Source organism: Devosia sp. (genome assembly GCF_014860165.1).
Taxonomy (GTDB): domain Bacteria; phylum Pseudomonadota; class Alphaproteobacteria; order Rhizobiales; family Devosiaceae; genus Devosia.
Genome location: NZ_JACZKG010000068.1, coordinates 1 through 55243 on the forward strand (window position 1 = coordinate 1; position 55243 = coordinate 55243).

The 55243-nt window shown below is 64.1% G+C and carries 64 protein-coding genes (1 of these 64 cut by a window edge); 28 read left to right on the plus strand and 36 right to left on the minus strand.

The window, feature by feature from the left end; genetic code table 11:
• Nucleotides 1–152 precede the first annotated feature (152 nt).
• The 4 genes from IH615_RS16450 to IH615_RS16465 all read right to left on the minus strand — a co-directional run bounded on the left by IH615_RS16450 (nt 153) and on the right by IH615_RS16465 (nt 2067).
• Nucleotides 153–566, minus strand: a complete 414-nt coding sequence (locus IH615_RS16450; RefSeq protein WP_291363479.1) for a phage major tail protein, TP901-1 family — start codon at nt 564–566, stop codon at nt 153–155.
• A 193-nt stretch (nt 567–759) separates the two neighbouring features.
• A complete protein-coding gene (locus IH615_RS16455) occupies nt 760–1158 on the minus strand; it encodes a DUF3168 domain-containing protein (protein WP_291363481.1) in 399 nt (132 codons plus the stop codon).
• Nucleotides 1159–1162: 4 nt separating this feature from the next.
• Nucleotides 1163–1504 carry a phage head closure protein gene (locus tag IH615_RS16460; protein WP_291363483.1) on the minus strand — a complete coding sequence of 114 codons (342 nt, stop codon included), beginning with the start codon at nt 1502–1504 and terminating at the stop codon, nt 1163–1165.
• Nucleotides 1501–2067, minus strand: coding sequence for a head-tail connector protein (locus IH615_RS16465; protein ID WP_291363485.1), 567 nt, complete (start codon nt 2065–2067; stop codon nt 1501–1503). Before IH615_RS16465 ends, IH615_RS16460 begins: the two co-directional genes overlap by 4 nt.
• 124 nt (nt 2068–2191) lie before the next feature.
• Here IH615_RS16465 and IH615_RS16470 point away from each other — a divergent pair, with 124 nt between their 5' ends.
• Complete coding sequence (locus IH615_RS16470) at nt 2192–2632, plus strand: hypothetical protein (protein WP_291363487.1); 441 nt, start codon at nt 2192–2194, stop codon at nt 2630–2632.
• Between the two features lie 210 nt (nt 2633–2842).
• On the opposite strand, the gene IH615_RS16475 is transcribed toward IH615_RS16470, so the two are convergent.
• The 10 genes from IH615_RS16475 to IH615_RS16520 all read right to left on the minus strand — a co-directional run bounded on the left by IH615_RS16475 (nt 2843) and on the right by IH615_RS16520 (nt 11533).
• Nucleotides 2843–4063 (minus strand): phage major capsid protein, encoded by a 1221-nt coding sequence (locus IH615_RS16475; RefSeq protein WP_291363488.1) that lies wholly within the window; start codon nt 4061–4063, stop codon nt 2843–2845.
• Between the two features lie 10 nt (nt 4064–4073).
• On the minus strand, nt 4074–4550 hold the full coding sequence (locus IH615_RS16480) for an HK97 family phage prohead protease (protein ID WP_291363490.1): 477 nt from the start codon (nt 4548–4550) through the stop codon (nt 4074–4076).
• Between the two features lie 123 nt (nt 4551–4673).
• Nucleotides 4674–4862 carry a hypothetical protein gene (locus IH615_RS16485; protein ID WP_046170283.1) on the minus strand — a complete coding sequence of 63 codons (189 nt, stop codon included), beginning with the start codon at nt 4860–4862 and terminating at the stop codon, nt 4674–4676.
• Between the two features lie 68 nt (nt 4863–4930).
• On the minus strand, nt 4931–5305 hold the full coding sequence (locus IH615_RS16490; RefSeq protein WP_291363493.1) for a hypothetical protein: 375 nt from the start codon (nt 5303–5305) through the stop codon (nt 4931–4933).
• A gap of 389 nt (nt 5306–5694) precedes the next feature.
• A complete protein-coding gene (locus tag IH615_RS16495) occupies nt 5695–6807 on the minus strand; it encodes a phage portal protein (protein ID WP_291363597.1) in 1113 nt (370 codons plus the stop codon).
• A 59-nt stretch (nt 6808–6866) separates the two neighbouring features.
• A complete protein-coding gene (locus tag IH615_RS16500; protein WP_291363495.1) occupies nt 6867–8141 on the minus strand; it encodes a terminase family protein in 1275 nt (424 codons plus the stop codon).
• On the minus strand, nt 8119–8541 hold the full coding sequence (locus IH615_RS16505) for a hypothetical protein (protein ID WP_291363497.1): 423 nt from the start codon (nt 8539–8541) through the stop codon (nt 8119–8121). Before IH615_RS16505 ends, IH615_RS16500 begins: the two co-directional genes overlap by 23 nt.
• 344 nt (nt 8542–8885) lie before the next feature.
• On the minus strand, nt 8886–9272 hold the full coding sequence (locus IH615_RS16510) for a DUF2147 domain-containing protein (protein ID WP_291363499.1): 387 nt from the start codon (nt 9270–9272) through the stop codon (nt 8886–8888).
• A 262-nt stretch (nt 9273–9534) separates the two neighbouring features.
• Nucleotides 9535–10809, minus strand: coding sequence for an Hsp70 family protein (locus IH615_RS16515; RefSeq protein ID WP_291363501.1), 1275 nt, complete (start codon nt 10807–10809; stop codon nt 9535–9537).
• Between the two features lie 61 nt (nt 10810–10870).
• A complete protein-coding gene (locus IH615_RS16520; RefSeq protein ID WP_291363503.1) occupies nt 10871–11533 on the minus strand; it encodes a diguanylate cyclase in 663 nt (220 codons plus the stop codon).
• Nucleotides 11534–11774: 241 nt separating this feature from the next.
• On the opposite strand from IH615_RS16520, the gene IH615_RS16525 reads away from it, so the two are divergent.
• Together IH615_RS16525 and IH615_RS16530 are read left to right on the plus strand one after the other, a co-directional pair.
• A complete protein-coding gene (locus IH615_RS16525) occupies nt 11775–12236 on the plus strand; it encodes a mobile mystery protein A (RefSeq protein WP_291363505.1) in 462 nt (153 codons plus the stop codon).
• Nucleotides 12233–12817, plus strand: a complete 585-nt coding sequence (locus IH615_RS16530) for a mobile mystery protein B (RefSeq protein WP_291363506.1) — start codon at nt 12233–12235, stop codon at nt 12815–12817. The genes IH615_RS16525 and IH615_RS16530 overlap by 4 nt, the downstream gene beginning before the upstream one ends.
• Here IH615_RS16530 and IH615_RS16535 read toward each other — a convergent pair.
• Nucleotides 12814–13269 (minus strand): YcgN family cysteine cluster protein, encoded by a 456-nt coding sequence (locus tag IH615_RS16535; protein WP_291363507.1) that lies wholly within the window; start codon nt 13267–13269, stop codon nt 12814–12816. The genes IH615_RS16530 and IH615_RS16535 overlap by 4 nt on opposite strands.
• Nucleotides 13270–13397: 128 nt before the next feature.
• On the opposite strand from IH615_RS16535, the gene IH615_RS16540 reads away from it, so the two are divergent.
• From IH615_RS16540 to panC, 9 genes are all read left to right on the plus strand, one after another.
• Nucleotides 13398–15560, plus strand: coding sequence for a PBP1A family penicillin-binding protein (locus IH615_RS16540; protein ID WP_291363508.1), 2163 nt, complete (start codon nt 13398–13400; stop codon nt 15558–15560).
• Between the two features lie 40 nt (nt 15561–15600).
• Complete coding sequence (locus tag IH615_RS16545) at nt 15601–15849, plus strand: type II toxin-antitoxin system RelE/ParE family toxin (RefSeq protein WP_366485243.1); 249 nt, start codon at nt 15601–15603, stop codon at nt 15847–15849.
• Nucleotides 15850–15861: 12 nt separating this feature from the next.
• Complete coding sequence (locus IH615_RS16550; protein WP_291363511.1) at nt 15862–16191, plus strand: helix-turn-helix transcriptional regulator; 330 nt, start codon at nt 15862–15864, stop codon at nt 16189–16191.
• 92 nt (nt 16192–16283) lie between these two features.
• A complete protein-coding gene (locus tag IH615_RS16555) occupies nt 16284–16856 on the plus strand; it encodes a DUF1214 domain-containing protein (RefSeq protein WP_291363512.1) in 573 nt (190 codons plus the stop codon).
• Nucleotides 16853–17398 (plus strand): hypothetical protein, encoded by a 546-nt coding sequence (locus IH615_RS16560; protein WP_291363513.1) that lies wholly within the window; start codon nt 16853–16855, stop codon nt 17396–17398. The genes IH615_RS16555 and IH615_RS16560 overlap by 4 nt, the downstream gene beginning before the upstream one ends.
• A 299-nt stretch (nt 17399–17697) precedes the next feature.
• Nucleotides 17698–18504: a 3-methyl-2-oxobutanoate hydroxymethyltransferase gene (gene panB, locus IH615_RS16565; protein WP_291363515.1), complete on the plus strand. Its 807-nt coding sequence runs from the start codon at nt 17698–17700 to the stop codon at nt 18502–18504.
• Nucleotides 18497–19267 (plus strand): type III pantothenate kinase, encoded by a 771-nt coding sequence (locus IH615_RS16570; RefSeq protein WP_291363517.1) that lies wholly within the window; start codon nt 18497–18499, stop codon nt 19265–19267. Before panB ends, IH615_RS16570 begins: the two co-directional genes overlap by 8 nt.
• A complete protein-coding gene (gene coaBC, locus IH615_RS16575) occupies nt 19260–20471 on the plus strand; it encodes a bifunctional phosphopantothenoylcysteine decarboxylase/phosphopantothenate--cysteine ligase CoaBC (protein ID WP_291363519.1) in 1212 nt (403 codons plus the stop codon). The genes IH615_RS16570 and coaBC overlap by 8 nt, the downstream gene beginning before the upstream one ends.
• Entirely contained in the window at nt 20468–21313 is an 846-nt protein-coding gene (panC, locus tag IH615_RS16580) for a pantoate--beta-alanine ligase (protein ID WP_291363521.1), read from the plus strand. The genes coaBC and panC overlap by 4 nt, the downstream gene beginning before the upstream one ends.
• A 415-nt stretch (nt 21314–21728) precedes the next feature.
• On the opposite strand, the gene IH615_RS16585 is transcribed toward panC, so the two are convergent.
• The gene (locus tag IH615_RS16585; RefSeq protein WP_291363523.1) at nt 21729–22271 is read right to left on the minus strand and encodes an EF-hand domain-containing protein; all 543 of its coding nucleotides are present in this window, start codon (nt 22269–22271) and stop codon (nt 21729–21731) included.
• A 54-nt stretch (nt 22272–22325) separates the two neighbouring features.
• Here IH615_RS16585 and IH615_RS16590 point away from each other — a divergent pair, with 54 nt between their 5' ends.
• Complete coding sequence (locus tag IH615_RS16590; protein WP_291363525.1) at nt 22326–22451, plus strand: hypothetical protein; 126 nt, start codon at nt 22326–22328, stop codon at nt 22449–22451.
• Nucleotides 22452–22628: 177 nt separating this feature from the next.
• Here the strand turns inward: IH615_RS16590 and IH615_RS16595 are convergent, their stop codons facing one another.
• Nucleotides 22629–23441 carry a hypothetical protein gene (locus IH615_RS16595; RefSeq protein ID WP_291363527.1) on the minus strand — a complete coding sequence of 271 codons (813 nt, stop codon included), beginning with the start codon at nt 23439–23441 and terminating at the stop codon, nt 22629–22631.
• Between the two features lie 361 nt (nt 23442–23802).
• Here IH615_RS16595 and IH615_RS16600 point away from each other — a divergent pair, with 361 nt between their 5' ends.
• Nucleotides 23803–24951 carry a DUF2336 domain-containing protein gene (locus IH615_RS16600; RefSeq protein WP_291363529.1) on the plus strand — a complete coding sequence of 383 codons (1149 nt, stop codon included), beginning with the start codon at nt 23803–23805 and terminating at the stop codon, nt 24949–24951.
• A gap of 40 nt (nt 24952–24991) precedes the next feature.
• On the opposite strand, the gene IH615_RS16605 is transcribed toward IH615_RS16600, so the two are convergent.
• Genes IH615_RS16605 through IH615_RS16615 form a run of 3 tightly spaced genes read right to left on the minus strand, consistent with a single transcriptional unit; the run spans nt 24992 to nt 28206 of the window.
• Nucleotides 24992–25324, minus strand: coding sequence for a DUF1491 family protein (locus tag IH615_RS16605; RefSeq protein ID WP_291363531.1), 333 nt, complete (start codon nt 25322–25324; stop codon nt 24992–24994).
• A complete protein-coding gene (locus IH615_RS16610) occupies nt 25325–26434 on the minus strand; it encodes a peptidoglycan-binding domain-containing protein (protein WP_291363533.1) in 1110 nt (369 codons plus the stop codon).
• On the minus strand, nt 26431–28206 hold the full coding sequence (locus tag IH615_RS16615; protein ID WP_291363535.1) for a PAS domain-containing sensor histidine kinase: 1776 nt from the start codon (nt 28204–28206) through the stop codon (nt 26431–26433). The genes IH615_RS16610 and IH615_RS16615 overlap by 4 nt, the downstream gene beginning before the upstream one ends.
• A 376-nt stretch (nt 28207–28582) precedes the next feature.
• Here IH615_RS16615 and IH615_RS16620 point away from each other — a divergent pair, with 376 nt between their 5' ends.
• From IH615_RS16620 to IH615_RS16635, 4 genes are all read left to right on the plus strand, one after another.
• Nucleotides 28583–28876 (plus strand): hypothetical protein, encoded by a 294-nt coding sequence (locus IH615_RS16620; RefSeq protein ID WP_291363537.1) that lies wholly within the window; start codon nt 28583–28585, stop codon nt 28874–28876.
• Nucleotides 28877–29198: 322 nt separating this feature from the next.
• Nucleotides 29199–29408, plus strand: coding sequence for a cold-shock protein (locus IH615_RS16625; RefSeq protein ID WP_291363539.1), 210 nt, complete (start codon nt 29199–29201; stop codon nt 29406–29408).
• 104 nt (nt 29409–29512) lie between these two features.
• Nucleotides 29513–29854, plus strand: a complete 342-nt coding sequence (locus IH615_RS16630; RefSeq protein ID WP_291363541.1) for a hypothetical protein — start codon at nt 29513–29515, stop codon at nt 29852–29854.
• Nucleotides 29855–29924: 70 nt separating this feature from the next.
• Complete coding sequence (locus tag IH615_RS16635; RefSeq protein WP_291363543.1) at nt 29925–30350, plus strand: SufE family protein; 426 nt, start codon at nt 29925–29927, stop codon at nt 30348–30350.
• Between the two features lies 1 nt (nt 30351).
• Here IH615_RS16635 and IH615_RS16640 read toward each other — a convergent pair whose 3' ends face one another.
• The 11 genes from IH615_RS16640 to mbhE form a co-directional block, all read right to left on the minus strand.
• Entirely contained in the window at nt 30352–31425 is a 1074-nt protein-coding gene (locus tag IH615_RS16640) for an acyltransferase (protein WP_291363545.1), read from the minus strand.
• Nucleotides 31426–31467: 42 nt separating this feature from the next.
• Nucleotides 31468–31974 carry a DUF6456 domain-containing protein gene (locus IH615_RS16645; protein ID WP_291363547.1) on the minus strand — a complete coding sequence of 169 codons (507 nt, stop codon included), beginning with the start codon at nt 31972–31974 and terminating at the stop codon, nt 31468–31470.
• A complete protein-coding gene (locus IH615_RS16650; RefSeq protein ID WP_291363549.1) occupies nt 31967–32329 on the minus strand; it encodes a helix-turn-helix domain-containing protein in 363 nt (120 codons plus the stop codon). Before IH615_RS16650 ends, IH615_RS16645 begins: the two co-directional genes overlap by 8 nt.
• A gap of 168 nt (nt 32330–32497) precedes the next feature.
• Complete coding sequence (locus IH615_RS16655; RefSeq protein ID WP_291363551.1) at nt 32498–32920, minus strand: MucR family transcriptional regulator; 423 nt, start codon at nt 32918–32920, stop codon at nt 32498–32500.
• A 127-nt stretch (nt 32921–33047) separates the two neighbouring features.
• Nucleotides 33048–33401: a monovalent cation/H(+) antiporter subunit G gene (gene mnhG, locus IH615_RS16660; protein WP_291363553.1), complete on the minus strand. Its 354-nt coding sequence runs from the start codon at nt 33399–33401 to the stop codon at nt 33048–33050.
• Nucleotides 33398–33697 (minus strand): cation:proton antiporter, encoded by a 300-nt coding sequence (locus tag IH615_RS16665; RefSeq protein WP_291363555.1) that lies wholly within the window; start codon nt 33695–33697, stop codon nt 33398–33400. Before IH615_RS16665 ends, mnhG begins: the two co-directional genes overlap by 4 nt.
• Nucleotides 33694–34173, minus strand: a complete 480-nt coding sequence (locus IH615_RS16670; RefSeq protein WP_291363558.1) for a Na+/H+ antiporter subunit E — start codon at nt 34171–34173, stop codon at nt 33694–33696. The genes IH615_RS16665 and IH615_RS16670 overlap by 4 nt, the downstream gene beginning before the upstream one ends.
• Entirely contained in the window at nt 34170–35729 is a 1560-nt protein-coding gene (locus tag IH615_RS16675) for a proton-conducting transporter membrane subunit (RefSeq protein WP_291363560.1), read from the minus strand. The genes IH615_RS16670 and IH615_RS16675 overlap by 4 nt, the downstream gene beginning before the upstream one ends.
• 1 nt (nt 35730) lies before the next feature.
• The gene (locus tag IH615_RS16680; protein ID WP_291363563.1) at nt 35731–36108 is read right to left on the minus strand and encodes a Na+/H+ antiporter subunit C; all 378 of its coding nucleotides are present in this window, start codon (nt 36106–36108) and stop codon (nt 35731–35733) included.
• Entirely contained in the window at nt 36108–36533 is a 426-nt protein-coding gene (locus IH615_RS16685) for a Na+/H+ antiporter subunit B (protein ID WP_291363565.1), read from the minus strand. The genes IH615_RS16680 and IH615_RS16685 overlap by 1 nt, the downstream gene beginning before the upstream one ends.
• The gene (gene mbhE / locus IH615_RS16690) at nt 36530–38914 is read right to left on the minus strand and encodes a hydrogen gas-evolving membrane-bound hydrogenase subunit E (RefSeq protein WP_291363567.1); all 2385 of its coding nucleotides are present in this window, start codon (nt 38912–38914) and stop codon (nt 36530–36532) included. Before mbhE ends, IH615_RS16685 begins: the two co-directional genes overlap by 4 nt.
• Before the next feature lie 244 nt (nt 38915–39158).
• Here mbhE and IH615_RS16695 point away from each other — a divergent pair, with 244 nt between their 5' ends.
• From IH615_RS16695 to IH615_RS16705, 3 genes are all read left to right on the plus strand, one after another.
• A complete protein-coding gene (locus IH615_RS16695; protein ID WP_291363569.1) occupies nt 39159–41255 on the plus strand; it encodes a S9 family peptidase in 2097 nt (698 codons plus the stop codon).
• Between the two features lie 70 nt (nt 41256–41325).
• Nucleotides 41326–41934 carry a superoxide dismutase gene (locus tag IH615_RS16700; RefSeq protein WP_291363571.1) on the plus strand — a complete coding sequence of 203 codons (609 nt, stop codon included), beginning with the start codon at nt 41326–41328 and terminating at the stop codon, nt 41932–41934.
• Between the two features lie 263 nt (nt 41935–42197).
• A complete protein-coding gene (locus tag IH615_RS16705; protein WP_291363573.1) occupies nt 42198–42743 on the plus strand; it encodes a response regulator in 546 nt (181 codons plus the stop codon).
• A gap of 140 nt (nt 42744–42883) precedes the next feature.
• Here the strand turns inward: IH615_RS16705 and IH615_RS16710 are convergent, their stop codons facing one another.
• Together IH615_RS16710 and IH615_RS16715 are read right to left on the minus strand one after the other, a co-directional pair.
• Nucleotides 42884–43447, minus strand: a complete 564-nt coding sequence (locus IH615_RS16710; RefSeq protein ID WP_291363575.1) for an LOG family protein — start codon at nt 43445–43447, stop codon at nt 42884–42886.
• 2 nt (nt 43448–43449) lie between these two features.
• Nucleotides 43450–44937, minus strand: coding sequence for a helicase HerA-like domain-containing protein (locus IH615_RS16715; RefSeq protein WP_291363577.1), 1488 nt, complete (start codon nt 44935–44937; stop codon nt 43450–43452).
• Nucleotides 44938–45066: 129 nt separating this feature from the next.
• On the opposite strand from IH615_RS16715, the gene IH615_RS16720 reads away from it, so the two are divergent.
• On the plus strand, nt 45067–46371 hold the full coding sequence (locus IH615_RS16720) for a TIGR03808 family TAT-translocated repetitive protein (protein ID WP_291363578.1): 1305 nt from the start codon (nt 45067–45069) through the stop codon (nt 46369–46371).
• Here the strand turns inward: IH615_RS16720 and IH615_RS16725 are convergent.
• The 3 genes from IH615_RS16725 to IH615_RS16735 form a co-directional block, all read right to left on the minus strand.
• Nucleotides 46368–47369: an asparaginase gene (locus IH615_RS16725; RefSeq protein WP_291363579.1), complete on the minus strand. Its 1002-nt coding sequence runs from the start codon at nt 47367–47369 to the stop codon at nt 46368–46370. The two genes, IH615_RS16720 and IH615_RS16725, sit on opposite strands and share 4 nt — an antisense overlap.
• Before the next feature lie 191 nt (nt 47370–47560).
• A complete protein-coding gene (locus tag IH615_RS16730) occupies nt 47561–47899 on the minus strand; it encodes an SH3 domain-containing protein (protein WP_291363580.1) in 339 nt (112 codons plus the stop codon).
• A 118-nt stretch (nt 47900–48017) separates the two neighbouring features.
• On the minus strand, nt 48018–48440 hold the full coding sequence (locus IH615_RS16735; protein ID WP_291363582.1) for a hypothetical protein: 423 nt from the start codon (nt 48438–48440) through the stop codon (nt 48018–48020).
• Between the two features lie 219 nt (nt 48441–48659).
• On the opposite strand from IH615_RS16735, the gene IH615_RS16740 reads away from it, so the two are divergent.
• The 6 genes from IH615_RS16740 to IH615_RS16765 all read left to right on the plus strand — a co-directional run.
• A complete protein-coding gene (locus IH615_RS16740) occupies nt 48660–49529 on the plus strand; it encodes an NAD(P)-dependent oxidoreductase (RefSeq protein WP_291363584.1) in 870 nt (289 codons plus the stop codon).
• Between the two features lie 83 nt (nt 49530–49612).
• Complete coding sequence (locus IH615_RS16745; RefSeq protein WP_291363585.1) at nt 49613–50203, plus strand: ANTAR domain-containing response regulator; 591 nt, start codon at nt 49613–49615, stop codon at nt 50201–50203.
• 9 nt (nt 50204–50212) lie between these two features.
• Entirely contained in the window at nt 50213–51427 is a 1215-nt protein-coding gene (locus tag IH615_RS16750; protein WP_291363586.1) for a CmpA/NrtA family ABC transporter substrate-binding protein, read from the plus strand.
• Between the two features lie 436 nt (nt 51428–51863).
• The gene (locus IH615_RS16755; protein WP_291363599.1) at nt 51864–53168 is read left to right on the plus strand and encodes a CmpA/NrtA family ABC transporter substrate-binding protein; all 1305 of its coding nucleotides are present in this window, start codon (nt 51864–51866) and stop codon (nt 53166–53168) included.
• 70 nt (nt 53169–53238) lie between these two features.
• The gene (locus IH615_RS16760; RefSeq protein WP_291363588.1) at nt 53239–54318 is read left to right on the plus strand and encodes an ABC transporter permease; all 1080 of its coding nucleotides are present in this window, start codon (nt 53239–53241) and stop codon (nt 54316–54318) included.
• Between the two features lie 9 nt (nt 54319–54327).
• Nucleotides 54328–55243, plus strand: the 5' portion of a protein-coding gene (locus IH615_RS16765; protein ID WP_291363589.1) for a nitrate ABC transporter ATP-binding protein. The gene runs 836 nt beyond the window's last position; the window shows 916 of its 1752 coding nt (coding positions 1–916); it begins with the start codon at nt 54328–54330; its stop codon lies beyond the right edge, outside the window.

The window sequence follows — 55243 nt, forward strand, 5'->3', positions numbered from 1 at the left end:
GCCCACCCACCGGGTCATTCCGGCGAAGGCCGGAATCCATGTCCGGCAACCTCCGCAAACACCGTGTTAGGGCGACATGCGGACTTGGATCCCGGCCGAAGCCTGTCCTCGGGCGCGAAGCGACCCGGGGGCCGGGATGACATTGTGGAAAATCAAATCGCCGCAAACGTCACTTCGCCTGCGCTTTCCAGCGCCAGGTCGAACGTCACTTCGCCGGCGTGATCGGCGGCAAATTCCAGCGCAACGATCTGGAACGGCCCCTGCACCGTGCCGAAATCGGGGATGATCAGCTGCCAGTCCCGGATCGTGCCGGCAAAGAACAGCGCGCGCACCTGAGCGTCCGATGTCGTGTCCTTGAACACGCCCGCGCCCGTCACCGAAGCGCGCTTCACCCCGCCGCCGGCCAGCAGTTCCCGCCACCGTCCGGCGCTTTCCTGGTCGGTCGTATCGACGGTGGAGGCATTGAAGGCCAGCGCCCGCGTCCGCAAACCCGCCACCGTCAAAAAGCTCCCCGACCCCGTCTGGTCGAGCTTGAGCAGCATATTCTTCCCGCTCTGAGCGGCCATTTTTTCGCCTTTCTGGAATTACCCCGCACTCAATCCCTCGGCTCCTGCCCTCCCTCCCCCTGAGGGGAGGGTAGCGTAGCTCGGCCCGGAGGGCCCAAGCGGAGCTTTGGTGGGGGGCGCTTTATGGTCACCCCGACGACCCTCACCCTCGTTGCCTCCCCTCAAGGGGGATGCGCAGGAGCCGCAAATGCTGTCAGATTTCCTCACTCAAGAACCGCAGCCCCACCGCGGCCCGTGCCAGCCCGGTATCCTTGTCGATTACCGTCTCCGTCCGCATATGCTCGCGATGCGTCACCGTGATCGCTGACGCCACGAACGCCATCGCCACCTCAACCACCCGTTCGGCCATATCCAGCGCCCGCTTGCGGCTGGGCTGGTCGCCCCAGCAATGCAGCAGCAGCCGGTGCTCCTGCCCCGGCGTGCCATCGCCGTCGCGTTGGATCACATCGTGTCGCGCGATCACCACATAGGGTGCCGGCCGGCCCTTGGGCGCGGCGTCGAACACGCCATCAGCCCCGACAACAGCCACCAGCGCCGCATCACCCTTGAGCGCCGTCACCAGCGCCCCCTGCAACAGGCTGATCGGATGCATCGCCCTACCCCGTAAAGCTGGTTTCGCTGCAGGCGCAGCTGAGATAGGCCCGCCGCCCGTTGAGGTCGGCAGCGCTCACTACATCAAGGTTTCGCCCGCGATAGACGATCCGGTCGCCCGGCTTGATGTCATTGCGGAAGCGCAACACCACGGCATGGGAAATCTCCACCGCGCGCCCATCAGCGCTGGTGCCCTGGCGCCCGGTCAGCGAGCGCACCCGCGCCCACAGGCTCGTCACCGGCACGAACATTGCCACATGCCCGCCCTCAGTCTCCCCGGTCATCTCGCGACGCTTGAGCTGTATCCGGTCGGTCAACGTGCCCAGCGGTGGGACCGCCTCGCTCACAGCCGCACCCGCTTGTAGCCGGCCACCATGCGGTCAAAGCCCGAGGGCACCACCGCCCCCGACCCGGCCACGATCACCGCATCACGGTGCTCGAACCAGTAGCCAACCAGCAGCAGCAGTGCCTGGCGGATATCGGCTGGCACCTCCACCGGCTCGGTCCCGAACCCGGCCACATAGTCGATCTCGATCCCCTGCCGCTCCCGCAGCACCGGCATTCCCGCCACCGTGGATGGCAGCAGCAGCCGATCCGGCTCACTCATGAACTGCGCCAGGCCAATCGCATGGGCACCGCCCACCTCGTCGAACGCGGTGATCTCCGTCACCGCCATGAACGGCGCGACAGGCAATTTCACCTGCCCGTTCTCCGGCCAGCAATCGAGCACTACCCGCCAGCTCTGCGCCAGCAGCGCCCGCCCCGTCACGCCCTCGACATGCAGCCGCGCCGCCCCAATGAGCGTCGTGATCAGCCCGTCCTCGGCACTATCGTCGACCCTGAGAAACGCCTTGGCTTCGGCAAGCGAAACCGGCTCCTCCGCGGGCCCCGCGAGAAGGTATGAAGTCATTGTTCTGCCTTTTGATTTTAGTCGAGCCCGCTCTCAGTCGTCACCCAGCGCCCTTTGCGGGAGAAGGGAGTTCGGTCGTGGGAACTAGAGGCGAGATGACCCGCCCTTGCGTCGCCAAAGGAACTTGGCTCTATTTGTCGTTGTGCCAAAGGTTACGCTTGATATTCCTGCCTACATGGCGGCAACGGCAGTCGGCTCCGTTGTCATGGCGCTTCTTTGGTCGGTGATCAGTGGTCTGAACCTTCAAGGACCAGGCGCCATACTGATCGTTTTTTTTGGCCTTATCTTCAGCCTACCGACAATGCTCTTCATGATGCCGGTGACCTTCGCCGGCATTTACCTGGCAAATCGCTTTGGCTGGCGACAAAGACGACAATTCTTCATATTTGGAGCTGTTGCACCGCTCGTGACTGCGGCCGCAATGCTGCCTTTCCTTCGACCCTCATATGACTTGGCCGGATTGTGGCTTGCCGCTCCCGCGCTCGCCCTCAGTGGTGGACTGGCGGGCCTCACGTATCGGTCTACCCTAGGTCGTTACAGACCGGGCGGGACGACGTTGACCTGACCATCGAGCCCGGGAAGGCGTGTTGTCTCCATGTATTTACGCTTTCCCGTAGCCTCTCGCCTACCCGTTAGGAGGGCACCGCGCCGCGAAGGAAAGTCCGTCAGCCTGAGTCAGATAGAGTGGAGGCCCGAGCACCGGAGCGGAGCGTACACTAGGTACGTGAGCACCGGAGCGCAGGGCCTTCGCTCTAGCTGGCCAGGATCACGGACCTTACGAAGCGGCGAACTTCAGCAGCTTGATCGCGTCGTAGTCCGCAATCCCGCCACCCACGCGCTTGGTCGTATAGAACAGCACATAGGGCTTGCTGCTGAACGGGTCGCGCAGCACGCTCACGCCCTGGCGGTCGACGATCAGATAGCCCCGCTTGAAATCGCCGAACGCAATCGACAGCGAGTTGGCCGCGATATTGGGCATGTCCTCGGCCTCGACCAGCTCAAAGCCCATGAACCGCGCCTTGCCGTCCGCTGTCAGCGCCGGCTGCCACAGGTAGTTGCCGTCGGCATCCTTGAGCTTGCGCAGGGCGCCCTGCACCTTGCGGTTCATCACCCAGGATGCGTTCTGTCGGTAGCCGGCCTTGAGCGCATAGACCAGGTCGATCAGCACGTCGCTGGCATTGCTGGCCGGCAGCGCGCCGGCCGTGCCGGTGGCGATATAGCCGAGATTGCCCCAGCTCCAGCTGGCTTCCGCCACCGTGGTCGCCGCCAGGAACCCGGTAGGCTTGTTGACGCCGTTGCCGCTGACGAAGGCCGTGGTCTCCTGCGCCGCGAAGGCCGCGTTGACCTCGTCGGCGATCCACTGGCCGACATCCACCGCCGCGTCGTCGAGAAAGGCCGAGGTGGCCGCCGGCATGGCATAGAGTTCCATGGTCGGGTAGCTGAGCTCCGCCAGCGTCTGCGAGTTCGTGGTCGGCCGCGCCGCCGTCTCGCCCACCCAGCCCGTCGCCGGGCCAGTCACCGAGATGGGCCGCTTGTAGACCGAAGCCGATACCTGCCGCACGCCAGCAATGGCGCGGATCGGCGACACCGCCGTCATCAGCCGGGTGATTTCCGTCTCGGTTTCCGGCGGCACCACATAGCCGCCATCGGCATTGACGCCCACCGACAGCGCCTTTTCCTCGCCGCGCTTCACATAGGAGGCGAACGCCTCCTTGTATTCGCCGTCGGCCTGGCGCGCCTTGCCATCGAGCAGCGGACGGGCGCGGTCCACCAGCGCCCGGTCCATCGCCGCCTTCTGCCCGTCGAGCACGGCGTTGAGCCGATCGAGCTTGCCCTCGAGCAGCCCATCAGGCGAACCGCGCTTTTCGATCTCGCCCAGACGCTGGTCGTTGGTGCGCTTGAACTCCTCGAACGCGGTCGAGAATTCAGCGAAGAGCGCGGCAACGTCGCTCCCCGCGCCGGCCTTGGTTTCAAGGCCGTCACTGGTCATGTCCATGTCGGTGTCCCTATCGGTTGCGGATGGTGTTGGTGGCGGCCACGATGGCGGCGCCGGTCGAATAGCCAGAGGGCGCAATGCGCGCGTCCTCCATCATCGGAAACGTCACGATCGATATCTCGAACAGGTCGATCTGCCACAGCTTGCGGTGCCCGCCCTCGCGGGTGGCCTTGACGGTGCGGAAGCCGATGGAAAGCCCATCCAGCGCCCCGCCCTCGATCAGCCGCCGCAGCGCATCGGCCCGCTCCACGCCGGGCACCAATCGCCCGGCGACGAACAGGCCATGCCCGTCCTCGCCGATCGCATCCCAGGTGCCCACGGGCTCCTTGGGGTCATGCTGGAACAGCAGCCTGATCCGGTCTCGCCGCTTGGCCAGGCTCTTGCTGAACGCCCCCGGCATGACGATGTCGCCACCGCTGTCCAGCCGGTTGAAGATGCTGGCATAGCCGGCAAACCGTCCCTCGGCATCGATGGGAATACCCGCCATCAGCGCTTGCCCGGCTTGGCCTCAGCCGCCTTGCCGGGCTTGGCCAGCGTGCCGGCCAGGTTCCAGGCAAACTGCCGAAACGTCTGCTGCGCATTCTGCAAATTCTGTTTGCTGGCCATGGCTTTAGTCATCCTTCCTGAAAAGTCGATTCAGAGACGCGATCTCCTGCACGAAGTCGTTGAAGTGTTGATTCACCTTCGCCATCTCGCGCAGCGACCACACGAGGAGGGCACTCGCGCCGGAGGCCCAAAGGAACAGCGCCAGATGCGCGAGATCACCCCGCTCGATGACGGTTTTTGTCAGCTCGTCCATGGGAACTCCGGGCAAAGAAAAGCCCGCCGAATGGCGGGCCTCCATACGATGGTCTTGCCTGATGCTGGCTAATCAGGCAGCAAAGGATGGGCCCCGAAAAACGCCGCGTGCTTGAGCAACAGTTCGATCTCAGCCTTGCTCAGAACGGTGTCGGGGTATTCCGGCCGCGCCGCCCACTTGCGGTCCAACCCCAACGCGACCTCATACATTTCCTGCGGGAGTCGCGCCGTAGAGACGATGGTGACAAACCCTCCGTCAGCGTTGACCGATGTCTTGCCGTCCCGGCCGAAACGGAACGACATCTGGGTAGTGACATGGCGCGCCAAAAAGCCGCTTTGATCTACCTCGTACACCAGCAGAAGCTTTTCCTGGCCGCCAGCACCAAGCCCAAATATGACATCGCCAACCCTGACGGCACTAAGCGCCTGATCTCTGAATGACATCGGAGTCCTCATTATCGAATGCCCGGATCGAAGCCGCGCAGGATTTCAAGCTGCTCGTCGCGCGGCAGACTTTCGATCCCTAGGAGCTTCACGGCGCAGTCCAAGCATAGCCTCCGTCCGCCGATCTTGATCCATCCAGTGGTTCCATAAGTACCGCCGGATTGGCAACCTCCAGAAAATCCATCGCACCGCGGGCTGGAGATCGCCACGCGCACACGATCTTCGACCCATTGCCCGCCAACCGATGTACCTGCGGGCGCTCGGGGCTGGTCCGGCCGATACCTTCTTTCCAAAGCATCGACCAGTAGGCGCAATTTGATCTCAAACGTTGCGGACCGGACTCCTGCCAACAAAGCCAGGAAGCTCGAAGTGACTGGTCGCTCCATCACTCACACCCCCAGCATCGCCCGCTTCTCCGCGTCGCTCAGAAACTCCGCCCCGCCCACCCGCGTCCAAAGCGCCGCCCGGTCCTCGGCCAGCGCCTCGACTCCATCGAAATCCGGACTGATTACCGCCCCGCCGAACCCCGGCGACAGCCAGTTGCTCAGCTCCTCGGCCACCCGCACCACCAGCGGGATCAGGGTCTGCCGCCACAGCGCCCGGTTGGCCTCGGCCAGGTTGGCATAGGTATTGTCGCCGGGTATGCCGAGCAGCATGGGTGGCACGCCGAAGGCCAGCGCGATATCGCGCGCCGCGGCATGCTTGGCCTCGATGAAATCCATGTCGCGGGGACTAAGCGCGATCGTCTTCCAGTCGAGCCCACCCTCGAGCAGCATCGGTCGTCCGGCATTCGCGGCGCCGGAAAAGTTCTGCTCCAGTTCTTGCTTGAGCCGGGTGAACTGGTCCTCCGTCAGGTTCTGCCCCGCCGCCGAATAGACCAGCGCGCCCGATGGCCGCGCCGCATTGTCGAGCAAAGCCTTGTTCCACTGCCCCGCCGCATTGTGGATATCGAGGCTGGTCTGCGCCGCCTCGAGCGGTGCCATGCCGTAGTGATCATCCAGCGGATGAAACAGCGCCATATGCAGCACCGAGGGCACAGGCGCCTCGTCCTGGCGCAGCCGGATCGTCCGCCCGCCGGCGGTGTAATCATAGGCCATGGGCCAGCCATCGGCCCCGGCCACCACCTTCATGCGATCGGGCCGCAGCCCGAAGATCCCGCGCACCTCGCCATCGACCACGCCGGCCTGGAGATAGGCATTCCCCGCCGTCTGCAGATAGGCATAGACCGCCTCGAGCAGTTCCCCGCCCGATTGCCGCCCATTGGGCCGCGCCAGCAGGGCCGCTAGCGGATGCTCATCCACCCGCCTGCCCCCGTCGCTGACCACCAGCGGCACCCGATTGGCCGTCTCGGCGATCAGCCGCACGCAGCGATAGACCACCGGATTACGCGCAAAACCATGGTTCACGAGGCTCGCAAATCCCCGATTGCTCCAGGTCGCCGCCCCCAGCTGGCTGAGGCTCAGCAGCGTATGCCCGGCAAACGATTTCCGTTCCCCAGGCATGTTCGTCCGCCCGCCCAGCAGGCGGCTGATCCAGTTCGGCATGTTCTTGTTTCCCCAGCCTAAAGACCGCGTATCCGCGGCCGCATGTCGTTCAGCAGTTCCGTCACCGCCCAGACCAGCGCATCGACACGGTCTGGCGAGTGCCCGTCGCTCCTGCCGTCCACGCCGAACGCGCACATCTCGTCTTCCAGGGCCGTCAGCCCGTCGACATGGTGCACCAGCCCGCGCCCATAGAGCGCCGCGACCGGTTCGGCCCGCAGCCATTTGCCCCTGCTGGCCCGCACCTCGCGCACCGGCACGTCAGTATCGATCTGCGCGATCACCGCTCGCACCAGGTCGCCCCCCTGGTTCACTTCCACCACGATGGCGTCGGCCCCATGCGCCTCATAGGCCGCCACCGCCCGCCGCGCCCAATCCAGCGGCCGGACCTGCCGGATGCTGCAATCCTCCAGCACCACCACGCCCTCGCCGACCCGTCCGGCCACGACAATGCCGCAGGCATCCGACCGAACCGTCCCTGTCACTGGCGGATCGACCGCCACGACAATCCGCCCGATCTCGCCGCCGTCAAAGCGCCGGAACATGCCGCGCTGCCACAGCGCGCCCGGATCGTCCTCGATCAACTCGCCATCGAGCTCCTGCCGCCCGAGCACGGACCCGCGATAGCGGCCTACGACATCGCTCAGAAAATCCGGCGCCAGGTGGGCATGGTTATCCTCGGTGCGCATCCGGCTGATTGCCGTGCGCGGATCGCCAATCAGCCGCTTGATCAACCGCGTCGGCCGCGGCGTGGTGGTGGCCAGCTGCCGCGGCTTGTCACCAAGCCGCAGGCCGAATTGCAGCATGTCCCAAGCCGCCTCCGCATTGGGCCACTTGGCCACCTCGTCGCACCAGGCGGCGGCAAATTGTGGCCCGCGAAACCGGTCCGGGTCGGAGGCCGACATCAACGTGGCTTCGACGCCGTTCGGCCAGGTCAGTTGATGCCCGCGTAGCGTTGGCCGTTCCTCATTCGGGCAGACGCGAAACAGGCCACTCTCGCCGCGGACCATGATCGCGAGAGCCTCGCTCATGGTCTCGCCCACCAGGGCGATTGGCGAAACGCCTTGCGCCGCGAGGTTGCGGACCCATTCGGCGCCGGTCCTGGTCTTGCCGCAGCCGCGGCCACCCATGAACAGCCATGTCGTCCAATCGCCTTCGGGTTCGCGCTGTTGTTCATAGGCCCACTTGGACCACTCGAAATACTGCGCCTCAGCTTCCTCATCCGTGAGACGCCCGACTTCGGTGGCGCCGTCGGCGTCTTCGGCAGCGCCGTCAGCGTCGCTTGTACTGGTCAATGCGCTTGGCCAATTTGTCCCGGAGATCGCGCATATCCTTCTGCTGTGAAGGGCCGCCATTCTCGGGTATGTCATCCTTGACGCTGCTGAGTTTGTCGAAATTCTTCACCAGTTCCGTCAACTGCTGAGCCTCCTTGTCGCCCAATGTCGCGCCGGTCTCGTTGGCCAGCTTGGCCACCTGCCGTTCCAGCACCGCAAACAGGCGATCGCGCGTCGAACGGTGCCGATCCGCGTTCGCCTCCTGCCGCGAGAGCCAGCACTCCCTGCGCCAGCGATACTCAAAGCCGCCTTTCGACACGCCGAAGCGCGCGCAGATGCTCTTGATCGTTTCATCGGTCAGTTCATAGGCGCACCGCACCGCCGCCCAGTCGACCTGCGGCCGCTTTGCCTGTTCATCCATGCCAATGACTCTTCTGTGATCGCCTCGACGCGGGTCGCCGCCGGCAGTCCAGCCGGTCCGCTTGGTGACCCAATTTGGTGACCATGCCTGAACTATAGCCGATCACCGTGACGCGGGGATAAGTCGGGCGAACATTCTCTCAAACGGCCACAAACTGGCGCGTTCCCACCGGCCGTCACATCGGGGCTTGACCCGAGGGCGTTACACTTTCTGACCCTGGCAAGTGCAGAGCCCTCGGGTCGAGCCCGAGGGTGACGAATCGAGTTTCCGGCCCCAGCTCAAACCACAAACAAAAGACCCGCCCCGCTTCCGCAGGACGGGCCGACACGCCGGGAGGCATGAAATCACAGGCGGACGAAATCGACCTTCTGGCAGGCGATCAGCTGGCAACCGCGCAGGCTCAGCTTGTTCTGGTTGACCAGCGTCACCGAACCCGAGACAGTCTGGCCGGCATATTTCACCGTGCCGCGCCATTTGTTGGCGGCCGTCGCCCGGGCGCCCTGCACCACATGCTTGTTCAGCAGGGCCAGGTTCTCCGGGGTCTTGGCATCGCTGCGCAGCCAGATCAGCTTGGCGCACAGCTCGGTGCCGTCGCCACAATAGCTGACCGAATAGCGCGACTCTCCGGTCGTGGTCTGCCAGGTACCGACAGGGGTCAGGTCCTGGGCGAAGGCGGGGGCCGCGGCACAAAGGGCAAAAGCCGCGGCGGCGATGGTCTTGATCAAAGTCATGGTCATCTCCTCGACGGCGCCGCGGGCCGCGCCCGACATGGCGTGAATGATTGGCTGACCGAGCAAATGCCACCGCCCGACTGAACCGATCGAGAATTTGCCGTTCAGATTGGGTTCATGTTTCTCTTCACCTCTCCCTTTGGGGGAGAGGTCGGCGCACAGCGCCGGGTGAGGGGCATATTTTTGGCTCGGTGCGCGGGGAAGGCCCCCTCACCCGACCCAAGAGGGTCGACCTCTCCCCCAAAGGGAGAGGTGAAGAATCTCACCCGAACTTCCGTGCCGCGTCCATCGCCAGGCCCAGTCCGACACTGCCCAGAACGTCCGTGCGCACCAGTTCCGATTCGGGGAACAGCGCCCGCAGCCGGTTGGCGATGACAGGCACCTGCGTCGAACCGCCCGTCAGGATCAGGCTGTCGATCGCCCTGCCCACCACCCCTGCCCGTCGAAGCGTTTCGGCAATGGTATTCTCGATGCGCTCGACCGAATGGTGCAGCGCCTTGGTTAGGTCGGCCTTGGTCATTTCCGTCTCGATCCGGCGGTCGCGCACCGGAAAGGCGAAGTCGGTGGCCTCGGCATCCGACAGGGCGATCTTGGCCGCCTCGACGGCACCCACCAGCCGGTGCCCAAGCCGGTCCTCGATCAGCTCAATCATCATCCCCACGCGCTCGGGCGCCTGCGCCTCGCGCTGGGTGCCGCGCAGGTCGCGCAGCGTCTGCGCGTTGTAGAGCCGGTTGATGCGGTGCCAGGTGGAGAGATCATAATAGGGCGCCACCGGCAGGTGCCGCTTGCCATCTGTTGTCATGGTGCCCAGGCCCAGCTCGGGCATCACCCTGCCCATCGACAGCAGCCGGTCGAAATCGGTGCCGCCGACATGCACGCCCGCCGTCGACAGGATATCCTGGCTGCGGTCCACCGCCTTTGCCCGCTCCGGCGAGACGCGGATCACCGTGAAGTCCGAGGTGCCGCCGCCCAGGTCGACGATCAGCGCCAGCTTTTCGGACCGCACCTGCCGCTCATAGTCCAGTGCCGCCGCGATCGGCTCGAACTGGAAGTCGACATGGCGGAAGCCCTGCGCCCGCACCGCGCCTTCCAGCTGGCTCTGGGCCGCCGCGTCGGCCACCGGATCTTCGTCGACGAAATGCACCGGCCGGCCGCAGACCACGGTATCGACCGCGCCGCCCAGTTCGGCCTCGGCCCGCCGCTTCAGCTCGGCAATGAAGATGCCCAATATATCGATGAAGCCATAGCTGCGCGCCTTGACGCGCGTGGTGTCGCCGATCAGCGAGGTGCCCAGCACGCTCTTGAGCGAGCGCATCAGCCGCCCTTCGGCGCCGGTGACATATTCGGCCACCGCCTGCCGGCCGAAATGGATGCTGTCATCCTCGAAGCCGAAGAAGATCACGCTGGGAATGGTCTCGCGCCCATCTTCGAGCTTGAGCAATTGCGGCACGCCGCCGGAATCGCGGCGGGCAATGGTGGAATTGGACGTGCCGAAGTCGAGGCCGCAAACCAGGGTCATGACATTGCCGTCCATCATGGGAATGCGCCGGTGGCGCGAGGGACGGGCTTCTTAGAGACTCAGTGCTGCGAAGGCAACCTCAAGCCGCGCGCGCCGGCTTCTTCTTGCGCTCGAGGGCGGGCCGGAGGTCGACGCCCTCGATGCGGCCCATGCCGCGGCGCCGGGCCTTTTTCAGCGCTTCGGCCGCCGCTTCGAAGAATTTCCGGTCATAGCCGCCATGCGGATTGGTCACCGCCAGGCCCATGCTCAGGGTGACGATACCGGCATGGCTTTCCTTGTGCGGCATGGCCAGGTCACGAATGGCCTCGGCGATCTTGGCCGCGATGGCGCGTGCCATCAGGGCCGGCAGGTCGGGCAGCACGACGACAAAGCCGGCGGCCCCCAGCCGCAGGCAGCTGTCACTCGGCCGCGGCAGGTTCTCGGTTATCGCCTGCATCACGGCCAGCAGGCACTCGTCGGCCACGTCCCGGCCATAGGCGGTGAAATAGTCGGCGAAGCGATCGATCTCGATCACGACAAGGCTGATCGATACGCGTCGCGCCGCGGACTGGCTCCAGCCGTGGCTCAGCTCTTCCTCGATCCGCGCGCCCAGCCTGGGCTTCATGCCCATCGACCGCGCAATCGCTGCCTTCCCATAGGCCGGCGCCCGCTCCTGCCGCACCGGCCGCAGGGCGCCCAGCGCCGCGCGCACACGCGTCCAGAATGGTTCAGCCTGATCTTTGGTAATCGCGGTATCAGTCATGGTTGCCGCCGGTCCTGGGCTCGCGCACGGCAGGATCAGGCCACAACATGGTTAACGGTGTGTGAATTTTGGCGTCGTTTGTCCTGTACCAATTGACAGCTGGGCAGATTTGGCCAGTTCAAAACTTGGTTTGTTTCTCATCTTTACCAGGCTATAACCTGGTACTGATTTGCTTTGTGCCAGGCTATAACCTGGTAATTGACCAGAGAAGACCAGGCCATGGCCTGGTGGAGATATCGAAATGACCTGGAATCGCAACCTGCAGCGAGCGAGACGCAGTTTGGATAAAAAGCTCGGGGTATTTCAGCCGGCAACGCAGCATCAACCGCCAGCCAAGGGATGGATACGCGCGCTCAGGGACTCGGTAGGCCTATCCTCGGCCCAGCTTGGCAATGCCCTCGGCGTTCGATCGCAGTCTGTGGATGACATGGAAAAGGCCGAGGCGAGCGGCAGGATCAGTCTGGATACTCTGCGGCGCGTGGGCAGGGCCATGGACTGCACGCTGGTCTACGCCCTTGTCCCCAACACCTCGTTGGAAGCCATGGTGGCAAGGCGTGCCGAGGCGTTGGCAAGAGCCGCCATTACAGGTGTCTCACACACTATGGCGCTGGAGGATCAGCAGGTTGAAGGCGAGTTGCAGCAGCAGATTGCCGACTACATCGAAGACCATATCTCTGAACGAGACCTGTGGCCTCGAAAATGACGGACATTTTTGCGGGACCGGCGGGTTCAACCCCACTGCCACCTGAGGACCAGCGCGGCCTGCGACTGTCCTGGATCACCACGCGGCAGGAGCTTAACGAGGCCGAACAGGTCAATATTCTGGCGGGACGCGCCTGGGCCATGCGCAGCCGCGTGGACCTGACCGCGGAAGCCTATCTGATGCGGCTGCATCAGCGCATGTTCGGCGACGTCTGGTCTTGGGCAGGCAAATATCGGGTACGCGAAACCAACATCGGCGTCCTGCCTTACGAAATCCCCACCAGGCTAAGAGAATTCCTCGGCGACATTACCTACTGGCTGGCTCACGAAACCTACCCGCCCGACGAACTCGCCGCTCGCTTTCACCACGGCTTGGTTCTGATCCACCCATTCCCCAACGGCAACGGCCGCCACACCCGCCTCGCCGCCGACCTGATGTGCCGGCAACTCGGGCAGACCCCCTTCACCTGGGGACGGAACAGCCTCGATACGGCCGGTGAGACTCGCCAGAACTATCTCGCCGCGCTCCGGTCGGCCGACCAGCACGACCTGGCGCCGCTGCTTGCCTTCGTCCGCAGCTAGAGCTGCTCGGGCGGTTCCCATTCGGGCCAGTCGACTGCATGGTCTTCCCATTCGCCCGGTGCGATGTCCTGCTCGGCGAAAGTCCGCCCGCGCGCCGAGACGCCGACATCCACCACCGTCTGCGGATCGCCCGAGACCAGCGGGTGCCACCAGGCCAGCCCCTTGCCCTCCGCAATGCGCCGGTAAGCGCAGGTGGTGGGGATCCACTTGATCTCGGTGACATTCTGCGGCGTCAGCTTGATGCAATCGGGCACCTTGGCCTGCCGTCCGGGATAGTCGGTGCAGGTGCAGTTGTCGCCATCGAGCAGCTGGCAGCGGACATCGGAGGTGATGAGCACCCCGGTATCCTCATCCTCGAGCTTGATCAGGCAGCAGCGGCCGCAGCCGTCGCAGAGCGCTTCCCACTCCGCCTCAGTCATCTCGTCGAGGGTCTTGTCTTCCCAGAAGGCCATCTTAATCCGTTGCTGCTAAGGCTGTTGCCGGTTTGCCCTTGTCGGCGGACAAGCGCAATCATATTCCAGCGATTGTGTTGCGTTGATCGCCACATGCGGACAAGAGTCCGTGAATCCGAGGACGTTTGGTGCAGGATCCGTTCTATACCAAGGAAAAGCGCAAGAAATCGGGCGGCATGCTTGCCGCCGATGCGTGGCTCGATTCCTCGCTCTATGAATTCTGGCATGCGCTGGGCCGCGCCTATACGCGCTTCCAGGATTTCATGAGCATCTTCCACGTCGCCGGCATCCGCCGCTTCCTCGTGGAAATCCTCAGCGACGGCTTCTCGTTTTTCGCCATCGGCTGCGTGCTGATGACGGCTCTGGCTTTGCCCGCCTTCGACGCCACCGCCTCGGGCGAGTATAACAAGGCCGAAGACTATTCCGTTGTTTTCCTTGATCGTTTCGGCACCGAGATCGGCCGCCGCGGCATCCGCTCGGACGATTCGGTCGCCCTCGACGACATGCCGGACTACCTGCTCAAGGCCACCCTCGCCACCGAGGACCGGCGCTTCTACGAGCATTTCGGCATCGACGTGGTCGGCACATTGCGCGCTCTGATGAGCAATGCCCAGGGCGACAATTCCACCCAGGGCGGCTCCTCGATCACCCAGCAGCTGGCCAAAAACCTGTTCCTCAGCTCGGAGCGAACCCTCGAGCGCAAGATCATCGAGGCGTTCCTGGCCGTCTGGCTGGAGTGGCACTACAGCAAGGACGAGATCCTCAAGCTCTATTTCGATCGCGCCTATATGGGCGGCGGCAATTTCGGCGTGGTGGCAGCCTCCGACTACTATTTCGGCAAGAAGGTGCAGGACATCAACCTGGCCGAGGCCGCCATGCTGTCGGGCCTGTTCAAGGCCCCTACCCGCTATGCGCCGCATGTCGACCTCGCCGCCGCCCGTGGCCGCGCCAATCTGGTGCTCTCCAACATGGTGGCCGCCGGCTTCCTCACCGAGGGCCAGGTCACCGCGGCCCGGCGTCATCCTGCCACCCCGATCAGCCGGGCGGCCGATGCCAATTCGCCCAACTATTTCCTCGACTGGGCCTTCGAGCAGTCCAAGCTGCTGATCGAGCAACAGGCGCATGCGACCAACAATTTCGTGGTGCGCACCACCATCGATACGACCCTGCAGAAATATGCCGAAGAGGCCGTGATCTCGACCGTGCTCGAACAGGGCGAGCGGTACGACGTCACTCAGGCGGCCATGGTGGTCACCGACACGTCTGGCGCCATCCGCGCCATGGTCGGCGGCATGGACTATGGCAAGAGCCAGTTCAACCGGGCCATCGTCTCCACCCGCCAGCCCGGCTCGGCCTACAAGATTTTCGTCTATTCCGAGGCCCTCGAGCAGCTCGGCCTGACGCCATCGGATATGATCACCGATCGCCCGGTCTGCATCGGCGACTGGTGCCCGCAGAATTACGGCCGCAGCTACAAGGGCACAGTGACCCTGGCCTCGGCTTTGGCCCAGTCGCTCAACACTGTGCCGGTCACGCTCTCGATCAAGACGGGCCGCGATACCATTGCCGCGCTCAGCCACCGCATGGGCCTGCAGGCCGATTACCCGGTCACCCGCTCGCTGGCCCTCGGCGTGGCCTCGGTGTCGGTGCTCGACATGACCTCGTCCTACGCGGTGCTGGCCAATCAGGGCTACAAGACCCCGGCCTATGGCATCACCCGCATGACCACGCTCAATGGCGAGCAGGTATTTGAGATCGATCCCGATGCACCGCGCGAGCGCGTGCTCAGCGAGACCACCGTCGCCAACATGAATTTCATGCTGCGTGGCGTCATCACCGGGGGCACTGGCCGCCGCGCTGACGTGCCCGGCGTCCCCGTGGCCGGCAAGACCGGCACCACCTCGTCCTACCGCGACGCCTGGTTCTGTGGCTACACCGGCAATTACGTCGCCGCCGTCTGGTTTGGTAATGACGACTACCACCCGACCAACAACCTGACAGGCGGCACGCTGCCCGCCATCGCCTGGCAGAAATTCATGGCCTATGCCCATACCAATATCGACATCAAACCGGTCTTCGGTGTCGATTTCGTCATCGAGCCGCCCATCGTGGCCGAGGCCGATCCAGAAGCCCTGCCCGAAGAAGTCATCCAGCGCCCGCCCAGCCTGACGCCCGGGGCCGCCCGCAAGCTCGTCGACCTCGCCGACCGCTTCGCGGCCACGCTAGAGGCGGCCGAACTGCCTTTGGATCAGGCCAGCGTGCCGGTGACAGATGAGAGGCCCGCCTTGTAGTCGTTGACTACAATGTAGCTTTCAACTACGTTCGATCCTCATGAAGCCGATAACGTTCAAGCCATCGGCTTCCAGAGCGCTTCGCCGAATGCCGGCGAACACGGCCCAGCGGATCGTCGGCAAGATTGAAGCTTACGCGGCGGACCCAGCTTCGCAGCGGAACAACGTCAAGGCGCTCAAGGGTACCGCGGCGATCCGACTACGTGTCGGCGACCGGCGGGTCATCATTCTGGATGGCGTGGTGCTCGACATCCTCGATATCGGGCCGCGTGGCGGCATCTATGACTGAATGGAGGTTCCGATGAACGAGATGATCACCATTACCCGTGCGGAGTACGACCGCCTGCGGGAAGCGGCAGAGAACCTTGCCGATTTCGAGGCCTATTCGCGAGCTATGGCGGCTAACGAGGAGTCCATTCCGGCCGCGGCGGTCAAGCGCATGATTGGCGGAGAGAGCCCCGTACGGGTCTATCGCGAGTTGAGGGAAATGACACAGACCGCGCTGGCGAAGGTATCGGGGGTCAACCGCGTACAAATCGCCGATATCGAGGCAGGTCGCAGCAAGGGCTCCATCGAGACCATGCGCAAGTTGGCCGAGGCCCTTCGCTTGACCATCGACGATCTCGTTTGATCCTCCGGCCAACCTTGCTACAAGCGAGGCAGCCACTCCGCGCGCAGGTCTCGCCGCCCATGCCGTCCTTTGCCTCTCCGAGCTGCTAGACCGTGCGTTTCGTCTTCTATCTCCTCATGATGATCGCAGTGGCGCTCGGGGTCGGTTTCGGCCTCAGCTACTACGCGTTGACCGACGGGCGCCTGTTCGGCGTGGCCCAGGTCGGCCCATGGCATGCCTGGCCCGATGTCGGCGCCCATACGCCCAATCCCTATACGCGCGGCCATCTCGCCCGCACCGCCGCCTTCGAGCTGGGCCAGTCCGAGGGGCTGGAATTCATTGCCGCCATAGATAGCGACGGCGAGCCGCTGACCCGCGACTGCGCCTACCGCATCGAGGGCAAGACGCCGCTGGCGACCTTCTGGACGCTGGTGGCGGTCGATGAGGACGGCATCAATGTCGCCGCGCCCGATGTCGCCGCCGCCATGCGCAGCAGCGGCATTGCCCGGGCCGATGATGGCTCCATCATCATCAATGTCGGCACAAGCCTGTTGCCGCAAGACTGGCTGGAACTGACCGGTGAGGGACCGTTCAAACTGGTGCTGACCCTCTATGACACGGCCGCCTTTTCCGGCTTCTCCAGCGATGCCTCGATGCCATCGATCATCCGGGGGGATTGCGCATGATCCGCCCCCTGCTCTGGATTCTGGGTGGCCTGGTGCTGGGTGGCATCATCCACATCATCGTCATCCTCACGCTGCCTGCGCTGGCCGAGCAGTCCGTCTGGAGCCGGGTGGCGTCGCTTGAAGCCGACAATCGCATGGCCATCCTGCCGCCCGTGGTGGCCGGCGAGCCCAATCCGCTCGGCCTTGATCCGGAGCTGGTCTATGGCCTGTGCCGGGTCGATCTCGCCAATGGCCCGGCCTATGTGAGCGGCGTGCTGCCCGATGCTTTCTGGTCGGTCGCACTGTTCAATCCGGCGGGCATCGTCACCTATTCGACCACCAACCGCGACGGCATCGGCCAGACGGTCGAGCTGGGCATCTTCAACGCCGCCCAGACGCGCCTCTTGGCCCAGCAGCAACTCGATATCGCCGAAGGGCTGCTCGTGGTGGAATCGGCCAGCGACAAGCTCCTGATCCTGGTCCGCCTCGCCCCACCCCACCGCGCCATGCGGGTGCGCTTCGAGCAGGAATTATCGGAAGTGGAGTGCGGCACGCGGGGGTGAGGCGTGCCATATCTGGTGTGGGGTGGAGAGCAGACTGCCTGACCAAAGCAGACGTCCAAAGATTGTCATGTTCCAGGCCACGAGCCTGAGCGGACAGCAAGTCCCTGCCCTGCGGAAGCGCTGCGCCGAGGTGTCTTGTCGAGACGTCGTGCTCGGGATTGATTGGTCAACGCCTGCGAACAGTTTGGCTTTCAAACCCAAATTGAACTATTTGACACTTGCGCGACGTGCCGTCCGCACGCATGGAAATGCCGGCCAAGCCCACCCGGGGCCGCGTAATGATCAAAAGAGGACGGCTGGTGTCCGCGACGACAGATAACAAACGCCTCACGACACGCGACATCCATGCGCTCCGCCGCAGCGGCGAGAAGATCGCCATGTTGACGGCCTATGACCATGTCACCGCCGCGCTGGTGGACCAGGCCGGCGTCGAAATCATCCTGGTCGGGGACAGCCTGGGCAATGTGGTGCTCGGCTACGAGACAACGCTCCCGGTGACGCTGGACGACATGATTCGCCATGCCGGGGCGGTCTATCGTGGCACCACAAGGGCCATGGTGGTGTGCGACTTGCCCTTCGGCACGGCAAAAGATCCCGAGACGGCCTTGGGCAGTGCCATCGCCGTGCTGCAGCAGACCGGTTGCCAGGCGGTCAAGATCGAGGGCGGCGGGGCGGCTGCGCCGATCGTGGCGCGACTGGTGGAGCAGGGCATCCCGGTGATGGCGCATATCGGGCTGACACCCCAGGCGGTGCATCAGCTCGGGGGCTATTATCGCCATGGCAAGGACGCGCCAGCGGCTCAGGAACTGATCGCGGCGGCACGCGAGCTGCAAAAGGCTGGGGCATTCGCCATCGTGCTCGAATTCATCGTGCCCGAAGTCGCGGCGGAAATAACCCAGATGCTGGATATACCCACGATCGGCATCGGATCGGGGCCCGATTGTGCCGGGCAGGTTCTGGTGATCAACGATCTGATCGGGCTCAATGTCGGCCCGGTGCCTGGTTTCGCCAAGCCCAAAGCGGATGTCGCCGGCATAATCCGACAGGCCGTCGGTGAATATGTCGCCGAAGTTAAGGCGCATCCGAAGGAACCGTCCATTGGCTGAACACTGGCTGCTGCTCGATATCGGCAATACCCACACCGTCGCCGGACTGTTCCAGCCCGATGGACAGAGGATCGCCGAGGTGCGGTTCCGCACCGATCCGCAATGCACTGCGGACGAATACCGCATGCAATTGCGCCAACTGTTCAGCGACACCCTGGGGCAGAACGTCTGGGAAATGGCGGACCGCGCCATTCTGTCCACCGTCGTGCCAGCGCTCGAGGCCACCGTCACCAAGGCCTGTGACGCCGTGCCGGTGCTGTCCGTCAATGCCCGGCTGAAGCGTGATTTCGAACTCGACCTGCCGCATCCCGAACAGCTCGGCGCCGACCGGCTCTGCAACGTCGCGGGCGCGTTGAGCCTGGTCAAGGCGCCGATGCTCATCGTCGATGCCGGGACAGCCACCACATTCTGCCTCGTCGATGTCAGACAGGCCTATATCGGCGGCGCCATCGTGCCGGGATTGGACACGAGCTGGCGGGCCCTGCAGGCGCGGGCGGCCAAACTCTTCTCGGTTGAGCTGATCCGGCCAGACAATGCCGTCGGCAACACTACCGAACTGCAAATCCAGAGCGGCGTGCTGCAGGGCTACGAGGCGCTGATCGAGGGCATGGCCGACCGGCTGCTGCGCGATGCCGGCTTCGCAGAGGCCACGCTGATCGCCACGGGCGGCTGCACAAGACTGATTCGCCTCTCCGACCGTTTCCGTATGGAGCCGGACCTGACGCTTCTGGGCCTCTTCCGCTATGGGCAGCTGAATGGCTAGCAACATCCTCATCGCCGTCACCGGCAGCATCTCGGCCTACAAGATTGCCGATGTGGTCTCCGAACTGGGCAAGCGCGGGCATCAGGTGCAATGCATCCTGAGTGAAAGTGCGGCACAGTTCGTGACGCCATTGGTTCTGGAAACGTTGAGCGGGCGACCGGTCAAATCCGCCTTGTTCGGGCCCGGCGTATCGGGGACCGAGCATATCGACCTGGCGCGCTGGGCCGATGTCTTCGTCGTGGCGCCAGCCACCGCCAATGTCTTGGCCAAGCTGGCCCTTGGGCTGGCCGATGACCTGCTGACCACGGTGGCACTGGCAACCACCGCCCCCATGCTGATCGCGCCCGCGATGAACACGGTGATGTGGGACCACCCTGCCACCCGGCAGAATCTGAAGACGCTGGTGGATCGGGGCGCCGCCGTGATCGACCCGGCGGCAGGCACCTTGGCCTGTGGTGAGGTCGGCGTTGGCAAGCTGGCACCAGTGGCCGCCATCGTCGAGGCGATCGAGGCGGCGGTCGTGGTGCCGAATCGGGACCTGACCGGGGTCAAGGTCCTGATTACAGCCGGCCCGACGACGAGCCCGATCGACGCAGTGCGCTATATCACCAACCATTCGACCGGCCGCATGGGCGCCGCCATGGCCGAGGAAGCGCTGCGGCGCGGTGCCGAGGTGCGCTATGTGCTGGGCGTGGACAAGGGTGTGGTTCGTCCAGTGGTGCCCAAGGGCAGCGCCGACCGGCTGACGCTGGTCGAGGTGCGGACCGCCGAAGAGATGGCAGCGGCAGCGCTGGGTTTCCTGCCCGACGTCAACGGAGTTATCGCAACCGCCGCCGTACTGGATTATCGCGTAGCCAACCCGGCCACGAGCAAGCTGAAGCGGGCGGCGGAGGCCACTGTCCTGGACATGGTCCCGTCGGTCGATGTGCTGGGCTCCCTGCGGGCTGCAGCCACCGACCAGTGGTTCCTGGGTTTTGCCGCGGAAACCGACAATGTCGAAGCCAATGGCCGCGGCAAGCTCGAGAGCAAAGGGCTCGATTTCCTGTTCGCCAATCCGGTCGCACGGGTCGGCGAGACCAGTGAAACCGGCTTTTCGGTGCCGACCAATGCCGGCACCTTGCTGCGTCGCGACGGCGACGCGGTCAGCCTGCCTGTCATGAGCAAGGCCGAACTGGCGCGGCGCCTGTGGGATCTGATCGTATGACTGTCATATTGCGAACAGTGGGTGAAGTGCGGGCCTGGCGCGGCGCGTTGCCCGCGGGTCGGACGGTTGGCTTCGTGCCGACCATGGGCGCGCTGCATGCCGGCCATATCAGCCTCATGGCACTGGCAAAGAGCCGCGCGGCGGTGACCATTGCCAGCATTTTCGTCAATCCGCTGCAGTTCGGGCCCAATGAGGATCTGGCGAAGTATCCGCGGCCGATCGAGAAGGACCTGGCCTTGCTCGAAGCCGCCGGTGTCGATGCACTGTTCTTGCCCGAAGTGGCCGATCTCTATCCCGAGGGTGCATCAACCTTCGTGGTCGAGGAGAGCGTATCCGGGCCCATGTGCGGCGCGGCACGGCCTGGGCATTTCCGCGGTGTGACCACGGTCGTGCTCAAGCTGTTCAACATCGTGCAGCCTGATCTGGCTGTCTTCGGGCAGAAGGACGCGCAGCAATGCGCCGTGATCGAGCGGATGGTGCGTGATCTCGTTATCCCGATCGAAATCGTGCGTGGACCGATTGTCCGGGAGTCGGATGGCTTGGCGCTGAGTTCGCGCAATGTCTATCTCAGCCCCGAGGACCGTGCGGCGGCACCCCTGATCCATACCAGCCTGCAAGCTGTGAAAGCGGCATTCGATGCGGGCCAGCACGATGCCGGTGCCCTCGCGGCGATTGGTCGGGCCGTTCTGGGCCAAGATCCGAGGTTCACGGTACAGTATTGGGACGTCCGCGATCCAAAGAGCCTGGCCGTCATCGACAATGTTGGAAGAGGCGGCGCGCTACTCGCCGTCGCGGCCTATCTCGGAACCACAAGGCTGATCGACAATATCGTCGTGAGCTAGTCCGGCGCCAGCAGTGAACAGTTGGTGGTCGAGACCTCGCAAATCCTTGTCCAGCGGAGATCACTCTTTGGTGCATGCCTAACTGGCGGCTGGCATGTCGCTAAAGCCGGAGACACTCCCATTGGTGGCCAAGGCAGCGACGGTGGCTAGCCGACATGGGCTCAGGAGGGCATTGCGGAGGTAGAGCTCGGAGGGCTCAACGTCATCCATGGCCCGGACTTGTGCTCGGGGGCCTTGGCCGAGGTGATCGCCACTTTCGAGCCAAGGAGTATTACCACGAGATGACGGCGGCGGAGTTTGCGGACGAGGCCGAAAAAACTGGGACGACTTAACTATCGTGGACTCACCCCAGGCGGTGCTTGCCGGCACGATCCAGAGTGGTTGTGCGGTAATGGTGTGTGCGTGGTTTGCCTTCCTAATTCCAGTTCTGGCGCCGATGTTCCCAAGGCGACACCTTGCCATCCGCATCGGCATCAGCCGCTTCGTGATGAGCCTGCGCAGCGCCGAGGAATTCTTCCTTGGAGACCTTGCCGTCGCCGTCGGGATCCATGCCGGCAAAGCGCTCTTCCTTGGCCTGCTGCATTGCCGCCTGACGGTCGGGATTGTAGCCCATCTGCGGCCCCATCCGGACGGTCATGTACTCCTCCACGGTCACGAACCCATCGTCGTCGGCGTCCATGGCGGTGAAGACCTCGTCGGCCGCCGAGGCGGCTTCCTCGGCGCTGATGACGCCGTCCTCGTTGACATCGACCATGGTGTAACGGCCACGGCCGGGCTGACCCATCATGCCCTGGCCAAAACCGTAGCCGGGTCCCGTCATCATGCCTGGACCAAAGCCATAGCCGGGCATCGTGCCGTAACCTGGGCCGAAGCCATAGCCGACCTGCGCGAGAACCGGGGAGCCGGCTAGCGCCGACGCCACCAGGGCGGCGGTTCCGATTGCGAAGATGCGTCTCATGTCTATCTTCCTTATGTTGATAGACACCTCTTGTAGGGGGCGGGAGCCAGGTAGGTGTTGATGCAGGTCAATTCACCGGCGGCGGCACTGCTCTCCTTCTCGACCGGCGAGAACTGCCATCCCGCAATCTTCAGCGGGCCGCCAGCTTTCAGGGAATCGAAAAGCGACCTGAATGGCTGAAATGGGGTCGAAGCAGCCGCTCCGCAGACGGCACCATTGCGCCCACCCGCCAGCCCGCCCAGCGGGTCGCTGTCACCTATTCCGCCGAATAGCCACGATCGACAGCATTGCGGCCACCGCGATCGTCGCCCGCTGCGGTCCGGCGCTACGCTGTCCACCCCGGCCCCAAGTCCGCGGTTACTTCGGCAGCACGATTTCAGTGTCGCCCAGGTGCTGAAAGCGTGACGGTATCACGACCCCGCCGCCATTGTAGCCGGCGCCGGGGCTGGCGCAGAAGTCGCGGCGATTGGCCCGGTCCACATAGACCGACATGCGCCGCAGCGCCTCGTCCACCGCCAGCGACTGCTCGTGAGGAGTTTCCACCAGCAGGTTGTCGAGCGCGTAGCCGTAACTCGAATGGCGGTAATTGAGCGCCCGCACGAACCAGTCGATGAAGGCATCGTTCTCGTATCGCCGCGCGGCGACTTCCTCGCCGATCCGGGGCGCCAGGTCGTGACCGAGCGTGCCATAGGCAATGGCGCGCTGCCGGTCGATTTCGATCACCTTGCAGATGACAGCGAAGGTAGTGGGCAGGGTGTCGATATCGGCCGTGATGTGACGCCCGACGGTCGAGTAGCGGGTGCGCGAGGACGCGTATTCGGTCCGGCTCAGCCACTGGTAGTAGCGCTCGATGGTGAAGCTCTCGTCGCGCGGACGGACGATGCGGGTGCGCTGCAGTTCTACCGCGCTGTCGAATTGCCAATCCTTGGCATGGGCCGCGACGAGGAAACGCCAGACGCGATCATGCATCTCGTTTTCCTGGTCGGTCTTGTTGAAGCTCGAAACCGGCTCGCCACGGTTGGCAGCAATGAAGTCGCCGGCCGCCGGCATAGCCGTATCATGCGTCCAGCTTGGTGCGGCGCGGCCGAAATCGCCCACCGGGCGCGCCACGCAGCCGGCCAGCATGGCGGTCAGGGCCAGGGCCCCGGCCAGGCCAACAAACTTATCCACGCTTGCGCTTTGGCCGCGTAGGATCGAGCCTGGTATTTGGCGGCTGCGACGTCCCGCGCTCATAACGCACCCCGGTAAAAATCAGTATCTGGGCGTCGCCGGGCTTCGTCACTCTTGAGGTGACGGCTTTTCGCCGCTGATCGAATTTGACGAGCTTTCCCAAGCTGTCCTCCAGTTGCTCGCTCCCCCATTCCCATTGGAGGCCACGGTTCGCGTTGCAAATCGGTGGTGTGACGCCCTCGCACCCCTTGCTCATGACTGCATTAAGAGATCGTCAAGGTTAACAGTCTGCTAACGAATTGGCGGCAAGAGTGAATGCGCATCGAATGTGATGCGATTCCGAATAGACGGTTGCCCGGACATGCTTGGTTTTCAGCCTTACGAGACGTTTCAACTGCTCATTGAGACAGGCGGCGTCGACCGTACGAATACCCTGCTGATCGCGGCCTGCGATGCCTATGCGCGGCGCGGCAAGCCGACCCCTCCCGAAATGGAACAGTTCGAAGCCCTGGCCGGGCGGCTCTTCCCTATTGCCGGACCGCAGGCCCGCGCCAAGGGCGCAGCCATTCTCGGGCGGGCCGAAATGCTCTCCCCTGCCCTTGAGCAGCTGGTGGTCGACAATATCGGCGAGGACCTCAACGGCTTCCTCGCTGGCGCGACCGAACTCTCCGAGCCCACCATGCTCGAGATCATCGCTCGCTATGACGTGCCGGGCGCGGCCACCATCGCGGCGCGCGACGACCTCAGCAATGTCGTGCTGGCCAAGCTGTTCCAGATGAATTCGCGCAAGGTTTACCGGGCCCTGGCGTCCAACCTCGCCATCGTGCCGCGCGGCGCCTATCTCAGCGCCCTGGCCCGTTCGGCCCAGATGGACCACCTGGTCGCCGAGTCGCTGGCCAAGCGCAGCGACTTCGATGCCGCCCTGCTGGCCCCGGCCTTCTTTGACCTGTCCGATGTCGATCGCGTCAAGGTCATCCAGGCCTTTGCCCATCGCGAGACGCCCAAGGCGCCGATCAGCAAGACCATCGAGCAACTCACTGTCGCCAATCAGGAACTGACCAAGGCGCTGATGAAGCTGTTCTCCGAAAACCGCCGCCCCGAGGTCACGCGCCTGTTGTCCCAGATCACCGGGCTCGACGAAGTGCGCTGCGGGCAGATTGCGCATGATGTGACCGGCGCTTCGCTCTTTGTCATCCTGCGCGCCTTTGGGTGCTCGGCCTATGACGGGCTCAAGGTGCTGATCCATGCCACCAGCCATGACAGCGAGCGCTCGCGGGCGCTGGCCGATTTTGCCACGCTGTTTGGCAATGTCTCTCCGGAATCAATGGCTTACCTGATGAGCGCCTGGCGCGGCGAGGTGAACCTGCTCGAGCTCAACAAGCCCGAATACAAGCCCTTCACCGAGACCAGCCGCCGTACGCCGAGCAACACGCTGGCTCCGGCGCACAACCCGGTGGTCGACCAGGCGATCGAAGCATTGGCGCGTATCGGCGCGCGGCGTGCCGGCTGATTGCCGCAAGATTTCTTGAAGTTTGCTTGAAGCTTGCCTGCTAGATGACTTCGATGCCGAGGTCATCGCCGCGCAGGTCGATGCTCAGGACCCACAGGTCGGGATCGAACTCGACTTCGCGGGCGATGCGGTCGGTGACCTTGGCCGGCTCGACATGATCAAAGCGGCGCTGGAAGACCAGGCTGGCATCGTCCTTGCGGCTGGCCATCGGGGCCGGCGTGAACAGCGAGCGCGTGCCATCGAGGTGATCCACCTCGATGAACACCTGACCGGCAATGGGGTCGCCGCGCCGCGCCACCACGCACATGTGGCCCAGGTCGTTGTGGCGCCTGACGAAGACCCCGCACCATAGATCGCTGCGAAGCGTGCTCACCTAGATGGCGGCGCCAGCCTGGCGCAGCAGGTCGACGAGATCGGGCTTCACCTGGCCTGTCACTCGGTAGCTGTGAAAGTTCTCGAACTCCCGGATGGCCTTGGCGGTCGCATCGCCTGGATGGCCGTCGATCGAGCCGTGATAGAAGCCCAGGCTCGCCAGCCCCTGCTGGATGGTGCTGACCAGTTGCACATTGTTGGCCGGTGCCACCGTCGTCGCGGCCATGGGCTCGAGCGAGGCGACCTGCACCGGGGCCGGCATCTGCTGCGTCGAGGTCGGGGCCAGCGATAGGGCGGGAACGGGCTTCACGGCCGGTGCGGGCGGCGTGGTCCGGCCGCCATCGACGGCGGCCACAATGGAATCGATGGTCTGGGCGGCGGCATTGCCGATCGTGTCGACGGCTTCATCCACCGGCGACAATGTCGGCAAGCGCGCCACCACCCGATCGGGCTGCGGCGCCGGTTGCACGGCCGCCTGTGGCTGGGCGACAGGCTGCACCGCAACGGTCTGCTGGACGATCGGGGCCGGCTGGGCCACGGGCACCATGCCAGCTGCATCGGCCCGCAGGATCGCATCGATCACGTCGGGCGTCAGAGCGCCGGTCGGCTCGAGGCCATTGCGCTGCTCGAAGGCGCGAATCGCATTGGCGGTCATCGGGCCATAGAAGCCATCGACCGTGCCATTGAACAGGCCAAGCTCGGCCAGTTTCTTCTGCACGGCGAAGGCGTCGGTATTGCCGACTGGAGCCGTTGGAATTGCCGGCGGGACAGCGGCAACACTACCTGTCGTTTCCTGCGTCACATCAGGCGGCGGGGCGACGAGGACGGCGCTCTGACGCTCCGGCGCCGGCATGGGCTGGGGCGCGACCTCGTGCTGCACCACTGCAACATCCATGGCCGGGGCGAAGAACGGCGACGGATGCCGCGCCGTCTGGAAATAGAGGGCATTGCTGGCGGCCAGTGCCGTCAGCGTGACCAGCGCCAGCATGCCAGTGGAAGCCAGCGGCGCCCGCATGTAGCGTGAGAATAGCCACAAGCCGGCGCGGCCCAGCGAGGCTGCGACGGCGCTACCCGCCAGCAGAGGCAGGCGCGAAAGGGTGGTTGCGGTCATAGCGCTTTTCTTTTTTCGTCTTGCCATGAATGGATCTGAGCAGCGGCCGGTTCTTTGCGGAGTGGTGTGACCGAGGCAGTTTCCTCGGTCTTTGTTGCCGGACCGTTTATGGGCAGCAAAACAGTGACGGTTGTCCCCGCCCCAATTTCGGACATCGCCCGTAGCGTGCCCTGGTGCAGATCGACAAGACCCTTGACGATGGAGAGGCCGAGCCCCGTGCCCTCGTAGCGGCGCGACAGTCCGTCCTGCACCTGGAAGAAAGGCTCGCCGATTCGGGTCAGCGCCTCGGGCGCCATGCCGACGCCCTGGTCGCTGATCGACAGGTTGAGGCTCTGGCCCTGGCGCTTGAGGCTGACCGTCACCCGCCCGCCCGGATGGCTGAACTTGATGGCATTCGACAGCAGGTTGAGCAGGATCTGCCGGCAGGCACGTTCATCGGCGACCAGCAGGGGCAGATGGGGAGCAATTTCAGTGACCACCGTGACCTGCTGCTTGCTCGCCATGGCCTCCACCATGCCCAGGCAGGGCTCGATCATATCTTCGGCCACGAAGGGTTCGGTCTGCAATTCGAACTTGCCGGCCTCGAGCCTGGACATGTCGAGCAGCATGCGCACCACTTCGAGCAGATGCTTGCCGCTCTGGTGGATGAGGCCGGCATATTCGCGGTGCGTAGTCGACAGCTCGCCGCCAATGCCTGACGTCATCATTTCGGAGAAGCCGACCACGGCGTTGAGCGGTGTGCGCAGCTCGTGGCCGATGGTGGCGAGGAAGCGCGACTTGGCGGCCGAGGCTTCTTCGGCGGCGCGACGCGCCTCTGCCATGGCGATCTCGTTGTCCTTGCGGCTGGTGATGTCGCGGAACAGCGCCACCACTTCATGGCGCAGGCCGGCGGTCTCGGCGTCGAGCACCGGGGAAAGACTGACTTCCACCCAGATGAAGCGCGGGACACTGGTTGCCGAATGCGGATCGTCCTGGCGCATGCGCACTTCGATGGTGCGCGACTTGCCGCCCTGGTTGGCGTCGGCGAAGGCGGTCAGGTAGGCCGGGCGATCCAGCACATGCAGCCGCTCGCCCAGACCACCACCCGACAGTTCATAGCGGCGGCAGCCAAACAATTGCTCGGACGAATAGGAGGCCAGCAGGATTTCGCCGTCGCTGGAGAAGCGGATGACGCCATCCTGCACGTGTTCGATGAGGTGACGATAGGCGGTGACCTGCGCCTTGTCGTGGACTTCGTAGGCGGTGTTGATGCGGTTGGCCGTGTGCGCCACCACGCAGACGCTGACCACGAAGGCGGCGAAGGCCGTGGCCATCAACGCGGCCGCGCCGACAGGAATTGCAGGGATCGAAACGGCTGTCGCGAGGCCCGCAATCGCCAGCAAGCCGGCGAGCAGTAGCCAGCTCTGGCGCCGCAATTCCCGGCGGCCAACAAGCGATGCCATGATCGGCGCCATGGCGGCGATGGCGAGCCCTGTGTCGCCAAGCCGACTATCGGCCAGCGTCAAAAGACAGCCGAGAATCAGCAGGACATAGACCTGCCCGGCCGCCGCGGCTTCGAACAGCTTGCGCTGATGCAGCGACAGGGTGGTCATGCCGCCAGCCAGACCCAGGGCGGCGACGGCAAAGGGGAAGGCCGTGCCTGTCACCAGGCCGTATACCGCGAACGGCATGGCCAGGGCACTGAGCAGGATGAGGATGCGGGCATTGTTGGCGAGCGTCTTGCGGCGCAGCATTTCCGGGCGGTGGCCGGTGCCGGCAACGGCCAGGGACATCTCTTTGCTTGCGCCAAAAGAGAACAGCCTACGCATTACGCATTACTCACTATCACGACGCCAGCAGTCATAGATGCCAGGGAAGACACGGGGTTATCCCGGGAGCACCATTCGCGCCTGAATGGCTTCAGGTCTTGTTGCCCTCACCCTGGGTCCAAGAGTTGAAGGCGAGCTTAAATCCCATCGCTGGCAGAGCCTTAAGGGTAAGCTGGGCTGGCCTTTCTCGGGTTAGCGTAAACAAGGTGTTGCCCTGCCGAAGACCGGTTCGGGCATTTGTCTCAAATTTTACAGAAATGTCCCAGCCGCGCTTAAGGGGGCCAGCCTAGTCTGGGCAAATGCAGGTCGACAGGCATCTGCAAAGGTCTTGGAAGAAGCTATGTTTCTGGTCGTTCGCTCCGTTTTCTGGCTGACAGTCGCCTATATGGTGATCAAGCCCGGCGTCGACATCGCCGATGCCCAGCGGCTTTCGAGCGAAGCGATGGCGGCTGGCCAGCAGGTCATTTCCGAACAGATCCAGGCTATCGAATGCGACAGTTTTCAATGCGTAGGCGGCAAGGCTGTCATTGCCGCCGCGCTCCAGTCTTCCCCGCCCGTCGGCACACCCATGCATGAGTCACCGACGATTGTTTCGGCCCCGATCCCCCGACCTCGGCCGGACTGGGCGGGATAGCGGAGGCCCACCCCGGGCCCCGAACCAGACCCCAGGGACCGCGTCACTTCCCCAAGCGACGCACTCCAGCGATCCCTGGCCCTAGCCGCAGGCACGCTGCCCCGTGCTTGCGGCTTTTTCTTTCGATCGACCCGCGCCTTGCTATCGACACGATAAGCGCCTACATACTCGCCATACGTTTGAGCTACATGGCTATCTGATCCCCGGTTTACCGGTCTTCGTTACCCCCTGTTTTTGAGAGCGTTTAGGCCTGCCCGGCATGTTGCCAGGCAGCAATGATGCTTTCCGGCTTTTGCTGGGGCACGATACGAAAGATACCGCCATGATCACCGGCACCGTAAAATTCTTCAATTCCACCAAGGGCTTCGGCTTCATCTCGCCCGAAGACGGCAGCAAGGACGCTTTCGTCCATGTGTCGGCTGTCGAGCGTTCGGGCCTGCAGGGCCTGTATGAAGGCGACAAGGTTACCTATGAGCTCGAGACCGGCCGTGACGGCAAGGCCTCGGCTGCGAACCTGACGCTCGTCAAGTAAAGACCTGTGCCGGGCCCGCTTCGGCGGGCTCGGCCACCGCTTCGCGCCGTTGGCGGAAGCATAGACAAGGCCCCGTGGCACAGCCCGGGCCATCAGAGACATCAATGACATTTCCAGACTTCAACGCTCGCGCCGAGCTTTATCTCGGCAGCGACCGTAATACTGCAATCGCGCAGGGCGCGCGCCGCTTTGCCAGCGCCGCCCAAGCCATCCGTTTCGCCTTCGAAGAAGCGGCCCCCGTCAGCCTCCATGGCGCCATGCTCAAGGTCGACGACGCCACCTATGCGGGCGACGACCTCGCCGCGCTCTATCGCAGCGCCGCCTTCCCACTGCCACGCCGGCAGGACATCAAGCGCGCCCGGGCACGCCGCGCCGCCCACCGCCACAACTGGTCGCCTGCACAGGCCCACACTGCGCCGGTCCGGCAACACGCGGCCATGGCCTGACGGTCAACGACCGGAGCGGCGGACAATGCCGCTCTGGTAATGGCGTCGTGCTTTGACTAGATAGTCGGGCATGAACGAGCCCCAAGCCTTCCAGGACATTGCCGAAAACCTCTCCTTTCTCGACGATTGGGAAGACCGGCTGAACTACCTCATCGAGCTCGGACAGGCCCTGCCTGACATGCCGGAGGTCGACAAGACCGCCGAGAACAAGGTCAAGGGCTGCGTGTCCAATGTCTGGCTGGTGTCCAGCGCGGACCGCTCCAGCGGCGCGGCTGTCATGAGCTTCCGGGGCCAGTCCGACGCCATCATCACCAAGGGCCTGGTGGCCGTGCTGCTGGCGCTCTATTCGGGCCGGCCGGCGTCCGAGATTGCCGAGACCGACGCTATCGCCTGGTTTAAGGAGATCGGCCTGAGCGAGCATCTGGGCATGCAGCGCTCCAACGGTCTGGTGGCGATGGTCAACCGCATTCGCTCCGAAGCCAAGGCGCTGAGCTGAGCTATTCGGCTGCGGCCTGGGCGGCCGCGGCTGGCCGACGGCCGCCGAACACGCTATTGGCAAGACCCAGGACCGGCCGCTCGACGAAGCGGTAGACAAGCAGCCCCGCCACGGTGCCGCCGATGATCGACGCCAGGGCGACGACATAGTCCGCCCAGATATCGGCTGGGTTCAGCAACGTGAACGCCAATCCGGCCAGGACCGCCACTTCGTAGATGTGGACGAGATAGATCGAATAGGACGCATCGCCGATCTGCTCGAGCAGGGCGACGCGCGGCAGGCTGCGCTCGAAACGCACGGCCAGCAGCACCAGCACCGTGGCAAACACCACAAACCCGGCAAAGGCAAAGCCGTCCTCGACGAAACTGCCGCGGTCGACCGCAAAGCCCTCGGCCAGGCCGAGCATGGCCAGGACCAGCGCAACAGCGACGCCAGCCCGGGAGAGCGCGCCGGCCTGACCGCTCAACGTCGCCAGCCCCAGCCAGGCCCCAGCGCAGAAGGCCAGGGGCATGAAGCTGGTATAGAATTGCGGGATGGCCGCCTGCGGCTGCAGCAGCGCGCCAAGAGCGGCCAGCGCCGTGAACGCCACCGTCAGCCATATCACGCGCGCCCTGGCGCCCAGGAAGGCCAGCAAGGCGAAGCAGACGTAAAAGAAGACTTCGTAATTGAGCGTCCAGCCGAGCTTGTAGAGCGGATGGATGCCGCCGCTTGCCGGATTGTAGAAGGGGATGAAGAGCAGCGACGACAGGAGCTGGCCGGTGTCATAGACCGTGGTCTTGAACAAATGCGGCGCCAGCAGCGCCAGGGCCGCGGCAAGCACGGTCGCCCCCCAATACATTGGCACGATGCGGATGAAGCGACGGCGCAGGAAGCCGACGGCGGAGAAGCGGCCCTCCCCCGTCACCACCACCATGATGAAGCCGGAAATGACGAAGAACAGGATGACGCCGAGCCAGCCCAGCCGGCCAAAGGCCAGGTCGCGCTCGAGCAGCGGATAGAGCAGCGCATGCGAGGCCAGCACCAGGACGGCAGCCAGCCCGCGCAAGTATTGAATCGAGATGAACTTGTGCTGCATGCTGTCGTTCTACCACGACAGACATGCAGCAATTGTTACCAATCAGCCTGCACTTGCCGCGTCCTCTGCAATCAGGGGCAGGCGCTCCTCCAACCAGTGGCGGGTGCCGGTGCCAGAACCCGTGGCCTGCGCGGACAGGCCGAACTGGCTGGCCAGTTGGTCGAGGCCGATGCGGAGCACCAGCTTGGCGCTGCGCCGGGGCCAGCGTCGCTCGGTCTCGATCAGTTGCAGGCCCTTGCCCAGGCCGCAGACATCGAAAAGGACGCCCCAGCAATCGGCCGGCAGCGCCGAGGCGATCCGGCTGAGCCGCAGCCGCGCGTCCGCCGCGCCGTCCGAGGCGGTTTCGACGCCATTGCCTGACCTGGCCCGACCGCCGACATTGGCGAGATCATAGGACATGGTGACTCGCGGGGCGAGTTGCGCCCACCGCACCAGTTGCTCGAGGCGTTGGGCCGCCGCAAGGTGATGGGGGGCGAGAAAGGCCGGTCCGGCGCCGTCGCGGTTGCCTGCCAGCCGGGACAGCACATCGTCGTCGCGCGTGCTAGCCATGGGTCCCTGCCCCCGCCTGGATCTGCCGCTCAAGCGCGCTGACTTCGTCATCGAATTGCGGGTTGTCGCGCAGGTCTTCGATCAGAGCACAGGCGTATGAGACAGTTGTCCTATCCCGCCCGAATATTTCGCCGATCTCCGTCAGGGTGCGACCGAGAATGACATGGGACAGGTACATTGCCAGTTGCCGGGCCCGCGCGACGGGCGCCCGATGACGGCGGCGAGTCGTAAACATCTGCAACGGGACATTTTTCTGCCGCGCTACCAGCGCGATGACCTGGTCGCAGGGACCGGTCGCCGTCGGCCGCCGGCGGGCGGGCCGATATGCTCCAAGGGTGGAGGGAGAGTCGTGCATCTGCGGGCCTCATCACGTACAAGGAATTTATTCCTAGATACTGCGATGAGTAAAGCCCGACGGGGATAAGTGGGGTGCACAAAATCAAACGGCCGCCTCACGGCGACCGTTTGATCTCATTTGTCGCCGGGGCCCGGATGGGCGCGACGTCTCGTAGCGGAAGAAGCGTCAGGCGGCCTTGCGACCCAGGCCATTGTCCTTGGCCAGCTTGGAGCGGGTGGCCGAGTAGTTGGGGGCAACCATCGGATAGTCGGCCGGCAGGCCCCATTTCTCGCGGTATTCTTCCGGCGAGAGATTGTAGTGGGTGCGAAGGTGGCGCTTGAGCGACTTGAACTTCTTGCCGTCTTCGAGGCAGATGATGTAGTCGGCAGCGACGGACTTGCGCACAGGCACTGCAGGCTTGAGTTCCTCAACGGGAACCTGGACCTCGTTGTTCTGCAGAGAGCGCAGAGCCCCGTGAACGTCGGCGATAAGCTTGGGCAAATCGGTGACGTTTACGGAATTGTGGCTCACATAGGCTGAGACGATTTCGGTGCTGAGCTCGATCAGGTCGTGCTCGTAACCGTTCGCCGCGCCGGCGGTGTCACTCATTTTTCAACCTTTCATTGTTCTTATTGGGCCGCAACGGTGTGTAGTCACGGCCATGATTCATTCCTATGTCTGTTTAATGCTGTCCGCAACCCAAAATGGTTCGATTAACATGCTACAATAGGGGCAATCATGCGTCAGGATTTTGGCCGGTTTTAGACTTGAGTTCATCGACGACCATATTCATGTGCAATTGATCAGTGGTGCGATAACTTGCCCTTGCTAAGAGATGAGCCGCAACGGGCGTGGTGAGCAAAAGAAATACAAAGCCGACTATTGCCCGCAGCGCCACGCCGACATCGCCGCTCACCACTGCAACCGCGATCAGCACCAGTCCGGCGCCCACCGGACCCGCCTTGGAGGCGGCATGCATCCGGGTGAAGAGATCAGGCAGGCGCACGACGCCGATGGCGGCGATCAGGCTGAACACAGCCCCCAGCAGAAGCAGCCCGCAACCCGCATAGATGGTGATAGCGGCAATCATGGGGCTTCACCGCGGGGATTGGGCCGGCGGGTCAGCACGTAGCGCGCCAAGGCGATGGTGGCGAGAAAACCGAGCAGGGCCAGCGCGATGGCAATGTCGAGATAAAGCATCTGCCCGGTGCGAATAGCGAGTGCGCCGACGAAGCCCATGGCCACCACCGTCATCAAATCCAGCGCCAGCACTCGATCGGCGAGTGTGGGCCCGATGATGATGCGCACCACCGAGACCAGCAGCGCCAGTCCCAACAGGATCAGGGCAATCAGCGTCGTCCAGTGCAGGACATCAGCCGGTGTCATGCATAGACCTCCCGTACCTTGGCTTCAAAGCCGGCAGCGATATCGGCGATGAGGGCCTCGCGCGTACTGAGCGTCAGCGTGTGGACATAAAGCAGGCTGCGGTCTTCACTCACATCGACGCTCAGGGTTCCTGGCGTCAGCGTGATAAGGTTGGCCAGCAAGGTGATCTCGGCATCAGACTTGACGCTGAGGGGGAAAGCGATGATCGCCGGCCGCAGGACCGATTTCATGTCGGGCGTCAGCACCACGATTGCCACGCGCACCGCGCTGACGCCCAGTTCGTAGAGAAACAGCAGGGCCAGCGCCGTCACGCTGCGGACCTGGCGCAGGCGCCGGCCGCGGGCAAGGTTGCGGCGCAGCAGCAGCACAGCGACCGCGCCGATGCCGGCGCCCAGCAGCAGGTTCAGGCCGCTGAACGTGCCGGTCATGGCCGCCCAGATCAGCGCCAGAATAATGACGATCATCATCGGGTTCATGGCGAGCCTCCTGCCAGGCCAACAGCCGCAACATAGCGGGCGGGATCGAGCAGATCCGGTGCACCCAGGCGCAGGGCCTCGAACAGACCATTGGGCCAGAGGCCGGCCGCGACCACCACGGCCACAAGTGCCCCTGCCGCCCCGAAGCGAAGCCATTCGCCCTGGCGGGATGCGACCGCGGGGGCAACAGCACCCTCGGGCGCCGAGCGCCAGAAAATATGCGCCCAGAGGCGCGACCCGGCAATCAGCGTCAGAATGGCATTGAGGATCAGGGCCATCGCGACCAGCCCGCCCGACCAACCCGCTTCAGCCAGCCCCGCCTGCAGCAGCAGCAGCTTGGGCCAGAAGCCGAGAAAGGGCGGCACGCCCGCCGTTGCCAGGACCAGGGCGAAAAACAGCATGGAGACCGGCGCGCTCGCCGCATAGAGCCCGCCCATCCGGCGCGTGTCGGTCTCGCCGGTCTGGCGTTCGACGAGGCCGGCGACGAGGTAGAGCGCCGTCATGGTCAGAATGGCGTGGAACACGTAGAGCCCGGCGCCGCTGACGCCGGCCAGCGACGGAATGGCGATGCCTGCCAGCACCGAGCCGACGCCACCGATGACGAGGAAGCCGATGGCTCGCCGCAGATTGGTCTCGGCGATGGCGCCCAATGGGGCGATCAACAGCGTCGCCAGAGCAACGGCAACGAGCACCGGCTCGAGCAGATCGCGGCTGGCCGGCAGCAGCACGACCAGCGAGCGCAGCATGGCGTAAACACCGACCTTGGTGAGCAAGCCGGCGAACAGTGCCGAAATCACCGCCGGGGGCGTGTGATAGGCAGCCGGCAGCCAGGCATTGACCGGGAAGGCGGCGGCTTTCATGCCGAAGGCCAGCAGCAGTAGCGCCGCCACGCCCGCCATGGCCGCGGGGTTGGCTGATGGCGCCACGCGCAGGATATCGGCCATGTTGAGCGTGCCGAGCAGGCCATAGAGCAGGCCCAGCGCCAGCAGGAAGAAGGTGGTGGCGAGAAAATTGAGGAAGCCGTACTTGACCGCACCATCGAGCTGCGCTGGACTTCCGCCCAGCACGATCAGCCCAAACGAGGCGATCAGCATCACCTCGAACCAGACATAGAGATTGAACAGGTCACCTGTCAGGAACGAGCCGGTGACGCCCGCCAGCAGCAGCAACACCATCGAATGGAAGCCGTCGCGGCCATCGTCGGCGCCCCGCTCACCCTGCGCGTAGACCAGGACCGCCAAGGTCACGACCGCGGCAGCCAGCGCGAAGCCGGCACCAAAAATGTCGGCGGTGAAACTGATGCCGAATGGCGGCAACCACTTGCCCATGGTCATGGAAAGCGGGCCGCTGTCGAGCACGCGCAGCAGCAGGGTGACCTCGCAGGCGATGACGCCCACCAGGATGAGCAGCGAGAACATGAAGGTCAGCCGGCCGGAGCGGCGCAGCATCAGGGTGGCGGCAGCCCCCATCAGACACAGGACCAGCGGCAGCACGACCACCCAGTCAGCGGCGGCGGTCATGGTCTCGATCATGGCGGATGGCACCAGTTCCGCCATGTCAGTAGCTCAGCGGCGGGTTGGGCGCATCGACCGGCTCAGCCACGCGCATGGTGTCGGTATTGTCTGCATCGAGGCTTTGGTAGGCGCGGAATGCCAGCACAAGCAGGAAGCTGAACATGGCAAAGCCAATGACGATGGCGGTGAGGATCAGCGCCTGGGGCAGCGGGTTGGCAATGACCCCGTCAGGCTGGTCGAGCCCCGGCGGCACGATGGGTGCGGCCCCACGCGTCAGCCGGCCCGCCGTAAAGATCAGCAGGTTCACCCCGTTGCCCAGCACCACCAGCCCCAGCAGCATGCGGATGACCGAACGGGACAGCAGCAGGTAGACGCCCAGCGCCACAAAGCATCCTACGAGGGAGGCGAGTACGTATTCCATCAAAGGTCCTCCTCGCCCTCGCCTTCGAGCGCCAGCGCGATCGTCGCAATGGTGCCGAAAACCACCAGGTAGACCCCGATATCGAAGACCAGCGGCGTGGAGAGCGGCAAGGTGGTCTGCCCGAGTTCGAGATAGAGCCAGATGCTGGTCATGAATGGCGAGCCGGTAAACAGCGACAGCAGGCCGGAGAGGCCGGCGATGAACACGCCAAAGCCGGCAATGGCCAACGGGTCCAGACGCAGGGCGCGCCGCGCCGCCTCGGCACCGGTTGCCATACCCAGAATGGCGATAGCTGAGGCGGCAATGAGGCCGCCGATGAACCCGCCGCCGGGCTCATTGTGACCGCGCAGGCAGACATAGACCGAAAAGACCAGCATGATCGCGACGATCAACGGCGTGATGGTACGGAAGATGACCGTGTTCATGATGCCGCCTTTTGTGACCGCCGGGAAGTAGGAGCGGGTGGAACCGGTCGTTTTGGCCCACGACGCAACAAGGCCATGACGGCAATGCCGGCAGCCATCACCACCGAGATTTCCCCCAAGGTATCAAAGCCGCGATAATCGACCAGGATCACGTTGACGATATTGTGCCCATGGGCAATCGGCACGCTGGTGGCAGCGAACAGGTCCGACAGCCGCGTATCGAGCGTCCCCGATAGCACCACCATCAGGAACAGGCTGACACCGGCCCCGCAAACCAGCGCCAGCGTGCCGTCGCGGGCCAGGTCCTCAAGCTGCCGGTGATCGCGTTCGTCGAGCCGCAACCGGGTCATCACCAGCGCGAGGATCACCACCGACAGGATTTCCACCATGAACTGGGTGAAGGCGATATCCGGCGCACCCAAGAGCAGGAAGATGAGAGCCACGGCCGTGCCTTGAATGCCCAGGGCGACAATGGCCACAAGCCGGTTGGGGGCGAGCAACACCGCGCCGAGCCCAACCAGCGCCAGGGCGATGATGCCCCATTCGTAGAGCTGCAGATCCGGCCAACTCAGCTTGGCCGACCAGTCACCGAGCTCGGCGGTCGGCAGCAGCACGTCGTAACCGCCAAGCATCAGCACTGGCAGGATCAGCGCCAGCGCCAGCGCAGCGAACACCGTAACCAGGTAGACTTCGAGCCGGCCGTGATGCAGCAATCGGGTCACTGCACCCGAGAAACGGATCAGCCCGAACATCACGACATCGAACACGGTGTCGGCCGTCCAGCCAAGCGCCGCCTCGAAGCGCCGCGCCAGCGTGCGAACCGCCGCCGCCTGAAGATAGACGAGATAGCCCAGCACCCATGTGGCCACCGACAGCCAGAGCAGGACGCTTGCCGGATTGATCGCCAGCGACAGATGGCTGCTCACCGTCTCGCGCAGAATGGCCAGCGTACCGGGTTCGAGCAAAGTGTGGCCCAGCCAGTCGGGCATGACTCCGGCCACGATGCTGGCCGCTCCGAGAACGATGGGACCGACAAGCATGGCGATGGGCGCTTCATGCGCGGATTTCGGCGTCGGCAGAACCGGTCCGAGGAACGGCTTGACGAGCACCAGCATGGCCAGGCCAGCGAGCATGGCATTGCCCGCCAGGAGCACCGCCAGCACGGCAATGTCGGGCCACTGCCCGGTTACCAGTCCCAGATACATCTCTTCCTTGGCGAAATAGCCAAGCGTCAGCGGCAGACCGATCATTGTCAGGCTGGCCAGCGCAGCAGCGATGAAGGTCACCGGCATGCTGTCGGCGAGCCCCCCGAGCACCGTGATGTCGCGCGTGCCGGCCTCATGGTCGATGGCGCCGGCCACCATGAACAGGCCCGCCTTGTAGAGTGCGTGGGCCACGAAATAGAGCAGCATGGCAGCGATTGCCGCCTCGGTCCCCAGCCCGATCAACAGGACGGAGAGCCCCAGCGAGGCGATGGTGGACTGCGCCAGCATCTGCTTGAGGTCGGTCTGGCGTAGCGCACCGATGGCGCCCCACAGCAGCGTCGCGCCGCCTACGCAGACAAGGATCAGCGTCCATACCTGCGTGTCGCCAAGCCATGGCGTCGTCCGCGCCAGCAGATAGACACCGCCCTGCACCATGGTTGCAGAATGCAGAAATGCCGAAACCGGGGTCGGCGCTTCCATGGCGTTGGGCAGCCAGAAATGGAACGGCACCTGTGCCGACTTGGTGAAGGCTGCGGCGAGGAAAGCGGCGAGTACCAGGCCATAGAGGCCGCTGGCGCGAATCTCGTCACCCAGCGCGCTCATGTCCCAGACACCGGTGAGTTGATGCACCAGGATGGCGCCGACCAGCAGGCCCATGCCACCGATATTGGTGATGACCAGCGCCTGGATGGCGCCGCGACGGGACGCTTGCCTGGTATGATCAAAGCCGATCAGCAGGAACGAGGTGACCGAGGTCAGCTCCCAGAACATGAACAGCGCCAGCATGTTGTCTGCCAGAACCAGGCCCAGCATGGCACCCATGAAGGCCAGCAGGAACGCAAAGAACCGCCCTAGATGGGGGTGACCTTTGAGGTAGGCGCCGGAATAGAGCACGATCAGCGTGCCGATGCCGGAAATGGTGAGGGCAAAGGTCAGGCTCAGCCCATCGACGACGAAGGAGAGGTCGAGCCCGTAGGTCGGAATCCAGCCGATACGCGCCGATATCGCCCCGGTTGATATGACCGGTTCGACCATGGTCAGCAGCAGCAGGAACAGACCTGCGGGCACAAGTGCCAGCACCCAGCCGGCAAAGGGCCGGGCCGCGCGTTGAACCAGCGGCGCCAGCAAAGCGGCGACAAATGGCGCGATCGCCACCAGCGCTATGCTTGCATCCATGCCAGGCCCCAACTGCAATACTCCCCGCGCCGACTCTATGGCCGGACTGGCAAGACCTTAACGATTGAGCCTTGGCGAACAAGACAAAACGGGGCCTTATCCCGTCCCGCCGCCGTCGCCTCCCCAGTTATGCGGATGAAGACGCCGCTCCATCTCCTCCGACGGCGAAGAGGTCGTGACCCAAGCCCCTTCCCATCCCTGCTACCTCGCCCTATGTGAATGAACCCGCCTCACGGATCATCCCATGACCAAAGCCACTCCGCCCGTCGCCACCAGGAAGCCGCATGTCGTCACGTTCCACGACATCCGGCGCGAGGACCCCTATCACTGGCTGCGCGCGGCAAACTGGCAGGAGGTGATGCAGCAGCCCGAGACGCTGGATGGGGAAATCCGCGCCTATCTCGAGGCCGAGAACGCTTTCTACGAGGCCGAGTTCGGAGAGCCGACCGCGGCTTTGCAGGAGACGATCTACAAGGAGATCCGCGGGCGCATCAAAGAGGATGACAGCGGCATTGCCTCGCCCGATGGTCCGTTCGCCTATAATTCGCGCATGCTGGAGGGCAAGCAGTATCCCCAGATCGTGCGCACCGCCCGCAATGGTGGTCCCGAGACGGTGCTGCTCGACTGCAATGTCGAAGCTGGCGAGGGCTATTTCGGCTTTGCCGGGGCCGAGCATGACCGGTCCCACCGCTACCTGGCCTGGGCCGCCGACCGCGCGGGCTCGGAATATTATGACATCGTCATCCGCGACCTCGAGACCGGTACGGACAGCGCGGAGGTGATCAAGGACACTGCCGGCTCCTATGTCTGGAGCAATGGCAGCAAGGCGATCTACTATACCGAATATGACGACAACCACCGCCCCTATCGGGTGCGGCTGCACGTCATCGGCACCGGCCAGGCCAGCGATCCCATCATCTTCGAGGAAAAGGACCCGGGCTTCTTCGTCGGCGTCGGCCGCACCCTCAGCGACAAGTTCATCGTCATCGATGCGCATGACCACCAGACATCGGAATGCTGGCTGATCGATGCCGAGCTGGGTGGCGCGCCGCGCCTGGTCGCGCCACGCGTCACCGATCGCGAATATGACATCGATGAGCGCGACGGCGTTCTCTACATCCGAACCAATGCCGATGGCGCCGAGGACTTCAAGGTCGTCACCGCTCCGGTCGACAATCCCGGTGCCGAGAACTGGACCGATCTGGTGCCGCACCAGCAGGGCGTGCTGATCCTCGACACTGTCGTCATCAAGAACCACCTGCTGCGCCTCGAGCGCCACGAGGGCCTGCCGCGCATCGTCGTGCGTGACCTGCGGACCGGCAAGGAAGAAACCGTCAAGTTCGACGAAGAGGCCTATTCGCTGGGCATGTCGGTCGGCTACGAGTTCGACACTTCGGTGTTCCGCCTGACCTATTCATCACCCACCACGCCGTCGCGGACCTACGACGTCGATCTCGAAACCGGCATCCGCACGCTGCTCAAGGAGCAGGAAGTGCCCTCGGGGCATAATCCTGATGACTATGAGACGCGCCGGCTCTTTGCCACCGCCGCCGATGGCGAACTGGTTCCGGTCACCGTGCTCTACCGGAAGGGCACCAGGCTCGACGGCTCCGCCCCGGCGCTGCTCTATGGCTATGGCGCCTATGGCATGTCGATGCCTTCGGCCTTCTCGATCTCGGCCCTGTCGCTGGTCGACCGCGGCTTCGTGCATGCGACCGCCCATATCCGGGGCGGCATGGAGAAGGGCTATCGCTGGTATGTGCAGGGCCGCCGCGAGCACAAGTCCAATACCTTCACCGACTTCATCGCCGCGGCCGAGATGCTGATCGACAAGGGCTATACGTCCAAGGGCCGCATCGTGGCCCAGGGCGGCTCGGCCGGCGGCATGCTGATGGGCGCCATAGCCAATCTGCGGCCCGATCTGTGGGCCGGCATCCTGGCACAGGTGCCGTTCGTGGACGTGCTGAATACCATGCTCGACGAGACCCTGCCGCTCACCCCGCCCGAATGGCCCGAATGGGGCAATCCGCTGGCCTCGGCCGAGGACTATGCCCGCATCGCGGCCTATGCGCCCTATGAGCAGGTCGCGGCCATGGACTATCCGCCGATCTTCGCCCTGGCCGGGCTCACCGATCCGCGAGTCACCTATTGGGAGCCGGCCAAATGGGTCGCCAGGTTGCGCGCAACCAAGACCGGCACGGCGCCATTGTATCTGCGCACCAATATGGGCGCCGGTCATGGTGGTGCATCCGGCCGCTTCGACCGGCTCAAGGAAACGGCGATGTGCTACGCCTTTGCGCTGAACGCCGTCGGATTGGAAGGATCATTTCCCGCCAACTGATTGTTGCAGCGTCATAATCGGCCTATACCAAGGCCATTCCCCTCAGCGTCTATCCCAATCGGAGGCCACAATGTCCACCAAGTTCACCCTGCCGCCCCTGCCCTACGCCTATGACGCGCTCGGCCCCTATATGTCGGCGGAGACGCTCGAATACCATCACGACAAGCACCATCAGGCCTATGTCACCAATGGCGAGAAGCTGCTGGAAGGTTCGGGCCTCGAAATCCTGCCGCTCGAGGACATCGTCAAGGAGAGCTACGGCAAGAATGCCGGTCTCTTCAATAATGCCGGCCAGCACTACAACCACGTTCACTTCTGGAACTGGATGAAGCCCAATGGCGGCGGCAACAAGCTGCCAGGCAAGCTGCAGGCGGCCATCGATTCCGACCTTGGCGGCTTTGACAAGTTCCGCGCCGATTTCATCGCCGCCGGCACCACCCAGTTCGGTTCGGGCTGGGCCTGGCTGTCGCTCAAGAACGGCAAGCTCGAAGTCAGCAAGACCCCGAACGGGGAGTCGCCGCTGGTCCATGGCGGCAAGCCGATCCTGGGCGTCGATGTGTGGGAGCATTCCTATTACATCGACTACCGCAATGCCCGCCCGAAATACCTCGAAGCCTGGTTCGACAACCTGGTGAACTGGGACCATGTCGAGCTGATGTTCGAAGAAGCCAAGGCGTAGTGCCCACAGATCCTTCCTGTTCTCACCGGGTCATTCCCGCGAAGGCGGGAATCTTTGTTTGCTGAGCCATCCAAAACGGAGATCCCCGCCTTCGCGGGGATGACCCGGTGACACAATATCCAGCCCGCTCGCGCCCCGCGCCGGCGGGCTTTTTTATCCCCCGCCATCCACTTTTCCCCAGCCATTAGCCATTTCGCCAGCCCCACCCTTCAACGCTCCAGCGAGCCGTGGTAACGGTCTGTTTACCATTCGGGGGGACGTCATTGTCAGAGCCGACCAAGGTCGTTGCCATCATTGCGGCGAATACCGCGCTATCGTCATTGCTGGCGATGGTGGTGGCTGGCGACTCGCATCTCAAGGTGCGGCAGTTCGATAGCGACATCGACCTGGTTGCCTATATGCGCATCGCCCCGCTCCACATGCTGGTCTGTGATTTCGATCGCGAGGGGCGTCCGGCCTATGAGATGGTCGAGTCCATCCGCCTCAACCACACGCTGATCAGCCAGGACGTGCCCGTCATCGCCCTGACACGCACCATCACCCCGCCGATGCGCCACCAGGCCATCAGCGCCGGCATTGACGAAGTTATCATCAAGCCGATGTCGCCGCGCCATCTGCTGCAGCGCATCCAGGCGCGGCTGCGCAGCCGCAGCGTCGTGGGGGTGCTTGGCGGCTATCGCGGCCCGGAACGGCGCAACCGCATGCCCATGCCCGCGCCGCAACCGGTACCGACCCGCCGCAGCAGCGACAACGTCGTCCCGCTCTTTCCCGACCGCCGCAAACCGCGCCATCCCGGGCTCGACGGGTAGGCTTCTCTCACCTCTCCCTTTGGGGGAGAGGTCGACCCTCTTGGGTCGGGTGAGGGGGCCTTTACTGGATGCAGTGCGAGGGGAAGGCCCCCTCACCGGCGCTGTGCGCCGACCTTTCCCCCAAAGGGAGAGGTGAAGTGCTACCGCGCTTCTGTCACCAGCCGGAGCAACCTGGCCCACAGGTCCTCGATGGAATCGGCGAACTGCACCGCCCGGTCATAGCCCGGCAGGCCCGGGGACAGCACGTCGGCGGCGTAGCCGCGCATGACTTCGTAGGCCCGGTGGCGGTTGAGCATGACGACCGGGGGCGTGCGGCCCTGTGCCTTGGCGGCGGCCCAGGTGCCAAACAGCGCCGAAGCCGAAGCCAGCGAGCCGGGCAGAGCCACATAGGCCTCGGCCCTTTGCACCATGCGCGCCAACCGGTCGCTCTTTTCGGGCAACACGTCCATGGTCACGCCGGCAAGGGCGGGCGGGAGCGTGATCGATGCATCGGCGACGATTTCGACGCTGCCACCGGCGGTGCGGGCCGCGGTGATCAGCGGCACCGGGATGATGCCGTTTTCGGCGAGACAGATGATGCGGGCGCCGCGCTTGGCGAAATAGCTGCCCGCCTGGCTCATGATCGAAGCCCGCTCGGGATCACCCGGTCCCTTGTCCGAGGCGAAAACGGCAATGACCGGCGCTGAGATGGCGGGCTCCAGCATGCTCATCGTCCCCGCTTCAGGCCGCCGAGGATGCCGCGGACCAGCGCGCTGCCGAGCCGGTTGGCCACGGTCCGGGCCAGCGAGTTCATCGCGGCCTCGGCCGGCGTCTGCCGGTTGGAACTGCGGCGTGGCGCAGCGTCCTGATAGGTGCGCTCGGTCTTGCGCAGCTCGTCGTCCTGCCGCTGCCGTTCCTCGGCCAGCTGCCGGTCCCGGGCGCGCCGGGCCAGGATTTCGAAGGCGGATTCGCGATCGGCCGGATTGTCATAAAGACCCGCGACCGGCGAGCCAGCGATGATGGATTCGCGTTCGGCGGGATTGAGCGGGCCCACCTGCGCCGATGGCGGGCGGATCAGCGTGCGCCCGACAATGGAGGGAATGCCCTTCTCCCCGAGCACCGAGACCAGCGCCTCGCCGATGCCGAGCTGGGTGATGACCTCCTCGGTCGAAAATTCCGGATTGGGGCGGAAGGTCTCGGCCGCGACACGCACCGCCTTCTGCTCGCGCGGCGTATAGGCGCGCAGGGCGTGCTGCACCCGGTTGGACAACTGGGCCAGCACCGTTTCGGGAATGTCGACCGGGTTCTGCGTGACGAAGTAGACGCCCACGCCCTTGGAGCGCACCAGCTTGACCACCTGCTCGACCTTGTCGATCAGCACCTTGGGCGCGTCATCGAAGAGCAGATGTGCCTCGTCGAAGAAGAAGACCAGCCTGGGCCGATCTGCGTCGCCGACCTCCGGCAGTTCCTCGAAGAGTTCGCTCAGCATCCAGAGCAGGAACGTCGCATAGAGCCGCGGTGCTCGCATCAATTCGTCTGCGGCAAGGATCGAGATGAAACCGCGCCCATCGCTGTTGGTCCGCATCAGGTCGGCGATTTCAAGCGCCCGCTCGCCAAAAAACGATTCGCCGCCCTGCTGTTCGAGCACCAGCAATGCCCGCTGGATTGCGCCGATGGAGGCCGTGGTCACATTGCCGTAGCGGGTCGAGATTTCCTTGGCCCGTTCCTGGATATCGACCAGCAGTGCACGCAAGTCCTTGAGGTCGAGCAGCAGCAGGCCTTCGTCATCGGCCAGCTTGAAGGCGATGTTGAGCACGCCTTCCTGCGTGTCGTTGAGTTCGAGCAGGCGGCTGAGCAGCAGCGCGCCCATTTCCGAGATGGTGGCGCGGATCGGGTGGCCCTGCCGCCCGAACAGGTCCCAGAAAATGACGGGGAACACGTCATCCTTGAACTCGGCGAAGCCGATATCCTGGGCCCGCTGGGTCTGCCAGCCCTGCGCCACGCCCATCTTGCCCACGCCGCTCAGGTCGCCCTTGATGTCGGCGGCAAAGACCGGCACGCCGGCGGCCGAAAATCCCTCGGCCATGACCTGCAGGGTAACCGTCTTGCCGGTGCCGGTGGCGCCGGTCACCAAGCCATGGCGATTGCCATATTTGAGCGCGAGGTATTCCGGATGCGTGCTGGTGCCGAGGAAGATCTTGTCGTCAACGAGCATCGCGCCGCCATCCTGTGAGTTGGGTTCTTATAGCCGCCCCCGTCCCGGCGGGACAACTCGTAACTCTGTTTTCCATTGCCAATGGCGGGATCCGGCCCGGCGCGGCACAATGGCGGCATGATGAAAACCATGCTTGCCACCCGCCGTAACGTCCTCGCAGCGTTTGCCGTGATGGCCGCCACCCCGGCGGCACGCGCCCAATCGGTGCTCGATGCGACCACGCTCGGGCTTGTGGAAGGTTCGGACGCGGACCAGAGCGACATCCTGCAGCATGCGCTCGGCCGGGCGGCCGATAGCGGCCAGGTGCTGCGCCTGCCCCGCGGCACCATCTATGCGCAGGGGCTCGACCTACCCGGCAACCTCATTGTCGAGGGCGTTCCCGGCAGCACCACGATCGCCTCCATCAGCGGCGGCACGATCGGCAGCATTCACGAGCATAATGCGCTGGTGCTGCGGGATATCATCTTTGCCGGGCGCGGCACGGCCGAAGGGACGCAGGGCCTGCTTTCCCTCGAATATGCAGACAACATCACCCTCGAGCGCTGCGCCTTCCGCGGCGCGCCGGGCATTGCCGTCAGCATCGTCGACGCCGCAGCCACCATTCGCGACTGTGAATTCGACGACATCGGCGATGCTGCCATCCACGCCATGGACAGCCGCGGGTTGCTGATTTCAGGCAACCGCATCGATGGGTGCGGCAATGCCGGCATCCGCATCTGGCGCGGCGAAAGCGGCCCCGACGGGTCCATCATATCAGCCAATCGCATCGCCAATATCGACTGGCGCGGCGGCGGCAATGGGCAGAACGGCAATGGCATCAACGTCTACAAGGCCGATGAAGTCATCATCGCCGACAATCACATCGCCGACTGCGCCTTCACCGCAATTCGTCTCAACGCGACCAATAACAGCCAGGTCAGCGGCAATACCTGCCTGCGCTCGGGCGAAGTGGCGATCTTCTCGGAATTCGAATTCTCGGGATCGGTCATCGCCAACAACATCATCGACGGCGCTGCCACCGGGATCTCCATCACCAATCTGGATAGTGGCGGCCAGCTCGCGGTATGCCAGGGCAATATCGTGCGCAATATCGCCCCGGCATCGGCGGTGAACCCCGATACCATCCCCATCGGCATCTTCGCCGAGGCGGAAACCGCCATCACGGGCAACACCGTGCAGGGCGTGCCGGGTGTCGCCATCGCCGCCGGCTACGGCACCTTCCTGCGCAATGTGCTGATCGCGGGCAATGTGATCAGCGAGAGCGATATCGGCATCGGCGTCAGCGTGGTGGATGGCGCCGGTAGGGTCCATATCGGCGGCAATGCGATCACGGCGCGCCAGCATGCCGTGGTGGGCCTAGCCTGGACCGATATCGTGGAAGCCGATCTCGCCGGCAATGCCGAACGCTATCCCAATGTTTCGCTGGGCAGTTAGCCTACCGTCCGCATCTCGCCCACAGTGGCGCCGCGCACGTTCTTGATGGGCTGGTGCGCCAGAGTCTCGATGAGCGCACGCTGTTCGGCATCGGGGTCGGCAAATTTCAGCAGCACACCGGCCAGCATGGCGTGGGAGGCGGCCATGTTGCCGTCGTCGCATTTGATGGCGTAGCCCCAGCCCTTGTCGCGGATGGCGCCGCATTGCACGCCTTCGGCGCCGCCCTTCTGCATCAGCCGGCCCTTGAAAGCCTGCATCAGCAGGGTGTCGGGATGGTCGGTTCCGGCCACCAGATGCGGATGGGACGTGGCGGCATCGAACAGGCGACGCGCGGCCGTGGCCAGTTCATCGGGCAGGCCCTTGCCGGTCGACATCCGCGCAAAGCCATAGGCGAAGGCCCGCAGGGGCGCGGCGAAAGTCGGAATCGAGCAGCCGTCGGTGCCGCACTTGCCTTCGGTCAGGCTCTCGCCGATTACCGCTTCCACGGCGGCGCGAACGACCTTCTGCACTTCGTGTTCTCGCGAGACATAGCCGGCCGTTGGCACGCCCATGGCCAGGGCCACGCTCAGCATGCCTGAATGCTTGCCTGAGCAATTGTTGTGCAAGGGGCTCGGCTCCGCCCCGGCCGCCCGCAGCGCCTCGCGGGCCGCCGCATTGGTGGGCGCATGCGCCCCGCATTCGAGGTCCGCTGCCGACAGGCCAATGCGGGTCAGCAGGCCATTGGCCGTAGCAACATGCTCGGCCTCGCCATGGTGGCTGGCGCAGGCCAGCGCCAGTTCTTCCTCGGTATGATGGAACTTGCCTTCGGCATGACGCGCAAAGATCGGCAGCGCCTGCATGGATTTTATCGCCGAGCGCGGAAAGATCGGGCGCTCGATGTCGCCGGCCGAAGCGATGATCTTTCCATCGGCATCGACCACCACATAGGCGCCGCGGTGGCGGTTCTCGACCCAGTTGCCGCGGATGGCTTCGGCAAGAATGGGATTGGCTTCCATCATAAAAAAACTCCGGTCCAGGCCGTTCTCACGAACAGCGCAGGACCGGAAAAGTCAACAGAGCATGGGAAGGAGGCAGGCACGAAACTCGCATCGGCGAGGGTGGAGACCCGACATGGCTTGTGGCTACGATCTGCGGCGATGGTTGAACCGCAATCCAGCCGGGTCTCCGCCGCCACCGACGACGACTGGGACTAGAGGTCCCAGTCGTGGACGACGGTCAGGTAGCGCGAATTGACCCAGCCGGCGGTGTCCTGCGCCCCGACCAGGCACCAATCGGCACCGGACTGGGCCTCGATGCAGCGCTCGACCCAGACATGGCTGCCGGGATTGAAAGCGCCGATCTTCTGCGAATAGGAGGCGGGCCACTTGCGGACATTGAGCTTGTCCCAATGGGCCACGCCGGTCACCTGCGCCAGCTGGTCGACCTGGTAGCCGGCGGCCATGGCGGGCTGCACGGCAAAGGCGCCAGCTGCGGCAATCACGAGGCCGCAGAGCGCGGCGACCAGAACTTTTTCCTGTTGCTTGTTCATTTTGTCCCCCCGGGACAGTTCGGTTGTTGGGATCACCCTGCCCGATACGATTTGAACTGATCGTGAGAGCGTCGTTCAGAAACCGTTCATCTTGCGGGCAGGGTTGGGTGCCATTGCCTCAGCGCAGGGTGCGCTGGTGGACGTAGAGGGCGATGCTGCCGTCGCCGCCAAAGCGCAGCGAGACGACGTCCTGGTGGTCGTAGCCTTCGGCGGTCAGCGCCGACATCAGCGTGGCATTGTTGGCGATCGGCAGGCGCAGCGTGCCGACATTGCCAGAGGTGAACAGCCAGCCGTAGTCATCGCGCCCGAGAAGGCCGTCCTCGCAGACCGGGATCAAATAGACATGACGGTCCTGAATGGCTTCGATGTGCGCGCGGGTGACGCGCGGCATGTAGTTCAGCTGGTAGGAACATTCCTCGTCGCTCGAGGAGACGGGCTTCTTGGGGTGATTGGGCGCGGCGATGTTGAGCGCATTGCTGGGAACGATGGTGGCGGCGGTGGTGAGGCCGATGACGAGGGCCAGAACAGTGGTCTTGAACATTTGATGTCTCCTGGTTTGGGCCGCGTTGTGCAGCCATGTCGATGCGTGTGATCGACCGTGAGACGAGTTCTGCGCCTTGGCGGTTGAACCGGCGCTGAGACGCCCATTCATCATTCGTTTACCTGTCAGGGGCGCGCTGGACCGTTGGCAGCGGCGACGTTCCGGCATAGGCTTGCGACCACAACAACGAAAAATCGTATGGAAATAGAGGAGGTTCGCATGGCCAAGGTTCTGGTAACGGGCGGAAGCGGCAAGCTCGGGCGCGCGGTGCTGCGCGACCTGGTCGCGCATGGCTATGATGTGCTCAACATCGATCAGCAGGCCCTGCCCGAGCCCATCTGCCCCAGCGTGCGAATCGATCTGACCAATTTTGGTGAGGTGGCCGCGGCCATCCTGGGCGGCGTCGATGAGCGCAAGGGACCGTTCGATGCCGTCGTACATCTGGCGGCGATTCCAGCGCCCGGGCTCGCGGCCAACGCCCGGACTTTCGCCAATAATGTCCCGACCACCTACAATGTGCTGGAGGCCAGCCGCCTGGCGGGCATCAAGAACATCGTCTTTGCCTCGAGCGAGACCGTGCTTGGCCTGCCGTTCGATACGCCGCCGCCCTATGCGCCGGTGGACGAGGAATACTATCCGCGGCCGGAATCCGCCTATGCGCTGGGCAAGCTGCTCGATGAAACCATGGCGGCCCAGTTCTGCCGTTGGGACCCGGAGTTGCGCATTGTCGGCCTGCGGTTTTCCAACGTGATGTATCCGGAAGATTATGCGGCCTTCCCCCGCTTCGACGCCGATCCGCGCAGCCGCAAATGGAACTTGTGGGGCTATATCGATGCCCGCGACGGCGCTCAGGCGGTTCGCCGCTCGATCCAGGCTGATTTCACCGGCTTTGAGGCCTTCATCATCGCCAATGCCGATACGGTCATGAGCCGCTCCAATATGTCGTTGCTGGCAGAGGTTTTCCCCGATGTGCCGGCCAAGGGCAATCTCACGACCAACGGCACCCTGCTCTCGATCGAGAAGGCCAAGCGGATGCTAGGCTATTCGCCGCAATATAGCTGGCGTAACGAAGTCAGCGCGAAGGGCTAGCGCCCAAGCGACGCCAACTTTGCATACGAATTGTGCACATATGGCCCTTGTGCTTTTTCTGGGCACCGGCATAAGTGCGGCCGATGTCCAGCCCCGACCTCTCAGTTCTGATCATTGACGAGAACCGCATCCGCGCGTCCATCATCGAGGATGGCTTGCGGGAGGCCGGGCATTTTCGCGTCGCAGTGATTCACGATGTCAACGAGGTGGCGCGGACCATCGAGGCCACCAAGCCCGACGTCATCGTCATCGACCTGGAAAACCCCAAGCGCGACACGCTGGAGCATTTCTTCTCGCTGTCCCGCGCCATCCAGCGGCCCATCGCGATGTTCGTGGATCGCTCGGACGGGGCGATGATCGAGAAGGCCGTTGAGGCCGGCGTCTCCGCCTATGTGGTGGACGGGCTCAAGAAGGAGCGCGTCAAGCCGATCCTCGACATGGCCATCTCGCGCTTCAATGCCTTCTCCCGCCTGACGCGGGAGCTCGAGCAGGCACGCAGCGAACTCGAGGACCGCAAGATCATCGAACAGGCCAAGGGCATTCTCATGCGCACCCGCAGTCTCAGCGAGGCCGATGCCTATGCCCTGCTTCGCTCCACCGCCATGAACCAGAACCGGAGAATGGTCGACATCGCCCAGAGCCTTGTGACCGCAGCCGATCTTCTCGGCCCATAGGAAATCGCCATGCCCCTCACCCATCTGACCGCTGGATTCCTGCCTCTGTTCGACAGCGTGCTCCTGGTGCTGGCGCAGGAGAAGGGTTTCGCGGCGGCCGAGGGGCTGGAGCTGCATCTCATCCGCGAAACGAGCTGGGCCAATATTCGTGACCGCGCCGCCATCGGCCATTTCGACATCGCCCAGATGCTGGCGCCCATGCCGCTGGCTGCGAGCCTCGGCCTGACCCCGATCGCCACGCCGATGATCACTCCGGTCGTGCTGGGCCTGGGCAACAATGCCATAACGGTCAGCGCCGATCTCTGGAAGGCCATGGCCGATCAGGGCGCACAAGGCGACCTTGCGGCAGGCCCCGCTGGCGCCGCGCTTGCCCGGGTCGTAGCCGGTTCGTCGCGCAAGCTGCGCTTTGGCGTGGTGCATCAGACCTCGTCCCACAATTACGAACTGCGCTACTGGCTGGCCGCGAGCGGCATCATGCCGGACCGTGACGTGGAAATCGTCGTGCTGCCGCCCCCGTTGCTCCCGGATGCGCTGAGTACGGGCGGTATCGACGGCTATTGTGTCGGCGAGCCGTGGAACAGCATCGGGGTTGCCACGAAGGGCGCCCATATCGCCACCGTCAAGGCGTCGATATGGCAGTCGAGCCCCGACAAGGTGATCGGCATGCGCGCTGCCTGGGCCGACGAACATCCCGACCAGGTGTCTGCCCTGATCCGGGCCATCTACAATGCCGGCCTATGGTGCGCCGATCCGGCCAATCAGGATGAGGCCGCGCGCATCATGTCCGGCGCCGCTTATCTCGACACGAGCAGCGAGATCGTCGCCCGGGCTCTTTCGGGCATGCTCGACATCGGCGGCGGCGTAACCCGCCAGGTTCCCGACCACTTCATTCCCCACGCCTACGCCGCCAACTTCCCATGGAAGAGCCACGCGCTTTGGTACTATTCCCAGATGGTGCGCTGGGGAGAGGTCACCGCCAGCGCCGAAAATGCTGCGCTGGCTGCTGCCTGCTTCCGCCCCGACCTCTATCGGACAGCACTGGCACCCGTTTCGGCCGCTGTGCCCGCCGCCGACTACAAAGCCGATGGCGCCCGTGCAGAACCCGGCGAGATCGAAGCGCTCAATGGGCGCCTGACGATGGGCCCCGATCTGTTTTTCGACGGAAGGATTTTTGATCCCACCGCCGTCGACGCCTACATCGCCTCGCAGCGCCAGAGCGGCTAGAGTTCGCGCTGCAATGTTGGGCAGCCCTACAAAGTTGCGTCAATATTAGGCAGTTTGGCGAGCTTTTGGGCCATCAGGCGCCACCACGGCTCTCGCCCCAGTGGAAGCCAGGTTCTCTCAAATTGCTGATCCGGCTCAATAATCCTGCACACAGCCGACTTGGCACGCTTCGTGCAATGTCTTCAGCGAACGAGCTCCTCCCAAGACGCTCTTCAAGTCGACGTTCCAAAGATGGGACGTCTCCAGGCAAAGCTGCCAACAGGTTCCCGCAGACGGTCATCAAGACCGGGTGCGTCGGCCCGTTGGCGGCTTTTTGTTTTTCCTATCGGTGCAGATGGAGAACTACATGACGCAGACCAAGATCAACAGGCAGTCCACGCCAACCCGGCGGCGGTTGGCTCCGGCCCTCGCCGCCGGCCTTCTGGCCGCCTGTGTGATGGCGCCGATCAGCGCCCGGGCCGAAATGCTCGATGTCGAGAAAGACGAACTGAAGTTTGGCTTCATCAAGCTTACGGATATGGCGCCCTTGGCCATCGCCTACGAGCTGGGCTACTTCGAAGACGAAGGCCTGTTCGTGACGCTGGAGCCGCAGGCCAACTGGAAGGTGCTTCTGGATGGCGTGATCACCGGTCAACTGGATGGCGCGCATATGCTGGCGGGGCAGCCACTGGCCGCCACCATTGGCTATGGCACGGAAGCGCATATCGTCACGCCATTCTCCATGGACCTCAATGGCAACGCCATCACTGTGTCCAATGCCGTCTGGGAGCTGATGAAGCCCAGCCTGACGATGGGTGCCGATGGACTGCCGCAGCACCCGATCAGCGCTGAGGCCCTGAAGCCGGTGATCGAGTCGTTTGCGGCCGAAGGCCGGCCGTTCAATCTGGGCATGGTGTTTCCAGTCTCCACCCACAACTACGAGCTGCGCTACTGGCTCGCCGCCGGTGGCGTGCATCCGGGCTTCTATTCGCCCGAGGATGTGTCCGGCCAGATTGGCGCTGAAGCCTATCTGTCAGTGACGCCGCCCCCGCAGATGCCTGCTACCCTCGAAGCAGGCACTATCGACGGCTACTCGGTTGGCGAGCCCTGGAACCAGGCCGCCGTCTTCAAGAAGATCGGCGTTCCTGTCATCACCGACTACGAAATCTGGAAGAACAATCCCGAAAAGGTGTTCGGGATGACCGCCGAGTTTGTCGAGCAGAACCCCCAAACGGCTATTGCCGTGACCAAGGCCCTGATCCGCGCCGCCAAGTGGCTGGATGAGAACGACAATGCCAATCGTGGCGAGGCGGTCGAAATTCTCGCCCGCTCCGAATATGTCGGCGCCGACGCCGCCGTCATCGCCAACTCAATGACCGGCACCTTCGAATACGAGCCGGGCGACAAGCGCGACGTGCCCGACTTCAACGTCTTCTACCGGCACTTCGCCACCTATCCCTACTATTCGGACGCCGTCTGGTACCTCACCCAGATGCGCCGCTGGGGCCAGATCGCCGAAGACAAACCGGATGATTGGTATGCGGAAATCGCCAAGTCGGTCTATCGCCCCGACATCTACCTGGAGGCAGCTCGCCTGCTGGTCGAAGAGGGCATGATCGAAGAGGCCGACGTGCCGTGGGACAGCGATGGCTATCGCGCTCCTACCGCAGACTTCATCGACGGCGTCTCCTATGACGGCCGCACGCCCAACGCCTATATCGACGGCTTCGCTATCGGTCTGAAGACCGGCGAAACCCCCTGATACCCAAGAGAGCAAGGCCGGGCCCCGTTCGGTCCGGCCACCGCAACGCGACGAAAACAGGATGAAGACCATGAGCATCGCCAGCGACGTTTCCGATAAGGGCCGTTCCGACCGGAGGCGCCAGAAGCTATTTGCCGGTATCAATCGGGCTGCGGCCTGGTTGAGTGCCCTCGGGCTGGGCTGGCTGACGCCATTGCTGAAAATCGCGGCGGGCGATGACCCGCGCGAACAGCTGGGCGAGCTGCGTGACAGCCTCCTGTTCCCCCTGATGGGCATAGTCCTGTTTCTGACGGCCTGGGCAATGCTGGCGCCGCAGGTGCAAACCTCGCTAGGTGCCATTCCAGGCCCGGCCCAGGTTTGGGAACAGGCTGGGGCCCTTTGGCAGGACCATATTGCAGAGCGCGAGAAGGAGACCTCCTTCTATGCCCGCCAGGACGAGCGCAACGCCGAACTGATTGCTGATGGACGGCCCGAAGACGTCAAGTTCCGCAGCTTTACCGGCAAGCCGACCTTTCTCGACCAGATTCTGACCTCCCTCAAGACCGTGGGGCTGGGCTTCCTGATCGCGACCGCAGTCGCAGTTCCCCTGGGGATCGCATCGGGCCTCAGCCGGCCGTTCAATGGTGCGCTCAACCCGCTGGTCCAACTATTCAAGCCGGTATCGCCCCTGGCCTGGCTGCCCATCGTCACCATGATCGTCTCGGCGGTCTATGTTGATGTCAACGAAGCCTTCCCCAAGGCTCTGATCATTTCGGCGGTCACGGTCACGCTCTGCTCGCTGTGGCCGACGCTGATCAATACCGCCCTGGGCGTCGCCTCGATCGACAAGGACCTGGTCAATGTCGGCAAGGTGCTGCAGCTGTCGACCGCCACAACCATCACCAAGCTGGTGCTGCCCTCCGCACTGCCGCTGATCTTCACGGGTCTGCGCCTGTCGCTCGGTGTGGGCTGGATGGTCCTGATCGCCGCCGAAATGCTGGCGCAGAATCCGGGCCTGGGCAAGTTCGTCTGGGACGAGTTCCAGAACGGTTCGTCCAACTCGCTGTCCCGCATCATGGTTGCGGTCCTCACCATCGGCATCATCGGTTTCATGCTCGATCGGGTGATGTTCACGCTGCAGACCGCCTTCACCTTCTCCTCCAATCGCTAGGAGAGCGCAGTGACCAAGACCATTCTCCAGCTTTCCGATGTCTCCAAGCACTATGGGGAAGGCGCCAAGCGCACCGACGTGCTGACTGGCCTCAACCTGAATGTCCAGGAAGGCGAGTTCGTCGCTATCCTGGGTTTTTCGGGTGCGGGCAAGACCACGCTGATTTCGATGCTGGCCGGGCTGATCGAGCCCGACCAGGGCGGGATCATCTTCCGGGGCCGCGAAATCGATGGCCCCGGCCCCGAGCGCGGCGTCGTGTTCCAATCCTATTCGCTGATGCCCTGGCTGTCGGTGGGCGGCAATGTGGATCTGGCAATCAACGCCGTGCACAAGTCCATGAGCCGCGCTGATCGCCTGGCGCTGCGCAAGCGCTATATCGACATGGTCGGGCTTTCTCATGCCGTCGACCGGCGGCCTTCGGAACTGTCAGGCGGCATGCGCCAGCGCGTGGCGGTTGCCCGGGCCCTGGCCATGCAACCCGAAGTGTTGCTGATGGACGAGCCGCTTTCGGCGCTCGATGCCCTGACCCGTTCCAAACTGCAGGATGAATTCGCCCTGATCTCGGAGGCGGAGAAGAAGACCATCATCCTGATCACCAATGATGTGGATGAGGCCATCCTGCTCGCGGACCGAGTTATTCCCCTCACGCCTGGCCCCGGCGCCACTTTGGGCCCAAACTTCTCTGTTGGCATCGAGCGGCCGCGCGATCGCGCCGCACTCAACGGCGATGACCGCTTCATCACCCTGCGCCGGGAGATCACCGAATATCTGATGGATGTCGGCGCCGGGCGCAATGTTTCGGGCGAGCGGGACGTCTCGCTGCCCAATGTCGTGCCGATCGATCGGGGCAAATCGGCGAAAATGCCGGAGGCCTACGCCAAGGCGGCAGCCTCGCCAACCAAGGCCGGCTACGTCGAATTCTCGC

Bases quoted from the DNA above. Each gene is read 5' to 3' on its own strand.
- IH615_RS16450 (WP_291363479.1), bottom strand. From the start codon at position 566: ATGGCCGCTCAGAGCGGGAAGAATATGCTGCTCAAGCTCGACCAGACG.
- IH615_RS16455 (WP_291363481.1), bottom strand. From the start codon at position 1,158: ATGCATCCGATCAGCCTGTTGCAGGGGGCGCTGGTGACGGCGCTCAAG.
- IH615_RS16465 (WP_291363485.1), bottom strand. From the start codon at position 2,067: ATGACTTCATACCTTCTCGCGGGGCCCGCGGAGGAGCCGGTTTCGCTT.
- IH615_RS16475 (WP_291363488.1), bottom strand. From the start codon at position 4,063: ATGGACATGACCAGTGACGGCCTTGAAACCAAGGCCGGCGCGGGGAGC.
- IH615_RS16480 (WP_291363490.1), bottom strand. From the start codon at position 4,550: ATGGCGGGTATTCCCATCGATGCCGAGGGACGGTTTGCCGGCTATGCC.
- IH615_RS16485 (WP_046170283.1), bottom strand. From the start codon at position 4,862: ATGGACGAGCTGACAAAAACCGTCATCGAGCGGGGTGATCTCGCGCAT.
- IH615_RS16490 (WP_291363493.1), bottom strand. From the start codon at position 5,305: ATGTCATTCAGAGATCAGGCGCTTAGTGCCGTCAGGGTTGGCGATGTC.
- IH615_RS16495 (WP_291363597.1), bottom strand. From the start codon at position 6,807: ATGCCTGGGGAACGGAAATCGTTTGCCGGGCATACGCTGCTGAGCCTC.
- IH615_RS16505 (WP_291363497.1), bottom strand. From the start codon at position 8,541: ATGGATGAACAGGCAAAGCGGCCGCAGGTCGACTGGGCGGCGGTGCGG.
- IH615_RS16510 (WP_291363499.1), bottom strand. From the start codon at position 9,272: ATGACTTTGATCAAGACCATCGCCGCCGCGGCTTTTGCCCTTTGTGCC.
- IH615_RS16515 (WP_291363501.1), bottom strand. From the start codon at position 10,809: ATGATGGACGGCAATGTCATGACCCTGGTTTGCGGCCTCGACTTCGGC.
- IH615_RS16520 (WP_291363503.1), bottom strand. From the start codon at position 11,533: ATGACTGATACCGCGATTACCAAAGATCAGGCTGAACCATTCTGGACG.
- IH615_RS16525 (WP_291363505.1), top strand. From the start codon at position 11,775: ATGACCTGGAATCGCAACCTGCAGCGAGCGAGACGCAGTTTGGATAAA.
- IH615_RS16530 (WP_291363506.1), top strand. From the start codon at position 12,233: ATGACGGACATTTTTGCGGGACCGGCGGGTTCAACCCCACTGCCACCT.
- IH615_RS16535 (WP_291363507.1), bottom strand. From the start codon at position 13,269: ATGGCCTTCTGGGAAGACAAGACCCTCGACGAGATGACTGAGGCGGAG.
- IH615_RS16545 (WP_366485243.1), top strand. From the start codon at position 15,601: ATGAAGCCGATAACGTTCAAGCCATCGGCTTCCAGAGCGCTTCGCCGA.
- IH615_RS16550 (WP_291363511.1), top strand. From the start codon at position 15,862: ATGAACGAGATGATCACCATTACCCGTGCGGAGTACGACCGCCTGCGG.
- IH615_RS16560 (WP_291363513.1), top strand. From the start codon at position 16,853: ATGATCCGCCCCCTGCTCTGGATTCTGGGTGGCCTGGTGCTGGGTGGC.
- coaBC (WP_291363519.1), top strand. From the start codon at position 19,260: ATGGCTAGCAACATCCTCATCGCCGTCACCGGCAGCATCTCGGCCTAC.
- panC (WP_291363521.1), top strand. From the start codon at position 20,468: ATGACTGTCATATTGCGAACAGTGGGTGAAGTGCGGGCCTGGCGCGGC.
- IH615_RS16585 (WP_291363523.1), bottom strand. From the start codon at position 22,271: ATGAGACGCATCTTCGCAATCGGAACCGCCGCCCTGGTGGCGTCGGCG.
- IH615_RS16600 (WP_291363529.1), top strand. From the start codon at position 23,803: ATGCTTGGTTTTCAGCCTTACGAGACGTTTCAACTGCTCATTGAGACA.
- IH615_RS16610 (WP_291363533.1), bottom strand. From the start codon at position 26,434: ATGACCGCAACCACCCTTTCGCGCCTGCCTCTGCTGGCGGGTAGCGCC.
- IH615_RS16615 (WP_291363535.1), bottom strand. From the start codon at position 28,206: ATGTCCCTGGCCGTTGCCGGCACCGGCCACCGCCCGGAAATGCTGCGC.
- IH615_RS16620 (WP_291363537.1), top strand. From the start codon at position 28,583: ATGTTTCTGGTCGTTCGCTCCGTTTTCTGGCTGACAGTCGCCTATATG.
- IH615_RS16625 (WP_291363539.1), top strand. From the start codon at position 29,199: ATGATCACCGGCACCGTAAAATTCTTCAATTCCACCAAGGGCTTCGGC.
- IH615_RS16630 (WP_291363541.1), top strand. From the start codon at position 29,513: ATGACATTTCCAGACTTCAACGCTCGCGCCGAGCTTTATCTCGGCAGC.
- IH615_RS16635 (WP_291363543.1), top strand. From the start codon at position 29,925: ATGAACGAGCCCCAAGCCTTCCAGGACATTGCCGAAAACCTCTCCTTT.
- IH615_RS16640 (WP_291363545.1), bottom strand. From the start codon at position 31,425: ATGCAGCACAAGTTCATCTCGATTCAATACTTGCGCGGGCTGGCTGCC.
- IH615_RS16645 (WP_291363547.1), bottom strand. From the start codon at position 31,974: ATGGCTAGCACGCGCGACGACGATGTGCTGTCCCGGCTGGCAGGCAAC.
- IH615_RS16650 (WP_291363549.1), bottom strand. From the start codon at position 32,329: ATGCACGACTCTCCCTCCACCCTTGGAGCATATCGGCCCGCCCGCCGG.
- IH615_RS16655 (WP_291363551.1), bottom strand. From the start codon at position 32,920: ATGAGTGACACCGCCGGCGCGGCGAACGGTTACGAGCACGACCTGATC.
- mnhG (WP_291363553.1), bottom strand. From the start codon at position 33,401: ATGATTGCCGCTATCACCATCTATGCGGGTTGCGGGCTGCTTCTGCTG.
- IH615_RS16665 (WP_291363555.1), bottom strand. From the start codon at position 33,697: ATGACACCGGCTGATGTCCTGCACTGGACGACGCTGATTGCCCTGATC.
- IH615_RS16670 (WP_291363558.1), bottom strand. From the start codon at position 34,173: ATGAACCCGATGATGATCGTCATTATTCTGGCGCTGATCTGGGCGGCC.
- IH615_RS16675 (WP_291363560.1), bottom strand. From the start codon at position 35,729: ATGGCGGAACTGGTGCCATCCGCCATGATCGAGACCATGACCGCCGCC.
- IH615_RS16680 (WP_291363563.1), bottom strand. From the start codon at position 36,108: ATGGAATACGTACTCGCCTCCCTCGTAGGATGCTTTGTGGCGCTGGGC.
- IH615_RS16685 (WP_291363565.1), bottom strand. From the start codon at position 36,533: ATGAACACGGTCATCTTCCGTACCATCACGCCGTTGATCGTCGCGATC.
- mbhE (WP_291363567.1), bottom strand. From the start codon at position 38,914: ATGGATGCAAGCATAGCGCTGGTGGCGATCGCGCCATTTGTCGCCGCT.
- IH615_RS16695 (WP_291363569.1), top strand. From the start codon at position 39,159: ATGACCAAAGCCACTCCGCCCGTCGCCACCAGGAAGCCGCATGTCGTC.
- IH615_RS16700 (WP_291363571.1), top strand. From the start codon at position 41,326: ATGTCCACCAAGTTCACCCTGCCGCCCCTGCCCTACGCCTATGACGCG.
- IH615_RS16710 (WP_291363575.1), bottom strand. From the start codon at position 43,447: ATGCTGGAGCCCGCCATCTCAGCGCCGGTCATTGCCGTTTTCGCCTCG.
- IH615_RS16715 (WP_291363577.1), bottom strand. From the start codon at position 44,937: ATGCTCGTTGACGACAAGATCTTCCTCGGCACCAGCACGCATCCGGAA.
- IH615_RS16720 (WP_291363578.1), top strand. From the start codon at position 45,067: ATGCTTGCCACCCGCCGTAACGTCCTCGCAGCGTTTGCCGTGATGGCC.
- IH615_RS16725 (WP_291363579.1), bottom strand. From the start codon at position 47,369: ATGATGGAAGCCAATCCCATTCTTGCCGAAGCCATCCGCGGCAACTGG.
- IH615_RS16730 (WP_291363580.1), bottom strand. From the start codon at position 47,899: ATGAACAAGCAACAGGAAAAAGTTCTGGTCGCCGCGCTCTGCGGCCTC.
- IH615_RS16735 (WP_291363582.1), bottom strand. From the start codon at position 48,440: ATGTTCAAGACCACTGTTCTGGCCCTCGTCATCGGCCTCACCACCGCC.
- IH615_RS16740 (WP_291363584.1), top strand. From the start codon at position 48,660: ATGGCCAAGGTTCTGGTAACGGGCGGAAGCGGCAAGCTCGGGCGCGCG.
- IH615_RS16745 (WP_291363585.1), top strand. From the start codon at position 49,613: ATGTCCAGCCCCGACCTCTCAGTTCTGATCATTGACGAGAACCGCATC.
- IH615_RS16750 (WP_291363586.1), top strand. From the start codon at position 50,213: ATGCCCCTCACCCATCTGACCGCTGGATTCCTGCCTCTGTTCGACAGC.
- IH615_RS16755 (WP_291363599.1), top strand. From the start codon at position 51,864: ATGGCGCCGATCAGCGCCCGGGCCGAAATGCTCGATGTCGAGAAAGAC.
- IH615_RS16760 (WP_291363588.1), top strand. From the start codon at position 53,239: ATGAGCATCGCCAGCGACGTTTCCGATAAGGGCCGTTCCGACCGGAGG.